Below are 57,671 nucleotides of genomic sequence, written 5' to 3' on the forward strand. Positions count from 1 at the left end.
TCGAAGACGGCATCGCTCTCGCTGTCCTTCTCGAGGGACGAGATCCGGCCGAGGTGCCGGCCATCTTACCGCAGTACGAAACAATGCGCCGTGCCCGGACTGACGTCATTCAGGCCGAGGCGCGGAAAAACGGGCTGCGTTTTGATTCAAAATATGAAGACCTCGAACAACGCGATCGCGAAGTCGCAAACTCCGCCTCCTTCCGCAGATGGCTTTTCGATTATGATGTTGAGAACGCTGCCATTGGCCAGCGCCCGCACAATCAACTTTTGCCAGCTCATCGCTGATTGCTGCGGTCCGACCAGTCGCTTGGCGACTTTGAGCGCCGTTTCCGCGCCATGCCGCTGCCCGACCAGCGCCAGACCCAAATCTATTCCCGCAGTCACACCCCGCCCGGTGATCAGCCGCCCATCGCGCACATAGATCAAATCAGGGTCGACTTTTGCTCTTGAGAACCTGGCCGCCAGCGCCTGCCAAGAGGGCGGCAATGACGGGCGCTCCGAATATTGTCAAAGTGCAATTCTTTCCTCAATTACATGTTTCAGCAGCGTTCCCTCAGCGGACAAGGTCATGCGCAGTTTGAGCTCGCCACCTTTCACTGCCCCGCTACGCACGAGATTCTCAATTTCACGCTGCGATGTAACCCCGACATGCTTCAGAAATTTACGGATAGCCATATTGAAGCGGTCTTCATCGAACTCGGCGGTCATGGCTGTTCTCCAGGTTGACAGGCGAAGTCTACCACGAGGCGCGCCAAGACCAAAGATTAGAGACCCAACTCGCGTCAGCGCCGACTTCCTCACTAATGCGGTCAGATCCTGACCCAATGATAATCGCGGTGAGCCAGTTGTTCGGACGTGCAGACCCGGGGCGCCCCTCTGCTCACAATCCGCGTCAGCACTCATCACCCCCAAACCGGCGTGGTCAGCCTGGGCTCAGGCCGCAAAGCTGGCGAAGGCCAGCCGGTCGCTCCAAAGGCAATCAAGCCGTTCGCGGACTCAGGACAGTACACATCTTGCGCGACTCGACGTTGCGTCGCCGCTAGAACGCGAGGGGCGCATTTGTAACCCAACGGTGGCCAAAACCAACAGCTGCGGTCTCCGAGGGCTAGCTTGATCCAAGTGTTTGATCCTTAGAATGGTTGGGTGGGCGCACCGGAGGTCGAACCTCGGACCCGCTGATTGAGAGTCAGCTACCGACATGACATATCGTGAGGAGCTCTCCCGTTCCGTCTCATTTTCCATTGACTTCATTGAAGAGCATGGAATCGGCCCTCACGCGAGTTTGGACAATCCTCGATGCGCTCCACCGTCCGTGGCGGCAGCTTATCTATCGTCTCCGGGGGTGGCATACGGCCGAATCCTTCCCGGCTCGGACAACAGGTCATTGTTAGCTACGACAAAGAGCTCACGGCTGGCGCTCATGCCCTTACATCAAGTCTCTTTTGCAAGGTAAAAATCGTGGCAAGCAGATTATCGCGGCGCTTTTCCAGATTTCGGACTGATGGTGGTGGCGTGGTGGCGCCCGGGTTGCATTGGTCCTCAAATGCGGAGAGCGCCTTCAAATTCTCTTCAATGACCACAAGATTGTTCTTCAAGCCTTCGATCGTTGCATATAAACGGCCGGCAACCGGCGGCAAATCTTCGTTGGGATCATTATGAAACATGATTATCGACCTTCGCTTACGGGGCGCCACAACTGAGAGCATGCGAAAGCTTGTGATATGCTGGTGATCCCGGCAACCAACGATCGAAATTAAGCTAAGCAGTCAACGTTAATCGCAAAGGCAATGAGCGGAAAGGTCCTCTGCGGGCGCGAACGCCGCGCTGCACACGTCGACACCGAGGTAATCGGCAGAGCCCTATCGGTCGCACAGTACCGACTAACTCCGAGCATTGCGGATCGAATGGCTCCGCTAAACGGCAAAGCCTTCGCCGCACGTGAACAGGTGAGACGTGGCTTACCTCAACGATGCTGTTCGAGGATCATGCAATCCGATCCCTCCCGATGCGAGAGCGCAGCGAGAGCTCGATGAACCGCTTCGCTATAGCGCAAATCGTGTTTGTTCACATTCTCGTTCGCGTCGCGCAATTTGCTTCGATAGGATCGTCGTTTGTCCGCGTCTTTGTCATCTATAAGGACAAGCGTCAGTGCTTGCTGAAACTCGAAGTAAGGATCCCGCACGAACTCAACTCCTGCTTTCGATTTCCCGTCACACCGAGAGCAACGATATTGTAGCAAACGGCTCAACCCGATCGGGCCACGCTCAAGAAGGCCGACCTGTACGATTGTACAACCGTCGCCCCCGGCGCCAACCTCATTGAGCTTCCGAAATGTGGATGAGTTAAGGCTGCGGTAGTCCCAATGCGTCCGCGGGCCCGGAGCGCACAAGTCGGCGCACATCTCAAAGCCTGGCCGCGGCAACGGCACACCTGCTGTGATGGGACACGGATTACCCCCCGACCCTGTGCCGCGCAGCGAATTGAAATCGCTTAAGCACTTGCCCGCGGACATCAACGTGCGCGGCTGGCAAGTTCGGTCCATTCGTTGCGGTGCATGATCGGTAGTTGTTGATTTCCCGGTGATCTTAAGATTGCATGTGGTTGGGCTGGGAGACTTAAACTTAGTACATTTTCATTGCCAGCTCGGCCATTGTAGGGGCTGAGACAATTATGACAAAGCGAGACATTTTGCATTCCGAACTGGAATCCGTTTGCAATCTGGATTTGCCTCTCGTGAGATTTGCTGCAACTTTTTCCAAGGATCCAGAGGCGGGTCGAGATCCTCGCATCGGCTCGGCTGGCGGAATAGACCAAACCCCATCAGGAGCGACCAACCGCCGCAAAAGACGAAGCGCCTCTCCCGCGAAGTCTTAGAGTTTTTGGCCTATTGGCGCTGTTGCGGTTTCGCTCACAGGGTAAGAAGGCATCGAAGGACTTACTCTGGGTTGGAGATCCCATCGGATACGCACGAAGCCGTTGCTGGGAGGCATCAGCGCAGCCTGCTCGAGTTGAGATGCTTCAAGCGACCTGGCGGTGCAAACATTAGCTGCTGGTGGTTACGGGTGGGCAGCATCGGCACCAAACCCGGGAATTCTAACCCTACCCAAGAGAAGTGGGAGCGCGGCATTGTGCGGCCGAAGGATCGAGCTGCAACAAAGGTCGACCTAAAAGCCTCGGTCCCGAGAGTAAAACCAGATTCACATGTCACCCCTTTTTCGACTGCCTTGGGAGGCTACTCTTGTCGTCCGCAATCGAATTATCCGGTTACGTCCAGACAAAGAACCGCCGCGCACTTGAAGAGCTTCGAGCGCATCGGCGCAAAATGCTGGTAGACTTGCAGTCGATCACTGGCATCAGCCCGGCCAAATCTGTTGAAGCCGTTCAGGATGAAATTGCTGCAATTGAAGCCGGCCTGCAAGAACTCAAACCGCCTCCGGGCACGGTGCCAGAAAACGAGTGGCAGTAAGTCACACACCTTAGCCTAGCCGTTTAGCCGGCGTGCCCAAGCAGTCGTGCCGGTCGTGGCGATCGAGCCGCGTTTGGAGACAGCTGAGCTTTGCTACGGCGTCTCCCCGTCGAGATCATTCACCGTTCCTCGAGAACCTAATTGAGACAAGAGAGCTACGGGCAATCGCGCGTGCTAGAGGCATCCAAGCGCATCCTGAAGACTCGAAAATTGTCACTGAAAGGAAGCTCCCCGACCTTGGTTGCACAGCTTGTCACGCAACGCCTCATCATCAGGGATCGCTTCGGCTGCAGCCTGCGTTGCTTCGAAAGCCACCACAGCCGTCTGTCGGCCTCAACAGCAAAAACGTGAACTGATAAAGTGCTGCTTAGATCCTCGTAATCTATACCAAGCGGCATCATAGTTTAGGGGCCGACCGAGCGGGAGGCGGATAATTCTATGCTCACGCGCGACAATCATGGTGCGGATCTGCTCGCTGTCACAACGTGTGGGGAAACCAGGCAGCTGAGCGCCGGTGGGTCTCTGGGCTGACCAAAACCCTGAACACCTTCTGACCGGGGGGTCTCGACGGCGCGTGCCACATTCGGCTCTTGATGTTTTCGCAGCAATCGAGCGTGGAAACGATCATGTCGGCGCTCCGAGCGGTTCGCCGCAGCTATGTCGCCTAGTTGCCGCGAGCGAACCCGTTCACTAGCATGCAGCTCCGAATAGCCTGCAAACGAACGACGATTATGACATTGTGCCCAAACTGGGCCAGTGCCCGGCCCCAGAAACGACGAACAGGCGATGGGCCACAGGATCGGTGTGCTCCAAAACCCGCCCGACGAATTGGAAAAGCGGCAACTCCAATGCTTTCGACCAGCTGGCATAGTGCTGCGGCTCAATTCGGCCGATCCCACGCTCGAGCTGCGCGACGATGGTGTAAGGCTCCAAGCCGACCCGGGCAGCCAGCTCACGCTGCGTTAGGCCGAGATACTCGCGTCTTTCCCGCAGCAGATCTCCTCCCCGCTGGCGGAGCTCGCGCAGAGTATTGATGTCAAATGTGTAGCCCATCGAAGATATTCAGATGTTCCTGTGCAGAGCATCAAGCACAGATCAGAAGAGTCGAACAGGCGTATTATCACGGGGGTAGTCGATTGCTCCGACTACTCCGGGTTACCTGGATCGGACCGCAAAAGCGCGAATTGGCGTGTAACGGCTTCAATTTGCCCCAAAACAGCGCCGCAGGTGCGTACAGTAAACTTGATACCTCCGAGATTTTTGGATAGCTTAGGTTCGGGGAGAGATCAAATGAGTTACTATGTCCAAGCGCGAGACGGAGAAAGCAGCCTACGACTCGTCAGGGATACGCGCCAGGCTGCGGAGTTGGCGGCAATTGTGCTCAAAGAAAAGGGCTACTCTTGCGTGGAGATCATTGAGCTGAGGCAGACGCAGAAAGTCGCCTAGGCTGTCGCCAGAACAAAAGCGGCCGGCAGGTCAGCTGCGCCTGCACCGCCATGCCTTATTGAGCACGGCGTCGCGCCACGATGACGCAGCGGCTTTCAAGCCTTCACACGACGCAGTCGGCGGATGCAAAACGCCGGCCTCGTTGATACTCAACTCAAAAAGAGTCGGAGCTTCCGACGCTCACACGGTCGTGATCGACTCGCGCTATCTCTTTTCAAGTGGCGGTAGAGCGACCGTCTTCGTCGCGCACCTGGCTTACTCCACGACAGATGGAACACATCCGAGATGGCAACTGCAGTCGGGGAGCTTTCGGACAGGTACGTGGCTGCTCTTAAGTTAATCTTAATGTTAAGGCTTCGTTGACGAAAGCTCGGACAGCCGCCAAACCTACCTCGCACTTTAGAGTGTGTGGGAGAGTTTTGTGCCTATTCCCGACCCATTGGCTTTGGAAATCCTCGGCCGCCATGCCACAGCGGAGGAACTCGCGACCTGGAACAGTGTCGCTGACGTGATCAACAGCGCGGACGGGCCAAACTTCGTGGAGCCGCTGGTTCGGTTGTATGTAGGCATGTTCGGACGACTTCCCGACACCGTCGATCCGAACGCCGACTTCGATCATCCGCCTCAATCAGGCTTCTGGACAAACGTCAATCTGCTGCGAAGTGGACAAGTAAGCCTCATCGACATGGCAGAGGCATTTGCCCAGTCACAGGAAGGCTTCAGTCATTTCGGAGTGGCGGCGCAGTTGCACATTCCCCCAAGTTCCGCTTTCATTGAGAACCTCTATGAAACATTGCTCAACCGGCATGGAAGCGGAAGCGAGATCACTGCGTGGCAAGATCTCCATCTTGATATTGCTCACGTCGTGCTGGGCTTCACCGAATCTGCCGAATACAAGGCAATTTCTTACAGCTTCGAGGTTGTACCGGAAGCTCCGCCGCCTGCGCCCACAATCTACGACCAATTCCTCACGGAAGTAGGCGCGGCCCACCCTGACCAGCACATCAATGTAATTGGATCCTCAGCGGCCCACACCGTTTGAAGGCTCGGAGCTGCAGCTGATCACACACAGCCGCACCTCGCGCATGACAGGCCAGCTCTCATCGTTTAATGTGATGCAAGGCGAAGTCTAATCGCGAGCGGGTTCAATGCCTGCCGAGAAACCAATGATAGAGGACGTCCGGGTTCGTTATGGTCCCGGCACAATCCCACAAGGTCCTCTGCCGTTCCATGTGAGGGTCAGACGGCAACACGCGTGGTGGCCAGGGCCCGAGCTCTATGGAAAGGTCGTTGATCGTTTTCTCTTAGTGATTGGGTTAACCCCTGGAATGGTTTGGGCATCCCTTTCCTTTGGATGGCTGCCGGTATTGTTCATACTCGCGGAAGTGGTGCTTATCCGACTGACGGTCTATCGGGTCCTCAAGGGAACTTTCCTTGACTGAAGCGGCCCTCGCCCTTCGATCACTTTTCTCGCATCACCCCGCGCAATCGGTCTTTCAAAGGCCGAACAAGATAGTCCAGTACCGTACGTTCCCCGGTCGGGAAGATCACGTCCGCCGGCATTCCGGCGGTCAGGCGTTCCTTAATCGTCGAGGGGATTTCATCTGCGATTACCTGAGCAAGAAAATAGGGCTGCCTCGTCTGTTCATCCATCAGCCGGTCATGCGAAATCGTCGCTACACGGCCCATGATGATAGGAAGAATGCGGGTGTGAAATGCCGAGAACCGAATTTCGGCCGGCATTCCTGCTTGCAGGTTTTCCGTGTCCTGCGGCTGAACATGCGCCTGCACAATCAGCTGATCATGCTCAGGCACGATGTCCAGCATTGCTTCACCCGGCTTAACGACACCTCCGACCGTGAACACACGAAGATTTTGCACGACCCCCGAGCTCGGGGCCATGATGTCAACTCGGAAAAGAACGTCCTGCGCAACGCGAGTCTTTTCGCGTAGATCATTGATTTTCTGACGCGTTTCCTGCATCGCAGAGGCGACATCTTCCAGGAACTTCTGCCGGATCTGCCCGATCTGGAGTTGCGCCTCGCCAATTCCGTTCTGTGCCTTCGCCTCGTCGGCTATGGATCGGCCGATCAGCCCCTCCAATCGGCTCTTCTCGCGCTCAAGAGCCATCAGCCGGCTCTTTTGAGTAAGCTGCCTGTCAAACAAGTAGTGAACGTCGACGAGTTCTTCGTTGACAAACTTGAGCTGGTTCGTCGTGCCAGCCCTCTCCTGTTTCAGTCCCTCGATCTCGGAATTATACTGCTCAATCTTGGCTTCCAGGATCTTGGTTTGATTCCTCAGCGACGCGCGCCTCTCCTGAAACTGCGCCACCTGATCAGAGATGGCGGCGCCGACATTTGGTTCTTTTTCTCGATCGCTGAGCTCGCGTGGAAACCGAATTTCATTCGTTCCGTCGCGTTCGGCAACTAACCGAGCTTCCTGGGCGACAACCGTATCCAGCTGGTTCTTTTGTAGCTCATATCCTGCTTTGGGAGCGGTTAGGTCGAGGCGAAACAACACGGCACCCGCCTCGACGCGCTGCCCTTCGCGAACGAAAATCTCACGGACGATACCGCCCTCAAGATGCTGGACAGTCTTCCGATTGGTCTCGACAGAGATTACGCCGCTGGCCGTGACCGCACTGTCTAGCTTTGCGACTGCCGACCAGCCGCCGAGCACCACAAAGGTACCCGTGATGACGACGTAGCCTGCGACCGCAGGCACCTTCCAGCTAGGGATGGCATTCTTCTTCTGCATGTGTCAGCCCTGCCTTCCGGCTGCTGCGGCGCTTGGCATCGCCGCGATCCGTGGACCAGTCGCATTCATCAGCTTGGCGAGCACCTCGTCGCGCGCACCAAACATCGACACCCGCCCCATAGCGAGAACCAATAGCTTGTCGACAGCAGCCAGCATCGCGGTTTTGTGCGAAATCACGACGACGGTGCAGCCGGCGCGCTTCATTGAGAGGATCGCGTCCATCAGAGCGATCTCTCCTTCCGAATCCAGGCTCGCATTGGGCTCATCGAGCACAACCAGCGCTGGCTTGCCGTACAGCGCCCGCGCTAGACCGATGCGCTGACGCTGCCCGCCTGATAGAGCCAATCCGCCCTCACCGATCTGCGTGTTGTATCCGTCGGGGAGGTTCTGAATCAGTTTGTGCACACCAGCCATTTCAGACGCTGCAAATAGCTTCTCTTCATCCGGATCACCAAATCTTGCAATGTTTTCTGCAACTGTCCCGGCAAGCAATTCAACGTCTTGAGGTAGATAGCCGAGGTATGGCCCAAGTTGCTCACGGTTCCAATGAGCCAGCTCCGATCCGTCGATTCGAATCTTGCCAACGGCAGCTCTCCACACGCCCACCATCGCACGAGCCAAGCTCGACTTACCTGCCGCGCTCGGACCAATAATACCTAGGACTTCACCCGGCTGCAGCGCGAACGAGACCTCACGAATAACAGGTTCCTTACCTCCCGGCGGAACGACAATGATGTTTTCCACCGAGATCGCGCCTTGAGGTGCTCTCAATGCAACTTTGTCCGGCTCCACGGGTAAGATGCTGACAAGGTTACGAATGCGATCGTAGGCAGATCGCGCCGCCAGAAAACCTTTCCACTGCGAGACAGCAATTTCGACCGGCGAAAGTGCCCGCCCCATGATGATGGAGGCGGCAACCATGGCACCCGCCGAGGTCTCTTGGTTGACGGTCAGGTAGGCTCCGACACCAAGTATTGCAACCTGCAAAAACGCCCGGACAAACTTACTAATCGCGACCAGGATCCCTGCTCGGTCGCTCGCCTTCGCCTGCAACTGCAATCCTTGCTCGTGGCGTTCCGACCAACGCTCGCGCAAGCCCCGCAGCATTCCCATAGCATAAAGAACGTCCGCATTGCGGAAGGTGGCCGAAGCATAGGAGTTGGCAACGACCGAACTGCGGGAGGCTTCCTTGAGTTCGTTGCGCGTTAGTAATTCATTAGCCAACGCCAACGAGAATATCAGTATGGCACCGACGCCGGCCACATAGCCGAACCAGGGATGCATGATGAAGCATCCAAGCACAAACACTGGAACCCACGGCGCATCGCAGAATGCGATCAGCCCACTGCCGGTCAGGAACTCCCTGATCGTGTCGGCGTCCCGCAGGACCTGGACATGGCCGGCACCCGGTTGGGCCAGGCTGCCGCGCAGCACGGTATCGAATAGTGGAGCTTTCGCCCGGTCGGCAAACAGCAGACCAAGCCGCACCAAGATGGACGAACGAATTTTCTCGAGCAGCGAGTAGACGATCAAGAGAAACGCCGCGATGATTGTAAGCGCGACCAAGGTTCCTATGTTGCGACTGCCAAGAACCCTGTCATACACTTGGAGCATGTACAGCGGTCCGACAAAGGCCAGCAGGTTGATGAAGAAGCTGAAGACGATCGCCGTCGCAAAGCCCGGGCGAATGGCGCGGAAAGCGTCAGTTAGAAAACTTGGGTGTTTCGACATACTTTAGCTTCCCGCAAAAGAATTACTAACGCCGCCTCACGCAACCTCGCCAGCCAGCAATTGGCTGTGTATCGAACAAGCACTTTCCCCGACGCGGCAACGCCACATCCCTCTTCATATCAGAGAACCGTTAAGCAATGGCTGACTGCCGGCATCACACTAGGCCAGCATGGACCGCCTGCCCTAGGATGCTAATGGTTGAGCCGTCAGGCATCCGCCACGTCTCAAGCCCAAACTGGTTGGACGTATAGTGCGACAGGGTTGTGTCGACGATCAGAATGTCCGTTCCAAACGTCTCAATCTTCCACTCAGCGGTATGGTTTATAAACGCCTCGACCGCGTGTTCGGCGGCAGCATCGAAATTATGCGTCGAACCGGTCACGTTCCACACGCCGCTCGTCACGTCACTCGTAGCGGTGGCCTTAACCACCATTGGGTCGATGTTCACCTCCTGGCCGGATTGGCCCGTCGGGGCGAATTGGGCAAATGTCGCCTGGAGGGCGTCAGGAAGGCTTCCGGCAGTGAGCGCAACCAGATGTACACTTTGCAGGTCGATGTGGAGACCCTCGTACACGCCATTCATGACGCTAATGGCATCGGATGTACCGCCAAGTTGCAACGAAGCAACCGCTCCCGAAGATCCGTGGGCGCTCATCGAAGCTTGCGACACGCCAACCTCGGTCGGCTGTTTCATGGCCTCGGCGAACGCTAAAGTCTGAGCAGCGGTCTGGATCTGTTCGCTCCGTTCTACGTCGCCCCGCCAGTCGTTCGCGTGCCCCTCAACGCCTGGTCGGAGTGAATTCAGCGCGGTGGTCTCGTCGCCGACGGAACGTGACGAAGGGGAGTGATCCGTTGCCAAGTTCAGGTTAGTAAATTCTGTAGTGGTTGCGCTCGCCTGCGCGTCCGCTTGCTTCTCCACACCACCGGAAAGACCGTTGTGGGTAGCCTTTTCGAACGGGTCAGTGCCCAGAGCAGCCGTGTCGAATGCGCCGTCCGTGGCTGCATGCCTTGCCACCGAGGCTTCATGTGTCCAATGATCGCCGAGAACGCTCCCCTCCTCCAGCACAGCTAGCTCTGCAAGCTTATACAAGGAATCTGCGGCGAAGGTGTCCCAAACGGCGGCAACAACCAGAGCAGAAAGGGTCGTAAAACTATGCCCGTTGAAGAAAGAGCCAAATATCTTTTCGCCGCTTCGATTGGCGTCATCGGGTGCCGAACTTACTTCCGCGCTCTTGACGTAACCCGTCACGACCAGAGCTGCCAGAAGCGCTGCAGGATGCAAGAAAACGGTGGATCGGCGCGAATTCGCCTTGGGCAGGATGTAGGGATGATCGTGCAAAAGCTCGCGGACCAGCCCGTTGAATTCCCGTCCACGGAACACACGATCGGTCAAATTCGATACGATCACGTACTCGCCGTCAATGCGCGCAAAGTGGACGATCACTTCATCATTATCTTGACGGCAAAAGACAAACCACGGGTCGCCCTCATCAGACAGGCCGCGATCAGTGCAAATTGAAATGCCCGAATTCACCAGCGCAGCTTCGACGCGATAAAACTCCGCGAGCTCTTGCTGACTCCAGTCCCCTGCAACCCTCTGGGGACGAAAAAAAGAAAGAACCTGTTGTCCTTGCAACATCACGATACCCAACGGTAATTCACAGCATCAAAAAATGATTTGCGAACCCAAAAAGAGTCTGGAATTCGCGGAGCAGCAAGCGCTACTCGAAGGCTGGTGCAATCACGGCCCGTCGTCGTTTTATTTTAGGAGGTCTATTCTGAAATTAGTCGTTCGATCAGCCGTTTTCGTTCGCCCCGAACAGAATCGTATATGTTACGGGATCATAATACCGCAACAAGTTCCTGACAAACACATCTGCTTTCACCCCTAGAACATCCGCCCATACAAGGTAGCGGTCAGGCGGGATCCGGCCTCGCCCGGATTCAAGCTGAGAAATGAAAGTGTAGTAGCTGCCACCGACCTTTTCGGCCATCTGCCGCTGAGACAATCCACGCTTCTCGCGTAGGTCCTTTAGATAAAGCCCCGCCTCCCGGCGAAGCTCTGCAACTTCTGGAGAGGATAGCTTTTGCTGGTTTGAATACATCTGATCACCGCCAAATGGCGCCCTCCAGAAATACGCAGAAATTCACTGCCGTGCCAATAGTTAGGACTTTGTATAGTATACTTGATACCCCTTGTCTATGCACTACCCGTCTTCGGGACGACCAAGGCTCGCAGGTGCCGCAATTTCGATTGACCGCAAGCCCTGCCGGGGCTTAGTCGAGCCACCGGATGGAGACGACTTTGGTTGCAATCATCACGAGCAAGACCGGTCAGACTCGCGCGATCAGAGCTCAATTCAATCTGCTACCTGACGGCATGAAAGAAACGTATGCAAAGCTTGGTCATTGGCGCCACGGGAATAGTGGGCTCACTGATAGTCGAGAAACTGGCGCAAATGGGCGAACGGCCATATGCACTCTCGAGGCGTCCGCAAAACTCTCGTGACGGCATCACATGGATTGAAGGCGATCTGGATAGGCCGGACTCTTTGTCCCTTCCCTCATGCGACGTCATCTATTCGACCGTTCATCCAGCCCTCTTGTCAAAAGTGCTTCGCGGTCTGGATTTGCCCCACACCAGGCGCATCGTATTCTTCACGTCCACAAGCATTCTGACAAAGTTGAATTCAGATGACGTCGCGGAGCGCGCAAATGTGCGCAAGCTCGCGGACGGTGAATATCGTCTCCAGACAATTTGCGAAGAGCTCAAAATCGGCTGGACTGTTTTACGTCCCACTCTCATCTATGCTGAAGAAAAAGATGCGAACTTGACCCGGGTCGCGAATTTTATACGTCGGTTTGGCTTCTTTCCTCTCGCCGGCTCGGGAAACGGTCGCCGTCAACCCGTTAGCGCACAAGATCTTGCGCTGGGCGCCGTCCTCGCTGCATCGATGCAGCAAACGTCAAATAGAACCTACGCCGTTCCCGGAGCAGAAATTGTAAGCTACCGCGAAATGATCGGTCGGGTTTTTGACAGTTTGGGACGCCGCCGCTTGATCTTACCCGTTCCTCAGCTTGTTTGGAGACTTGGATACAAGGCGTTGCAGCGATTCTTCCCCGGCACAAATGCAAACATGGGCAGTCGAATGTCAAAAGACATGGTTTTCGACGGCTCGCTTGCGGCGAGAGACTTCGGCTGGAATCCCAGGCCTTTTCGGCCCAAATTTGCTCCTCAGATTTCGTCTCACTCAACGAAGGGCGCGCCCTTTCACCGTTGAGCTCCGTACAAAGGATTGGTGCTAAAAGAGAACAGCTTAGGTTCGAGGCTGTTGAACGAGCTTACGAACGAACTCGCCGGGCACCGACCAAGGCGCGAGTAGAAGTCGTCTTCTCGTGCTACCGGTTTGCCAACTCAGTCAGCTACTTCATCACCGCTGTTTTTTCGTCGTGCCCCCGCTATACGGACTGAGCGTCCGAACCGCGATAGGAAATCTCAGTTTCCAAGTCGGCTCCCGACCGCATCGAAGTTCGCCTAAAATCGGAAAGGGAGACTTCCTGCGTGTGACTATCGGTCAAGCACTGGAATTTTGCTCCATCCGTAGCACAGCGGACCAAGCGCATCTTTCGCCCGCAAGCCAGGCAATCTGGAAAAGGCGCGATTGATATCGTTCTCATGTCATGCCTACGCCTACCGGGCGCAGCAGTGTCCCTTGCGGCTCAAATCCTACGAGACTTCAGTTCTACAAAGGTTGCAGGCGCTGTCAATTAAAGTTCACATTTCCCCGATTTTCGCCGGAAGAGACCTGTGGACGCCGTTGTTCAGATCCGGACTTTTGTGGCCCGGAATCTGTGCCCGTACCGATCCATGAATTCGCTCCGCGTGAGATCGGCGGACTTGCTGGATGCGCCTTCCTCTTTATGGTGTATCGAAATCATCTTTGGAGCGTTTCCATATGCCTTTTCCACATGCCTCACAGGCGCTGTCGCGCTTTACTGTACTGGACCTGACCCGCGTCCGGTCAGGGCCAACCTGCGTACGACAGCTGGCGGACTGGGGCGCCAAGGTCATCAAGATCGACGCTCTGGTCGAGGATGCGGGCGGCGAACAGCCAGGAGGGCCGCGCCACGGCGCGGACTTCCAGAACCTGCACCGCAACAAGCGAGCGATGACCCTCAACCTCAAAGACCCAAGGGGACTCGAGGTGTTCAAGCGGCTCGCGGGCAAGGCCGATGTTGTCGTGGAGAACTTTCGCCCTGATGTGAAGAAAAAACTCGGTATCGACTATGACAGTCTGCGACAACTGAATCCGCGACTTGTGTATGGCAGCATCTCCGGCTTTGGCCAGGACGGGCCGTATCACAAGCGGCCGGGCTTCGACCAGATCGCACAAGGTATGGGCGGGCTGATGTCAATCACAGGCGCGCCGGGCGAAGGGCCGATGCGGGTCGGCATTCCGGTCGCCGACCTCACCGCCGGTCTATTCTGTGCCATGGGCATCCTCACCGCACTGCTGGAACGCGAGGTCTCGGGCAAGGGCCAGTGGGTGCAGACCTCGCTGCTGCAGGCCCAGATCTTCATGCTCGACTTCCAGGCCGCACGCTGGCTGATGGAGAAGGAAGTGGCAAAGCAGGCCGGCAACAACCACCCGACCAGCATTCCGACCGGCGTGTTCAAGACCTCGGACGGCTACATCAACATTGCTACTACGGGCGGCCGGATCTGGGAGCGCTGCGCGCAGGCGATCGGCGCACCGGAACTCTACAGCCATCCCGACTATCTGACCGCTCCGGCCCGCTCCAAGAACCGCGACGCGCTCAATGCCGAGATCGAGAAGCGTACCTTGACGAAGTCCACCGAGACCTGGGTCCGCGAACTCAACGAGGCCGGCGTGCCCTGCGGGCCGATCTACGCCATCGACCAGATGTTCGAAGACGAGCAGGTCAAGCATCTCGGCATCGCGCAGGAGGTGCCGAATGACGAGGCGCGCGACATTCGTCTGGTCGGCCAGCCCGTGACGCTGTCGCGCACACCAAGCCGGATGGTGGCGCGGCCACCCGAATTCGGTGAGCACACCGACCAAGTGCTCGCCGAATTCGGTTTCGATCAAGAAGAAATTGTAGCTCTCAAGGCGGCGAGGATAGTGTGAGCTTCAAACAAGTTCGACGGTAGCGACCGAACAGAATGAATCAAGAGCGTTCGGTGTCCGTTCGCTAGCGCGGTGCTTTGTCGCCTGCGCGGAGATCAGCTGACGGAGGGCGAGCCGCCGGCACTCGGGTTGGCGGCGGCTCATTGAGGTCGCGAGCCCACGGGGCGCTGGTCCGAACTGCGGCGTCTGATGAAGTCGGCTGGGAGCTCACGCAAGATGCGACAGAAAGGCTAACCAAGAAGGCCAAGGCTGCGCCCGCTGATCTCTTCTCGTTCATAGTCATGGACATCCACTCGTCAGTTGGTCGAAATTCCTCCTGCGATGTTCCATCCTATCTGAGGCGCGTGCTGAGTGAAAGCGCATCGCCTCGATGGCAACATCGACACAGGTCGGCGGCGCAACTAATGTCGCTCCGTTTCATACCCTTAGGTGAGAACTCATTATGTGACGTCTGATTGTATGATTAGATCGCGCGTCTGACCTGCCGCTCTGGGGACGGCCGCTCATCCGACTCGCCCCGGCATCGGAAACCGGCAAATTGCAGTCCGCTGCATCGTACGGCGGAAGTTGTGGCCGATTGCTGAGAGCACGACGTTGGCGGCGTGGCCGGCGCGGCCTTTGAGGCAGCAGCGGCGAAGGTGACCTTCGGCCTTCACGTGTCCGATGATGGTTCGATGGCGGAGCGGCGCCGCAGCTCGCGCCGTCGCGTTTGCACCACACTCCGGTGGGTCTGCCATTTGGATTGGCTCACTTACAAACTGGTCATGGCCCTGTGAGCAGAACCATGGGCAGATCATCGGCCAATTACCACACCTCCGGTTCTCCAAGAACAGCGAGCCTTGCGATGCTTCTACTGGCAAGACCGACCTGGTCTTCTGTGCGACAAATCGCAAAAACCTTGGTAGAATAATGAACTTGAGAAGACCATCGCCGACACATAGTCGAGCTTGGCATTACTGCTCATGATGCGGAATCCGGGCAAAGCGGCCACCGATTCCGACGGAAGGCGGCCACCGATTCTGATCGAAAGCGGCCACCCGATCCGAACGAATGCGGCCACCCTGTTGATAGGGTGAGACGGGGGGCGTTGTCGGCAATCGGGGCAAGGTCCCTCCTTTTGCGGTTGACGCAATGGGAGGTACGATGCCCGCCGAGAGATTGCCGATGCGGAAGATTCGAGAAGTTCTACGCCTGAAGTATGCCTGTGGGGTGAGCGATCGGGTGATCTCCCGATCGGTCGGGATCGGTCGCACGGCGATCGCCGAGTATGTCCGCCGGGCCGCGGTGATCGGCATCACCTGGCCGATCCCGGAGGAGCTCGACGACACAGCCCTGGAGCGCAAGCTGTTTGCGCCGGCCGGCTACAACCCGCCACGATCGAAGCCGCTTCCGGATTGGGGGCATGTCCATGCCGAGTTGCGCCGCCGCAGCGTAACGCTGGCACTGCTGTGGGAGGAATACCGCGGCCATCATCCCGACGGCTACGGCTACAGCCGGTTCTGCGAGCTCTACGTCGAATGGCGCCACGGCATCACGGCGACCATGCGGCAGACCCACGCGGCCGGCGAAAAGCTGTTCGTGGACTTCGCCGGCGATACCATGCCGGTGTTCGACGGGCTCACCGCGGAGGTGCGCGCCGCCAAGATCTTCGTCGCGGTCATGGGAGCGTCGAATTACACCTTTGCCCAAGCCCGGTTCAGCGAGGCGCTGCCCGACTGGATCGGCGCCCATGTGGATGCGCTCACCTTCCTGGGCGGGGTGCCGAAGGCGCTCGTCTGCGACAATCTGAAGGCCGGGGTGACGGTGGTGAGCCGCTACGAGCCAGGCGTCAACCGGACCTACCAAGATCTTGCCGCCCATTACGGCACCACCATTATGCCGGCGCGGCCCCGCAAGCCGCGCGACAAGGCCAAGGTGGAGGCGGCGGTTCTTATCGTCCAGCGATGGATTTTGGCGCGGCTGCGCAACCGGCGCTTCTTCTCGCTCGCCAAGTTGAATGTTGCGATCCGCATCCTGGTCGACCAACTTCAACGCCCGCCTGATGCGCAAGCTCGGTGCCAGCCGCCGCGAGTTCTTCGACACCATCGATCGTCCGGCCCTGATGCCGCTGCCGGCCGAGGCCTATCAGTACGCCGAATGGCGTCGTGCCCGTGTGGCGCCGGATTACCATGTCGAAGTTCAGGGACACTTCTACTCGGTGCCATCCCGCATGATCCGCCAGGTTGTCGAGGTCGGGCCACCGAAGCCACCATCGAGGTGTTCCATCGCGGCACCCGCATCGCCAGCCATGCACGCTCGGGGGTGAAGCGCCGCCACACCACGATCCCCGAGCACATGCTGAGCGCGCATCGCCGATACGCCTTCTGGACGCCGGCGCGTCTGCTGGCCGCCGCTGAGAAAGTCGGTTCGTCCACGATCGCGCTGTGCGAGGCGATCATGCGGACAAAGCCGCATCCCGAGCAGGGCTTCCGATCCTGTCTCGGCATCCTGCGGTTGGAAAAGACCTATGGGACGCAACGTCTCGAAGCCGCTTGCCGCCGCGGGATCAGCATCGGCTCAGCGAGCTATCGGTCGATTGCCTCGATCCTCAAGACCGGCCTGGACAAGTCCTTCCTTCCCGACACCACCCCCGACGCCGATCCCATCCAGCACGGTAACATCCGTGGCCGCGGCTACTACCACTGACCAGCAACAAGGAGGCATTATGCTCAGCAATCATACCCACGAACGTCTCGCCGCTCTCGGGCTCGCCGGAATGGCCAAGGCCTTCGATGATCAGCAACGCCAACCGGACGTCACCGCGCTGACCTTCGAGCAGCGCCTCGGCCTGATGATCGATCGCGAAGCAACCTGAAGTTTGCCCCGCTACGGCAGGCCGCAATCGTCGAAGATGTCGATCTGCGCGCTCCGCGCGGCATCGACCGCGCCTTCTTTGCCAAGCTCGTCGATGGCGATTGGATCGGCCGCAAGCAAAATTTGCTCATCACCGGGCCGACCGGCGTCGGCAAGAGCTGGATCGCCTGCGCGCTCGGTCACAAGGCATGCCGCGATAATCGATCGGTCTTATACCATCGCCTGCCAAGGCTGTTCGAAGCTCTTGCGCTCGCCCGCGGCGACGGACGCTATGCGCGGCTCCTCAAGACGTTATCGAGGGTCGATTTGCTCATCCTCGACGACTGGGGCCTCGCTCCGATTACCGGCGAGCAGCGTCGCGATCTCCTCGAAGTCGTCGACGATCGTCACCAGCGCGGATCGACTATCATCACCAGCCAGGTACCGATCGAAAATTGGCATGAGATCATCGCCGACCCCGACCATCGCTTACGCCGTCCTCGACCGCCTCGTCCACAACGCTCACCGCCTCATCCTCAAAGGAGACAGCATGCGGAAAATAACTGCCCAACGCGCCAATCTTGACGCCGCGAAGAAAACTTGACCCAACTCCTCATGCCGGCAACGACACCCCGGCCGCCTTCGTCGGAACAGGTGGCCGCCTTCGATCGGAATGCATGGTCGCGTTCAATCGGAATCTCTGGCCGCAATCCCCGGAATCCGCATCATGAAACGCGACTGCCAGGAAGCCCGGATGCCTCAAGCTTCCTTGGCATTTTCGAGGTCGAAAGGTTCGAGTTGGGCACGGGTTTATGGCACGCCCGCGTTCTGCGCTCTGACCACCGGCCGGTGGTATTCGACGGCGAACCATTCGAGTTTCCTCACACCGAGATGAGCTGGCCCAATGCCCAAGCCGCGCATGAGGACTCTAAATCATTCATCGACCGGATGATCGAGGCCTGACTTGGCGCTGTACCGCTGAGGGAGGCGCCCCAAGCCCGCCAACGACTCCGGCCTAATACGAAATGCTGCACCGGAGAGGCCGGTCGGGGACAAGGCTCCTTTCCGCCTGTGCCTCTTACGCATAGTTAGCTTCCAGCAACGAAAGTTCCACGCAACGAAAAAACCCCGGCGCTGCCGGGGTTCTAACGTCCAAGATCTAGGTCGGATCAGTACTTCGCGACGACGGGGCCGGTCCAGTTGAAGCGGTACACGAGTGAGGTCGAGATCGTTTGATTCCAGGTATTGGCACGGATGCTGTTGCCTACCGGAAGGTTACTGACATCGAACAGTTCGTCCTGAGTCTTGGTATTGTAGAACGCCGAACGATACTCGGTCTTCATGAACCAGCCCGGCGACTGGATACCAAAAATGTTCAGGTTGTTTTCGACGCCGCCGCCGACGAACCAGCCGTTACGGTTGTAGCTGCCGAGGTGGACACCGGCGGGAACACCAGCCAGGGTCAGGAAGTTAGTCTGGCCGAAGTGAGCGCCCGAATAACCGCCGTTGACGTAGGAGAGAACGTTCGGAGCGACCAGATAGCCGAGGCGGATACCGGCCGCCCAAGAGTCTTCCAGCTTCTGGCTGCCAGTGATGCCGAGGGTCGGATCCTGAATGGTAGCGCGGATGCTGCCGAACTGACCGTCTGCGAACACGCCGGCGACCCAGGTGCCGCTAAACTGCCAGTCGTAGCCGAGACCGACCGTGCCGAACCAGCCCGAACCGCCCTGACGCTGATCGATCGTCAGCGGAAGCGCGCCCACCGTGGTTTGAACGTGCTGGTCGGCAGCCGAGAGGCCACCACCGCCGCCCCCGAAAATATAGAAGCCCGTCCAGTTGGCGACGGGAGCCGCCATCGGCGCCTTCACATACGGGCGCGCGCCCAGGTCGGCCGCTGAGGCCGAACCGGTCATCGCCGCAACCGCGGTTAGAGCGAGCAAAATCTTCTTCATCACAAATCCCCAAGCAGTGTGCGTCGATGTCGCAAGCAATCTAGCTCAAAGCACCAAAAATGCTGTACCCCAAATGGCACAGTAAGAGGCAATCGAAGACCAATGTTGGCGAGCAGCAAGGTGATCGTAGCTGAATTTTTCCGCGACAATCCCGCGGAAATAGCAGCCTATCTAACTGAGATATTTGCAGAAAATGACCACAAAGCCGCGCAAATTGGTCTAAGCCTCGTGATGCAAGGCCAAAATGTGCAGATGCTGGCGCTGGACGCCGGTCTGAGGAGGGATGCCCTTTACAGGACATTTGGTGGCCGAATCGATCCCCAGCTCAGTCGGGTCCTGAAACTCTTCGATGCGCTTGACGTGCGAGCGTGCGTGGTCCCAAACGCTCCTTCAGAGGCTCAGAGCGCACCCAACTCAACGACTTCTGCTGCGCTGCAAGCGTCTGCAGTGCGGCTATCTCAAGCGTTCGAGGGCAACTGTTTCGTCGAGGCTTTGCTCGCATTGAAGGAAGTCGCCCTGTCCCAAAATGTCTCCGCCCTCGCGCGAGCGTCAGGCCTTGAGCGAAGATCGATCTACAAGACATTCGGCGGGACCGTAGATCCCGAGTTGGGTCGAATTTTGAAGCTCTTCAGAGCGATGCAGCTCCGGTTCATTGTCATGGCCCTTCCACGCAAGCCGAAGTCGCCGCGACCCAGGCTTGGCCGTCCGCCGCACGCGTCAAAACAGTCTAAGTAGCCGAGGCACGGGTCCGTCTGGAACCGAAGCAATCTTCGCCGCCAAAGAACACTTAAAGAACGCTGGGACGACCACCTATGGCGCCGCGTTGAATGAGCACGGCTTGCAACAACGATCCTGTACTTCATGAACGATCTCAATCCCAACGGCGTCTTGCGCAGATCTTCGTCGTGTATCATCGCTTCGGTGGTAGCCGTGAAGATGGATCAGCGAAAACCCCTATTCTGCAGCAGGCGATAGCTCGGACTCCCTCGGAGCGGTCGTAGCTGTGCCTGAGGATGGCGCCTTCAGCCGTTTGTCGCGGGCACGGCCCTGGTTTGCCCCACGAACAGCCGGACCGCCCCTGCGGGAAAGCTGGCGGTCATCCACGGTGACGGATGAGAAGCACGCATTGTTGCTCCGTGCAGCCGCTTAGGGGGATGAGCGCTTTGTCTGTTTCGTCCATCCGAGGCGGGAGAGCAAGCCATCAACCGCCGGCCAGAATAGCAGCACGATGGCCAAGGTCGTGATCGAGCCGACCAGGCCGTTCGACCAGAACACCTTGAGGTCTCCGCCGGCGCCGATCATCGACAGACGGAAGGCGTCCTCGGCCCGGTTGCCTAGCACGAGCGCCAGCGTGAACGGCGCGAGAGGAATGCCGATCTTCTTGAAGACGTAGCCGACTACGCCGAAGCCGAGCATCAGCCAGATGTCGAACATCGCGTTCTCGATCGCATAGGCGCCGATCGCGCAGGACACCACGATCATCGGCGCCACCGCGGCGAACGGCACGCGCAGGATCGAGGCGAAGATCGGCACCGTCGTCAGCACAAGCACGAGGCCGACGACATTACCGAGATACATCGAGGCGATGAGGCCCCAGACGAAGTCCTTGTGCTCGACAAACAGCAGCGGTCCCGGATTGAGCCCCCACACCATCAGCCCGCCGAGCAAGATCGCAGCGGTGCCGGAACCGGGAATGCCGAGCGCCAGCATCGGCAGCAGCGCCGCCGTGCCGGAGGCATGCGCCGCCGTCTCCGGCGCGAACACCCCCTCGATGCGGCCCTTGCCGAAGCTCTCGGGATCCTTGGAGAAACGCTTTGCCAGGTTGTAGCCCATGAAGGAGGCCGCGATCGCGCCGCCTGGGGTAATGCCAAGCCAGCAGCCGATGAAGGAGGAGCGCAGCAGCGTCACCCAGTATTTCGGCAGGTCCTTCCACACACTCAGCACGACGCGCAGCGAAATGCTCGCCGCATGTCCGCGCAACGCGAGGCGCTCCTCCATCGTCAACAGGATCTCGCTGATGCCGAACAGGCCGATGACGGCGACGAGGAAGTTGATGCCGCGCAAAAGCTCGGACGAGCCGAAGGTCATGCGCAGATTGCCTGACACCGTGTCCATGCCGATGCCGGCGAGCAACAGCCCCAGCGACATCGAGATGACGGTCTTGTGCTTGGCCTCGCGCCCCAGACCGACGAAGGAGCAAAAGGTCAGCAGATACACCGCGAAGAACTCGGGCGGGCCGAACTTCAACGCAAAGGACGAGATCATCGGGGCGAGGAAGGTGATCAGGAGCACCGCGACCAGCGAGCCGATGAAAGAGGACGTGAACGCCGCCGTCAGCGCCTCCGCCGCCCTGCCCTGCTGCGCCATCGGATAGCCGTCGAAGGTGGTCGCGACCGACCAGGCTTCGCCCGGGATGTTGAACAGGATCGAGGTGATCGCGCCGCCGAACAGCGCGCCCCAATAGATGCAGGACAGCATCACGATCGCCGAGGTCGGATCCATCGTGAAGGTGAGCGGCAACAGGATCGCGACACCGTTGGGTCCGCCGAGTCCGGGCAAGACGCCGACGAAGATGCCGAGCACCAGCCCGACCATCATCAGCACGAGCGTCTTCCACGTCAGCAAGACGGCGAAGCCGTGAAGCAACAGGCCGAGAGCTTCCATCGCGGGTCCGCCTTAGTGGCCGAAGGCCGCTTCGAGCGGCCCTTTCGGCATGATGACGTCGAAGGCGATGTCGAAGGTGACGAACATGATCGCCGTGAATACGATAGCGGTGAGCAGCGACTTCCACGGCGCGATCTTGCCGACGAGGCGCATGAAGCTGGCGATCAGCAGGAAACTCGCGACATAGAGGCCGAGAAACTGCGTCGCCAGGCAGAACAGCAGCGTCGGCACGAACACCGCCATCACGCGGCGGGCTTGCGCGCGCGTGACGAAGGTCTCGGGCGCCGCGCGGTGCGCGACCAGCGCCACGATCAGGCCGTAGAGGCTGGCACCACCGAGAATGACGGAGAGGTAGAACGGGAAATAACCGGGCTCCGGCCCGGTCGAATCCCAGGAGGCGCCGGTGCGCCAATTGTCGTAACCGAGGGTGGCGGCCAGCGCGAGCAACAGGAGACAGACGAATATCTCGATCGTGCCGGAGGAGACGACGGAAGGCGAGTCGTCTTCGGGCGCGGTCGGATCGTCAACGACGATTTCAAGATCGGTTTGGGGCATGAACGAACAACAATCGCTGGGGCCAATCCCCTCTCCCGTCTACGGGGAGAGGGTTAGGGTGAGGGAGGGAAGTCCCCACGAGGACGGTGATAGACGGACTCGCGGAGAGTCCCCCTCACCCGCATCGCTTCTTCGATCCGATGCGACCTCTCCCCGCAAGCGGGGCGAGGTGAAGCAATCACTTCGCGACGAATCCGGCTTCCGTCATCAGCGACTTGTTGACTGCATCGTCCTCCTCGAGGAATTGCACCATGTCCTTTCCGGTGAGGAAGATCGGCTTCAGCGCCTGCTTTTCCATGTAGTCCTTGTATTCCGCGGTCTGCGTCACCTTATGGAACAGCTCGACATAGAACGCCTGCTGTTCCGCCGTGACCTTGCCGGGCAGGAACATCGCGCGCAGCATCAGATACTGCACATCGACACCCTCCTCCTTGCAGGTGGGGATGTCGGCCCAGGACTGCGTCTCCGTCACTTTGCTGGTGTAGGAGATTCGCTCCTTGTCGAACACGCAGAGCGGGCGCACCTGGCCCGCGCGCCAGACCTCAAGATTCTCGGATGGATTGTTGACGTTGGATTCGGTGTGGTTGCCGACCAGCTGGGTCGCGGCCTCGCCGCCGGACTTGTAGGGCAGATAGGAGAATTTCGCGCCGGTCTTCTGCTCGAGGAACACGGTCAGCACGTGATCCTCGCGCTTGGAGCCGGTGCCGCCCATCTTGAACGGCGCGCTCGCCGCCTTCGCGGCCGCGACGAACTCCTTCACCGTCCGGGGACCCGCGCTGTTGTCCCACAGCACGAACTGGTCGAGCGCGATCACCGAAACCGGGGTCAGCTCACGCCAGTTGAACGGAATCTTCGCCGACAGCGGCAGCATGTAGATCAGTGAATAGGCGATCAGCACCTTGTTGGGGTCGCCCTCGCTGGATTTCATGTACATGAGGGCTTCCGCGCCCGAAGCCCCGCCCTTGAGCGAGACCACAATCGGCTGCTTCATCAGATTGTTCTTCTGGATCGCGGCCTGCATCATCCGCGCCATCTGGTCGGAGGCGCCGCCCGCGCCCGCCGCGACCACGATCTCGACCGGCTTGCTCGGCTCCCAGCCGGCAAGGGCCGGTGCGCTCAACGATAGCGCCGCTGCAACGCCAACAGCTTTCACTAGAATTTGCACGAGTTTCGTCCCCGGGTTATTGTTGGCTTAGTTTGCCAGGAATTTATCGGCGCATTGTGCGGACTAACGCCGGCGAGTTCAAGCACGCGGGCATGCCGCTGCCTATGACTTTCGGCTGACGAAGCTAAGCCGGAGATGCGCTACTTGCCCTTCCAGTTCGGCGTGCGCTTGTTGAGGAAGGCGTCCATTCCCTCGCGGAAATCTTCGCTCATATAGGCCTTGAGGATCAGATCCTCGCCCTCTTCGCGCGACAGCGTGCGGCGGATGCGGCGCACTGCCTCCTTGGTCGCTTCAAGCGTCAGCGGGGCGTGGCTCGCCACGAGCCTGGCGGTCTCGTCGGCGCGGCGCTGCAGCGTCTCGACATCAGGGACGACCTCGGTGAGGAGGCCGAGGGCCAGTGCTTCCGGCGCCTCGACGAGGCGCGCCTTGAAGATCATATCCTTGGTGCGGGCGGGGCCGACCAGCGAGACGACGCGGCTGATATTCGACATCGACAGGCAGTTGCCGAGCGTGCGCGCGATCGGAAACCCGATGCGCGTCGTTTCGGTCCCGATGCGGAGGTCGCAGCAAGCCGCAATGCCGGCACCGCCGCCGGTGCATGCCCCCGCGATCGCTGCGATCACGGGCACGCGGCACTGCTCGAGTGTGCCGAGCACGCGATCGATGCGGGCCTCATAGTCGAGCGCATCCTGCGCGGTTTTGAACGCACGGAATTGAGAAATGTCGGTGCCGGAGGCAAACGCCTTGTCGCCGGCGCCGGTCAGGATCAGCGCCTTGATCGAGCGGTCGGCGTTGATCTCCTGGCAAATCTCCGCCATGCGCTCGTACATGGCGAAGGTCAGTGCGTTGCGCGCCTGCGGGCGGTTGAAGGTGATCCGCGCGATGCCGTCCGTGACGGAGTAGAGTAGGTCTTCGTTGGCAGTCGTCGGTGCGTTCATCGCGCGCTCTCTTTTCTCGAAGTTGGCTCAGGCAACCTGAGCCTTCAGGCCGCCTGGGCCTTTAAGCTACCTGGGCCTTGGTCATCTGCACCACGTCGCGTCCCTTCAGGACGTCCATGGCCGCCAACACGCCGCCGCTTCGGTGCGGGATCTTTGCAAGATCGAGGCCCATCTCGACGCCGGCGAGCGTCCCCATCAGCATCAGATCGTTGAAATGGCCGATATGGCCGATGCGGAACACCTTGCCCTTGACCTTGTTCAGGCCGGTGCCAAGCGACATGTCGAAGTTTTCCAGCACCACCTTGCGGAAGGCATCGGCATCGTGGCCATCAGGCACGCGCACGCCGGTCAACGCCGGCGAATGAGCGGCAGGGTCGGCGCACTGCGTCTCCAGGCCCCAGACCTTGATCGCGGCACGCGTCGCCGCGCTGTGGCGCTTGTGGCGGGTCCAGACGTTCTCGAGCCCCTCCTCTTCCAGCATCTTGATCGCCTCGCGCAGGCCGTAGAGCAAATTGGTCGCGGGTGTATAGGGGAAGGTGCCGAGCTTGTTGAAGCCGATGACCTCCTGCCAGTCCCAATAGGAGCGCATGCCGGGGTTGGCCTTGGCCACCGCGAGCGCCTTCTCCGAGACGGCGTTGAAGCCGAGGCCGGGCGGCAGCATCAGGCCCTTCTGCGAGCCGGCGACCGAGACGTCGATGCCCCAGGCATCGTGCTCATACTCGATCGAGCCGAGGCCGGAGATGGTGTCGACCATCAGCAGCGCGGGATGCTTGACCCGGTCGAGCAGCTTGCGCACCTCCAGCGGCGGCGTCACGCAGCCGGTCGAGGTCTCGTTGTGGACGACGCAAACCGCCTTGATGGTGTGCTGCTTGTCGGCGGCAAGGCGCTTCTCCATCTCGGCGAGGTCGGCACCATGGCGCCAGTCGCTTGGGATGAAGTCGACGTCGAGCTTGAACTTGTCGGCGATGCCACGCCACAGCACGGCGAACTGGCCGGTCTCGCACATCAGGACCTTGTCGCCGGGCGCGAGCACGTTGACCATCGCAGCTTCCCAGGCGCCGGTGCCGGACGAGGGGAAGATGATCACGGGCTGCTTGGTGCGGAACACCCGCTGCATGCCGGCGAGGACGGCGAAACCGAGCTCGGCGAACTCCGGACCGCGATGGTCCAGCGTCGGCATGTCCATCGCCCGCAGCACCCGGTCGGGCACGTTGGTCGGTCCTGGAATCTGGAGAAAATGCCTTCCAGTATGCACGGTCATCGGCGTCCTTCCCGGTCTTTGAGTCTGCCTTGGCTTAAGCCCAGCTTGACTTCGAGCCTTTCGGACTGAAGGGGGCTGCGCGAGCCGCTCGAATATCACTATTCGCCGGGCTTGTCCCTCGCCGGGCGGGGTCCGTCAATGCACAAGAAGCAGGGCTCGCCTTGCCAAGGGCCGTGACCGGAGGCAAGACGGGGGCGGCGAACAGGCAAGAGCGGACCATGGCGGCGGAAGTGCCCGGGAAATCACAGGATTCGGCCAAAAAGGACGGCATCGCGGCACGTCTGGCCGGGGAAATGACCGGCGACGTCCTGGTCGACGCTTTCAGCCGGGGCCGCTACGCCACGGACGCGTCGTTCTACCAGATCATGCCCTATGGCGTCGTGGTGCCGCGCACCATGGACGAGGCTTTGCGAGCGCTGGCGATCGCGCGCGACGAGGGACTGAAGGTGACCCCGCGCGGCGGCGGCACCTCGCAATGCGGCCAGACCGTCAATGACGGCCTCGTGGTCGATCTCTCGAAGCACCTGAACCGGATCCTGTCGCTCGACGTCGAAGGGCGCACCTGCGTGGTCGAGCCGGGCATCGTGCTCGACGACCTCAACCGCCAACTGAAGAAACACGGCCTCTGGTTTCCGGTCGACGTCTCCACGGCGTCGCGCGCCACCATCGGCGGCATGGCGGGCAACAATTCCTGCGGCGGCCGTAGCTTGCGCTATGGCACCATGCGCGACAACACGCTGTCGATGGAGGCCGCGCTCGCCGACGGCACGCTGAGCCAATACGGCGAGGTGTCGCGCGATCTCTCCGATCTCGATGCGAACGCCAGCGCGCGCGCCCTGTTCCGCGACATGCTCGATCTCGGCGCCCGCGAAGCCGGGGAGATCGCGGCGCGCTTCCCAAAGGTGCAGCGTCGTGTCGGCGGCTACAATCTCGATGCGCTGGTGCCGCGCAATGCACGCAACAACATGGCCCACCTTCTCGTCGGCTCCGAGGGCACCCTCGCCTTCACCACCAAGGTCGAGCTGAAGCTGTGGCCCGTGATCCGCAACAAGGCGCTCGGCATCTGCCATTTCGGCAGTTTTTACGAGGCGATGGACGCGGCCCAGCATCTGGTCAAGCTGAAGCCGATCGCGGTCGAGCTGGTTGACCGCACCATGCTCGCACTCGGCCGCGACATCGCGATGTTCAGGCCCATCATCTCCGCCGCGATCAAGGGTGATCCGGATGCGGTGCTCGTGGTCGAGTTCGCCGAGGAGGATCAGGCGGACAACCTCGTGCGCCTGAAGCAGCTCGGCGAGCTGATGGGCGATCTCGGCTTCGGCTGGAACAACGACAAGCGCAAATGGGGCGGCGTGGTGGAGATCACCGAGCCCGCGCTCCAGAGCGGGATCGCCGATTTCCGCGCCGCTGGCCTCAATGTCATGATGTCGATGAAGCAGGAGGGCAAGCCGGTCTCCTTCGTCGAGGACTGCGCCGTGCCGTTGCCGCATCTCGCCGACTACACCGCGCGGCTGAGCGAGGTGTTCGCCAAGCACGGCACCAGCGGCACGATGTATGCTCACGCCTCCGAAGGCTGCCTGCATGTGCGGCCGGTGCTGAATTTGAAGCTGGACAAGGACGTCAAGGCGATGCGGGCCATCGCCGAGGAAGCCTTCGAACTGGTGCGCGAATACAAGGGCTCGCATTCCGGCGAGCACGGCGATGGCCTGGTGCGCTCCGAATTCCACGAGACCATGTTCGGCGAGCGCCTGGTCGCCGACTTCCGCGAGGTGAAGCAGCGCTTCGATCCCGAGGGCGTGCTCAATCCCGGCAAGATCGTCGACGCACCGAAGATGGATGATCGTTCGCTATTCCGCTTCAAGCCCGAGTATCGCGTCGCCGAGCTCAAGACAAAGCTCGACTGGTCCGCTTATCCCGGGGCCGGCGGCGGTTTTCAGGGCGCGGTCGAGATGTGCAACAACAACGGCGCCTGCCGAAAGCTCGAGGGCGGCGTGATGTGCCCGTCCTACCGCGCGACGCACAACGAGAAGGACGTGACGCGAGGCCGCGCCAACACATTGCGGCTCGCGATCTCCGGCCAGCTTGGCGCGGGCGCGCTCTCCTCCGACGAGATGATGGAGACGCTGAAGCTCTGCGTGTCCTGCAAGGCCTGTCGCCACGAATGCCCAACCGGCGTCGACATGGCCAAGATGAAGATCGAGGTGCTCGCCGCGCGCGCGGCCTCGCATGGCCTGACCTTGCGCGACCGGCTGGTCGGCTATCTGCCGCGCTATGCCGGCCTCGCGTCGCGGTTCGCGCCGCTGGCGAATTTGCGCAACTGCAGCCCGCTGCTGCGAAAACTGTTCGAGCGCTTTGCCGGCCTCAGCGCGCGCCGCGCGCTCCCCGCCTTCCGGAGCGACGTGTTCGTGCCGCCGGCCGAAGCGGTCGGGCCGGAAACCGGCCGCGAGGTCGTGCTGTTCGCCGACACCTTCAACCGCATCTATGAGCGCGAAAACCTCGATGCCGCGTTGCGCGTGCTCGCGGCCGGCGGCTATCGCGTGCATCTGCCGAAGCCAGTAAGCAGCGGCCGTCCGCTGTGCTGCGGCCGCACCTTCCTGTCTGCGGGCCTCGTCGACGAAGCCAGATCCGAGCTCGATCGTCTTGTCGCCACATTCGCGCCCTTCGCCGCGCGCGGCGTCCCGATCGTCGGGCTTGAGCCAAGCTGCCTTTTGACCTTGCGCGACGAGCTCGCCTCGCTGCGCAAGGACGACGACGCCAAGGCCGTCGGCGCCCACGCGCTAACCTTCGAGGAATTCCTGGTGCGCGAGGCCGAGGCCGGGCGGCTGCAACTGCCGCTCGGCGCGATCGCCGACAAAGCCCTGGTGCACGGCCATTGCCATCAAAAATCCTTCGGCGCGTTCAAGCCGGTCGAGCAGGTGCTGCGCCTCATTCCCAACCTTGAGGTCCAGACCATCGAGTCGAGCTGCTGCGGCATGGCCGGCGCCTTCGGTTATGGCGCGGACACCTACGATGCCTCGATCGAGATGGCCGAGCTCTCGCTGCTACCCGCCGTGCGGCGCGCGGACCAGAATACGCTGCTCGTCGCCGACGGTACCTCCTGCCGACACCAGATCCACGACGGCGCCCAGCGCGAAGCGCTTCACGTCGCGCGCGTGCTGGCGATGAGCCTCGATCGCGCCGAGATCCGATCCACAACCCCTCCCCTTGCAAAGGAAACCAGCCATGGCTGACCTCACCCTCGACACCGCCCGCAAGATCCTCGACGCCGCCTTCGCAAAATCCACCGAGCTAAAGCTGAAGCCGCTGGTCGTCACCATCCTCGACGCCCGCGGGGTGCTCAAGATCGCCGCGGCGCAGGACGGCACCAGCCTGATGCGCGCCGAGATCGCCCACGGCAAGGCCTATGGCGCGCTCGCGCTCGGCATGGGCTCGCGCGCACTCTTCCAGCGCGCGCAGGAGCAGGCCTATTTCATTGACGCCGTGAACACCATGGCCAAGGGTGCGCTGGTGCCGGTCCCCGGCGGCGTGCTGATCATGGACGGCACGACGCTGCTCGGCGCCGTCGGCGTCTCCGGCGACACCTCGGACAACGACGAGGCGTGCGCGTTGGCGGGCATCCAGGCGGCAGGGTTGAAGGCCAACGCGGGGTAGTGATCCCACGTACCCAGGGCCCCTGCGCTTGACAAGACCTTATAGAGTGCGCCGCGTAGGATCGCTTGTCGAGGGTTCGAGTTCCTAGATGCTAACGTGGTTCAAGCCACTACTGTGGAGGCGCTGTTCTCTTACCGGAGGGTCCGCCTGTGGTGTGATCGGGCCAAAGCGCTATACGCGATCGCGTATATTTATATTATATACGCGATCTCGTATACTTCTCTTTATACGCATCCAGGTATATTGATATTTTATACGCGTTCGCGTATCAAACTCCAAATGGATAGGATCGCTCGCACCCCGCAGCAGCTTGGCGCCGCCATTAAGCGGCACCGCCGGCAAAAAAAACTCACCCAGGGCGGCCTGGGCGACAAGATGCACGCGCGCCAAGCGACTGTCTCGAAGCTGGAGGCCGGCGAACCAGCGACGCAACTGCGCATCCTCATGGATGCGCTGGCCGCGCTCGACCTGGAACTGGTCCTCCGACCACGCACGAAGGTGTCGGCCAAAGCCATCGAGGATCTGTTCTGATGGGACGCCGTCCTATCCGAGCGCCTATCAACGTCTACCTAAACGCTCGTCTGGTCGGGCGGCTGCGGCGGGAGAGCAGCGGCGCCATCGATTTCCAATACGACGAAGCCTGGCTGGGATGGGAGAACGCCATCCCGGTCTCGGTATCGATGCCTCTACGCGAAGACCGCTATATCGGAGACCCCGTCATTGCAGTCGTCGATAACCTGCTTCCCGATAACGACGACATCCGCCGGCGTGTCGCCGAACGCGCGCATGCCGGCGGAGCCGATGCTTACAACCTGCTTTCCGCGATCGGCCGCGACTGTGTCGGCGCCCTGCAATTCCTTCCGGATGGAACGGCACCCGGAGCGGCGGGCGCGATTGACGCTCGCGTCGCGAGCGACCAGGACATCGCGGCGATCCTTGCCAATCTCGCCAACAATCCGCTCGGCATCGGTCCCGATCAGGAGTTTCGTATCTCTCTGGCTGGAGCCCAGGAAAAAACCGCCCTTCTCTACTGGAAGGACAAGTGGCATGTGCCGCACGGCACGACCGCCACCACGCACATCATCAAACCGCAGATCGGCAGGTTACCGAACGGCGTCGACCTGACCCACAGCGTTGAAAACGAGCATCTCTGCCTGAAGCTCGTCGCCGCGCTCGACTTGCCCGTCGCCAAGTCGCGCATCGTTGATTTCGCGGGCCGGCGCGTGCTCGCCATTGAGCGCTTCGACCGCACATGGGCGCACGACGGACGACTTCTGCGCTTGCCACAGGAAGATTGCTGTCAGGCGCTTTCCGTCCCGCCCGGGCGCAAATACGAATCGGACGGCGGCCCGGGCATCCGAAATATCTCTGATCTCCTCAAAGGCAGCGATACACCGGCGACCGACCAGGCGACCTTCTTCAAGGCACAAATCGTTTTCTGGCTTCTGGCGGCGACTGACGGCCACGCCAAGAATTTCAGCATCCACCTCTCGCCAGGCGGACGATTCGTCCTCGCCCCGCTGTACGACATCATCTCAACGCAACCGAGCCTCGATGCCAAGCAGATCACGCAAAACCAGATGAAACTTGCCATGGCGATCGGCAATAGTCGCCACTACGTAGTACACACGATTCTCGGCCGACATCTCGTGCAAACCGCAAAGAATTGCGGCCTGCCCGACAGCGTGGTTCGGGGTATCATCGAAGAGCTCGCGGATACGGCTGGCACGAAGATCGACGCAACGATTGCGAAGCTGCCGAAGGATTTCCCGCAGGCGATGGCAGAATCCATCGCGACCGGCGCCAAGCGACGCCTCGACAGCCTCGTCACGACGGAGAGTGGCGCTTAGGTCGCGCGGGTCACCACTCCACCTCGCCGTCCGATTGCTCGCAGAAAATGCTTGCTTCGACCACGTCGAAAGCTCTGACCGGCATGGTGGAAGGGACTGAATTCATCCAGCAAGCAAAGGATTGGATCCAAGGTAGCCCGAACCAAACCAACGCCGCGATCTGATCAGTCCGGTCGCGTATTGTGCCAGAAATGCCCAACCAAAGTGCAAGACGTTCAAGGCGCCATTGGCACGGCCGGCAAGCTCCGACGGAAAGTAATCAGCTATCACGGCAAAGCTGACCACAGTTGCCGTTCCGATGATTGCGACAACCGACCAGGGCAAGATGGACGGCAGAGGTACTCGCAGGATCAAGGCTAGCTCGGCTGCGATAAATAGCACGGCCAGCATCGCGAATATCGTCTCAGCCGTGTGATCCCAGCATGATCATGTAGCCGTTGAGCAAGGCGACTCGTTCCCTGGGGAACCAAAGGATGATGGACTTAAGTCCTGCCGTCAGCGCCCCCGCCACGCCAAGCCCGATCATCGCACGCGCGATCAAAAACGACAGGAAGCCAGTCGATTCGGCTCAACGCCAATCTCCCCTCGGAATAAATGCACGTCGGCCGATGGCAACACGATGAATGCGCTAAAAGGATCGTCTATTTTCCCGTCCACACCGGCTTGCGCTTTTCGCTGAACGCTTTCAGCCCTTCCTTGGCGTCCTCGGTCATGGCGAGCAGTGCGATCTGGCTTTCGGTGTAGGCGATGCTCTCGTCGAACGACATCGAGGCGATGGCGCGCATTGCGTATTTGCCGCGACGGATCGCCGTCGGGGATTTGTCGACGATGCGACCGATCAGCCAGTCGACCTTGGCATCCAGCTCGGCCGTGGGCACGACATAATTGAGCAGGCCGGCTCCTTGCGCCGCCTTGGCGTCGAACGGCTCGCCGGTCAGCGCCCATTCATTGACGAGCCGCGGCGGCGCGATGGACTGCAACAGGCTCAACACCTGCATCGGGAACACGCCGACCTTCACTTCCGGCAGGCCGAAGATGACGTGATCGGCGGCGACGGCCATGTCGGTCATGCAGAGCAGGCCCATGCCACCCGCCATGCAGACGCCGCCAACGCGCGCAATCGCGGGCTTGGTCGCGTTCTGCGACAAACGCAGCAGATCGGCATAGTCGACATTCGGTCTCGAATGATCCATCGCGAAAGCCGCGCCGGAGTTCTGCAGATCCGCACCGGCGCAGAACGCCTTGTCGCCCGCGCCCGTCAGCACGATGACACGGACGTCCTTGTCGTCATGGGCGTCGCGATAGCCGCGTGCGATGCCGGCGATGACCTCGCCATTCAGCGCGTTGCGTTTTTCGGGCCGATTGATGGTGATCCAGAGCGCCTGCCCGCGCTTCTCGGTGATCACGGCTGTGGTGTCGGTCATAGCGCGCTCGCTTCCTTGGGCTCCCGTTTAGCGGCCATTTGCGGCAGCTCGGGCGGAAGGTGCAAGGGCAATCTGCGGCTCGGCCCCGCTTTAGCGCCTCGACACAAACTTGAAAGGCGATCGAAGCGCGGCTCAGGCCGCGACCACTTTCCTGATCCAGACCTTGTTGTCGTGGAACGCGGCGCCGCCAATCGGCGCGATGGTGTCCGCGCCCGTCAGCATGTTGATGCCGCGGTTGCCGATATGGTTCTTGTTGGGATGAACGGACTCCGCGATCAGCACGCCGCGCCGCACGCCTGCGAACAGCGTGGCGATCAGCGTGGTCTCACCGCGGGTGTTGCCGAGCGTCACGGCGTCGCCATCGGCGATGTCGAGCGCGGCCGCATCCAGGGGATGGATCATCACGCTCGCCTTGCCCTCGCGCGCCTGGGAGGACGGCGTCTCGTTGAAGGTGGTATTGAGGAAGCTGCGCGACGGGCTCGTGGCAAGCCGGAACGGATGGGCTTGGTCGGAATGCTCAATCACCGCCCAATGGTCCGGCAGCGCCGGCATCTTGTCGAAGTCACCCATCTTCTGGCCGAACGGCGGATGCGCCCAATCGGCCTTGAAGTGGAATTTCCTGTCGGCATGGGCGAAACCGTCGAGATAATGCGACGTGCGGAAGTCCGGCTGCAGGTCGCGCCAGAGGTCGGCTTCGAGGCCGGCAATGTCGCCGTGGTCGCTCAGCTTCAGCGTCGCGTCGATCAACTCACGCGGCGTCAGCTCGAACCCCGGATGCCTGGCGCCAAGCCGCGGCGCCAGCGCCTGCAAGACCTCGTGGTTGGAGCGGCATTCGCCGGGCGGGTCGATCAGCTTCGGCCCGACCGAGATGTGCTGATGGCCGCCGCCGTAATAGAGATCGTCATGCTCCATGAACATCGTCGCCGGCAGCACGATGTCGGCTATCTCGGCCGTCTCGGTCATGAACTGCTCGTGCACCGCGACGAACAAATCCTCGCGCGCAAAGCCCTGCCGCACGAGTGCCTGCTCCGGCGCCACCGTCATCGGATTGGTGTTCTGGATCAGCAGCGCCTTGACCGGACCCTTGCCGTGCAGGGCCTTGGAATCGCCGGTGAGGATGCGGCCGATCTGCGACTGGTCGAGCGCGCGGATGGTCTGGTCGATGGCGTCGTGACCTTCGATGATGGATTCGTTGAAGTGCCACAGCGCGAAATTGTTGAAGAAGGCGCCGCCGCCTTCATATTGCCAGGCGCCGGTCACGGCAGGAATGCAGTTCGCGGCATGCATCTGCGCCGCGCCGTTGCGCGAGCGGGTGAAGCCGTAGCCGAGCCGGAAGAAGGTTCGCTTGGTCTCGCCGACCAATCTGGCGAAGGCCTCGATTTCCGCCACCGGCACGCCCGAGATCGCGGACGCCCATTCGGGGTTGCGCGTCTTCAGATGCGCCTCGAGTTCGCCAGGGCAATCGGTGTACTTGTCCATATAGGCACGATCGGCATAGCCGTCGCGGAACAGGACATGCATCACGCCGCAGGCGAACGCGCCGTCGGTGCCGGGCCGCAGGATGATCTTGATGTCCGCCTGCTTCATGGTCTCGTTGTCGTAGATGTCGACGGCCGCGATCTTGGCGCCACGCTCCTTCCGCGCACGGGCGGCGTGCGTCATCACGTTGACCTGCGTGTTGACGGGGTTGGTGCCCCAGATCACCACGAGATCGGACAGCGCCATCTCGCGCGGATCGACGCCGGCGATCTTGCCGGTGCCGATCGCGAACCCGATACGCCCGACATTGGCGCAGATGGTCTGATAGAACCGCGAATATTTCTTCACATGCGTGAGGCGATTGAGGCCGTCGCGCATCACCAGCCCCATCGTGCCCGCGTAATAATAGGGCCAGATTGACTCCGCGCCGAACTCGCGCTCGACTTGGTTGAAGCGATCGGCAATCTCGTCCAGCGCCTCATCCCAGGTGATCCGCGCGAATTGGCCGGAGCCTTTCGGCCCGGTGCGGCGCAGCGGATACATCAGCCGTTCAGGATGATGGATGCGCTCGGCATAACGGGCAACCTTGGCGCAGATCACGCCGGCCGTATAGGTCTGCTTTTTCGAACCGCGGACACGACCAATGCTGCGTCCCTCGACCACCTCGACATCGAGGGCACACGCCGACGGGCAATCATGCGGACAGGTCGAATGGCGGATTTCGATCTTGGCGTGCTGGTTCATATCCAATTTGGTAACACCAAAATACCTGTCAGCCGAGGGTATTTATCCGGCAACGCCCATGCGATTTGCTCAGACCGCGTGCGCCGCCGGTTCCTGCCGTGGCCGCGAAGAGCGGCTCCAAGACACCGAAACCCGCCCGATATTCCAGGCACCATCGGCCTTGTGAGGCGTCGACAGTCCGCCTCCCCTGCCGCTACAGTGCCGATCAACAAGAACGACATCAGGGAGGTGGGTGTGACGGCCCGACAATTCATGCTGGCGCTGGCCGCCGGCCTGCTCAGCGCATGCTCCGCAGCACCGTCCCTGGCGCAAGACTATCCCAATCATGCGGTCCGGATCGTCGTGCCCTTCGGCGCTGGCGGACCGGCCGATGTCGCGGCCCGGCAGATCGGCAATGCACTCCAGGAGAGTTTTGGCCAGCCCTTCGTGATCGAGAACCGCACCGGCGCGGGCGGCGTCATCGGCACGGTCGAAGCGGCGAAGTCGCCCGCCGACGGCTACACGCTGCTGATGATGTCCAACACCCAGACCGCGAACGAATCCCTGCTGACGCCGGACAAGCGCAAATACGAGCTGATGCGCGACCTCGCGCCGATCGCACCGGTGAACGCTTCAGATCTCGTCATCGTGGTGAACCCGCAAGTACGAGCGAAGACGCTGCAGGAGTTCGTCGCGCTCGCCAAGTCGCAGCCGGGCAAATTGAACTACGCCTCCTCCGGCCAGGGCACGCCCTATCACATGGCCGGCGAGCTGTTCAAAGCCATGGCCGGCATCGATCTCGTCCACGTCCCCTACCGCAACAGTGGCGAGGCGCGCAGTGGCGTGATCGGCGGGCAGGTGCAGATGATGATCGACGCGGTGCCGGCGATGGCGCCGAACGTCGGCGAGAACCAGGTCCGCGCCCTCGCGACCACCGGCAAGCAGCGCTCAGCCGTGCTGCCGAACGTACCGACAGCGATCGAGGCGGGCGTAGCAGGCTATGAAGCCACGATCTGGCTCGGCCTGATGGCCCCGGCCGGCACGCCGAAACCCGTGATCGACAAGCTCAATGCCGCCGTGAACGCAATGGTGAAGCGGCCCGACATCGTCAAGCTCTGGACTGCGCAGGGCGCGGTGCCCATGTCGATGACGCCGGAGGAATTCGACAAGTTCCTGCGCGGCGACATCGAGAAATGGGCCGACGTGGTCAAGAAGTTCGACAAGTCCTGAGGCCGTGGAGCGACAATGCCGATGATTCAATTCCAGCTCAACGGTATGGCGGCGGCCGTGGATGCGGACCCGGAGCAGACATTGCTCGACGTGTTGCGTGGCCGGCTCGGCATGACGGGCGCGCACTTCGGCTGCGGCGCCGGTGAATGCGGCGCCTGTCATGTCATGGTCGATGGCCGCGCGATGGCTTCTTGCGACATGCCGATGTGGTCGGTCGCGGACAAGGACGTCGTCACGGTCGAAGGCCTCGGCACAGCGGAGCAACCGCATCCGCTGCAACGTGCCCTTATCGCCGAGCAGGCGATGCAGTGCGGCTATTGCGTATCGGGGATCCTGATCAGCGCGGCGGCGCTGCTGAAGCGCAATCCGTCGCCGACGGAGGCCGAGGTGAGGACCGCGCTTGATCGTAATCTGTGCCGCTGCGGATCGCACAACCGCATGGTCCGCGCCGTGCTGCGGGCGGCCTCGGAGATGGCGACATCATGAATGCGCCGCCCCCCGCCCCGACACTGCCGGTCAGCCTTGCGGCCAATCCCAGGCTGTCATCCTGGGTGAAGCTCACCGGCGATGGCCGTGTCGCGATCTCGCCCGGCAAGGTCGAGATCGGCCAGGGCATCGTCACGGCCCTGGCGCAGATCGCAGCAGACGAACTCGACGTCGATATTGGCCGCATCGAGATGATCCGCGCCTCCACGGCGGCGAGCCCGAACGAGGGCGTCACCTCGGGCAGCCTTTCGGTCCAGCAATCCGGCCGCGCGCTGCGCCACGCCTGTGCCGAGGTCCGCCAGCGCTTCCTCGCCGCGGCATCGGAGCGTCTCGGCGTCGATGCCTCGCTGCTCGACATCCATGACGGCACGATCTCGGGTCCCGGCAATGTCAGGACCAGCTATTGGGAGTTGGCCGGTGACGTCTCGCTCGACCACGACGCCAAAGCGGGCGCGAAAGCGAAGATGGTCGCCAAACGCACTGTGGCCGGACATTCGGTCCAGCGCGTCGACATTCCAGACAAGGTGTTCGCGCGGCCGCGTTTTATTCATGACTGTCCGCTGCCGGACTTGCTGCACGGGCGCGTGCTGCGGCCGGACATCTCGGGCGCCAAGCTGATCGCGCTCGACGAGACGGCGATACGAGCCGTTCCCGGCCTCGTCGCGATCGTCCGCGACGGCGGCTTTTCCGGCGTGGTTGCCGACAGCGAGGCCGCGGCGGAGGCCGCGCTGAAAGCCTTGCTCAAGGGCGCGACATGGTCAGCCGGTGAGCCGCTGCCGGATGAAGCCGATCTCGCCGGATTCCTGAAGAGCCAGCCGGTCGAGACCACCGTCATCGACACCAGGACCACGGCGGCAACGATAAAGAAGGCTGCTCGCACCCTTCGCCGGCAATACATCCGTCCCTACATCGCGCATGCCTCGATCGCACCGTCCTGTGCGATGGCCCGATGGAACGGCGATCGCGTCCACGTGTGGACGCACAGCCAGGGCGTCTATCTGCTGCGCGCCGACCTCGCGATCGTGCTCAAGCTGCCGGCCGAAAACATCGTCGTCGAGCACATGGAAAGCGCGGGCTGCTACGGACACAATGCCGCCGACGACGTCGCGCTCGATGCCGTGCTGCTGGCGAAGGCTGCCGGCGGACGGCCGGTGCGGGTGCAGTGGTCGCGCCACGACGAGATGTCCCACGCACCGTTCGGCGCGGCGATGGCGATCGAGATCGAAGCCGACCTCGATGCCGACAACGAGATCGTCGGTTGGCGCCACGCGATCTGGAGCAACGGCCACGCGGCGCGGCCTGGGCGCGCAGCGCAGCCCGCGCTGCTTGCCGCAACCGAGATTACGACCCCCTACCCGCGCATGATCTCGACCAATCCGCCCGCGGCCAATGGCGGCGGCGGCGACCGCAACTCCGTTCCGCTCTACGAGCTCAAGGCCTGGACGATCACAAGCCACCGGCTGCTGACCATGCCGGTGCGGACCTCGGCACTGCGGACACTTGGCGGACAAGGCAATGTGTTCGCCATCGAGTCCCTGCTCGACGAGATCGCCGCCCTGCGCGGCGAAGACCCGATCGCGTTCCGCCTGCGTCATCTGCGCGACGAACGGGCAAAGGAGGTGATTCGCGCGGCGGCACGACGTGCGCAGTGGAAACCGCAGAAGCAGTCCGGCATCGGTCATGGCGTCGGCTTCGCCCGCTACAAGAACACCGGGGCCTATTGCGCCGCGATTGCGGAGATCGAAGGCACTGACGATATCCGCGTCAAGCGGCTGACGCTGGCGGTCGATGTCGGCGAGGCCATCAACCCGGACGGCGTCATCAACCAGATCGAGGGCGGCGCGATCCAGGCGACGAGCTGGGTGCTGAAGGAACGCGTCCGCTTCGATCGCACGCGCATCACATCGACGTCCTGGACCGACTATCCGATCCTCACCTTCAGCGAGGTGCCGGCGGTAGATGTCGAGATCGTCCAGCGGCCGGAGATCGAGCCGGTCGGCGCCGGCGAAGCCGCCCACGGTCCGGTGACGGCCGCGATCGCGAATGCCTGTTACGATTGCCTCGGCGTGCGCGTGCGCGACCTGCCGATCACCCGCGACAAGATCATTGCAGCCATGGAGCAGGCATCGTGACGACAGTGAGCATTTTGAGCGGAGGCGCAGCGCAAGGCCTGGTGCGCGGCCTCGGCGATCCCTTCAAGACGCAGACCGGCTTCGGCATCGACGGCGAGTTCGGCGCGGTCGGCATCATGGCCGACAAGCTGCGCGCGGGAACGGCGGCCGATCTGGTGATCCTGACGCAGGCGCTGCTTGCAAAGCTTGCCGAAGAAAAGCTCGTCGTGCCCTCCTCGATCTCGGATGTCGGACGGGTCGAGACCGCGCTGGCGGTCCGAAGCCGCGATCCCAGAGTGACCGTGAAGACCGAGGCTGACCTGCGCGCAGTGCTGCGCAGCGCCGACGCGATCTACGTCCCGGATACGAAAGCCTCGACGGCGGGACAGCAAGTCGCAAAGGTGCTGGATCAGCTCGGCATCGCCTATGAGGTCGCTTCGCGCCTCAAGATCTTTCCCAACGGTGCGACCGCGATGCGGGAGCTGGCGGCGTCTACCGCCGCGCATCCGATCGGCTGCACGCAGGCGACCGAGATCATCGCGACCGACGGCATCGTGCTGTCAGGAGCGCTGCCGCCGGGCTGCGAGCTGGTGACGATGTACACGGCCGGCGTGACCATTCGGGCCGCACATCCAAGGGAGGCGGCCGCGCTGATCGCGTTGTTGACTGGCGCGGACCGCAAGGATCTGCGCCAGCGCGCCGGCTTTACCGGCTAGATAACCGCCCTATGTGTTCAACTGGGTGAGGCCGGTCGGCGGACCGTCGACGGCGGTCCAGCCGCCATCGACGAACAACGTGCTGCCGCTGACATAGCTCGCTGCGTCCGAGGCGAGATAGGCGACGGCGGTTGCGACCTCGTCGGCGCTGCTCCAGCGGTTGAACACGGTGTGGCCGGCGTAGAGATTGTAGATATCGGGACGCTGCTTGAACGGACCGGTCAGCGCGGTCTCGGCGATGCTCGGCGCGATCGCGTTGACCCGCACACCGGAGCGTCCAACCTCGGACGCAAAGCCCTTCACCAGCAGGCCGATCGCGGCCTTGGTCGAGCCGTAGACGCCTAGGCCCGGCTCGATGGTCACCGCCCGCACCGAGGAGCAGGCAATGATGCTGCCGCCCTTCTGCTCGACCATGATGCGGCCGAAAGCCTGGAAGAACCACACCGTGCCCTTGATGTTGAGGTTGAGGACGCGGTCGAGATCCTCCTCGGTGTAGTCGAGGATGGTCTTGCGGATGTTGAGCCCGGGCGTCGTCACCGCGATGTCGAGCCGCGAAAATTTCTGCATCACGGTCTTGGCCAGCGCGTTGACGTCCGCGGCGCTCGCCGCGACACACGCAGCCGCCTCGGCCCAGCCGCCCTTCTCACGAATGCCGGCGGCGGTTGCTTCGGCGGCGTCGAGCGCACGATCGGCGCAGACGACCCGGGCACCAAGCCCGGCCAGCGCCTCGGCCGACGACTTGCCGATTCCGGAAGCGGCGCCCAGCACCACGGCCGTCTTGCCGGTGAGATCGAAGAGCTTGCGATAGTCAGTCACGGATAGATTCTCCCTGCGTTGCTGCTATCCCTTGTAGCCCATCAGCAGACGGGGCAGCCACAGCGAGAAGGCGGGGACGTAGGTCACGAACATCAGAGCTGCGATCAGGGCGGCGTAGAACGGCAGGATGGTGCGCATCACCGCACCCACCGAGATGCCGCCGATGGCGCAGCCCACGAACTGCGTGGTTCCGACCGGCGGGGTGTTCAGCCCGAGCGCGCAGTTGATCAGCATCAGCATACCGAACTGCACCGGATCCATGCCCGCCTTCATCGCGATCGGCAGGAAGATGGGCGTGCAGATCAGGATGGTCGCGGCCATGTCCATGAACGTGCCGAGCACGAACAGGATGACGTTGATGAGCAGGAAGATGACCCAGGGCTGCGTCGAGACCCTGCTCATCATCTCGCCGGCGAAGTCGGCGACCTCGTAAAGCCCCATCAGATACTGGAACATGGTGGAGACGCCGATCAGCAGCAGCACCACCCCCGTGGTCTTCACCGCCTTGGCCGCCGCGCGCAGGAAGTTCGGCAAGGTCATGGTGCGGTAGATGAAGAACGTCAGCAGGATCGTATAGGTGACCGCGACGGCTGCGGATTCGGTTGCCGTGAAGACGCCGGACAGGATGCCCGCCAGGATGATGCCGACGATCAGAAGGCCGGGCAGAGCGGCTGCGAACGAGCGAAAAACCGCGGGCCAGCCCGGGAACTTGCCGGCCGGATAGCCTCGCTTCACCGCGACCGCGTAAGCGGCGACCAGCATGCACACCATCAGCACCAGCGCCGGCAGGAGGCCGGCGGCGATCAGCGCGCCGATCGAGACCTTGCCGCCGGCGGCGAGCGCATAGATGATCATGTTGTGACTGGTCGGCATCAGTGCTCCGACCAGCGAAGCATGGGTCGTGACGTTGACGGCGTAGTCGGTGTCGAAACCTTCCTTCTTCATCATGGGGATCATCACGGCCCCCATCGCCGACACGTCGGCCACGGGCGAGCCGGACACGCCGCCGAACAGCGTGCAGGCGACCACGTTTGACATGCCGAGCCCGCCGCGGATGTGTCCGACGAGATTCTTGGCGAGCTGCACGATCTTGTCGGCGACGCCGCCATGCAGCATCAGCTCACCGCTGAAGACGAAGAACGGGATGGCGAGGAAGGAGAAGATGTTCATCCCCGACATCATCTGCTGGAAGATGACCGCGACCGGCAGGCCTTCGTAGAGGATGGTGCAAATCGCGGAGAGGCCGATCGCGAAGGCGACGGGGACGCCGAGGACCAGGAAGCCGAAGAAAGTGGCGCCGAGAATGATCAGTTCCATGAGGGGACGACTTCTTCGCCGCGCAGGAGAGCGATGATGTGCTCGATTGAAAAGGAGACGATCAGGACGCCGGAGGCGATCAGCGGTACGTAGCGGATGACTTCGGGCAGCCCGAGATTGGGGATCTTCACGGTTCCGACCGACGCTCCGAGGATCCAGCCGTTATAGGCCATGGCGACGCCGAACCCGGCGACCAGGACGTGGATGACAAGCTCGATTTTTTCTCGCGCGTGGTCCGGCAGCATCACCAGCAAGCTGTCCATGCCGATATGCCCGGCATCGCGCACGCCGACCGCGGCGCCGATCAATGTGACATACAGGATCAGAACCAACGCAAGGTTCTCCGTCCAGGTCGGGCTGGAATTGAGCACGTAACGTCCGAACACCTGGTAGAAGACGATGGTGACGATGACGAGCAGTCCGGTCACCGACAGATACATCCCGAGCCGAGCAACAGGAGCATTGATCCGGGACAGCAAGCCGGTGGACGGGCGTCCGGCTACGTCCAGTTCGTGGTCTGCGACGTGAGGGTCTGTCATCCGGGTCTCCTTGCGGGTCCGGCGTCGCCAGTCGGCGCGCCGGACCGACGCTATGGCCTTACTTCGTGTCCTGGATACGCTTGACGAGGCCCTTCAGCTTCTCGTCACCGGCGAACTTGTCGTACACCGGCTTCATCGCGTCGACGAATTCCGCCTTGTTGGCGATCGTCACGACCTGGACACCGGCCGCTTCGACGGTCTTGCGAGACGCCTGCTCACGCTCATCCCAGAGCTTGCGCATGACGGGCACCGATTCCTTGGCCGCCTTGCGGACCATCGCTTGGTCTTCCTTGCTCAGCGTGTCCCAGACCGTCTTGGACATCACGAGCACTTCGGGCGCCAGGGAGTGCTCGGTGACGTTGTAGAACTTGGCGGCCTCGAAGTGGCGCGAGGATTCGTAAGACGGCCAGTTGTTCTCGGCAGCGTCCACCAGACCGGTCTTGAGAGCGGTATAGACTTCGCCATACGGCATCGGGGTCGGATTGGCCCCGAGGCTCTGGATCATGCCGACCCACAGATCGGATTGCTGGACGCGAATTTTCAGACCCTTGACGTCCGCGAGCGACTTGATCGGTGCCTTGACGGTGTAGATGGACCGGGCGCCGCTGTCGTAATAGGCGAGGCCGACCAGGCCTGCGGGCGCCATGGCCGCCAGGATCTCGTCGCCGATCGGCCCGTCAAGGACGGTGCGCATGTGCTGCGTGTCCCGGAAGATGAAGGGCAGGCACAACGCGATGGTTTCCGGCACGAAGTTGTTCAACGGCGATGCATTGATCCGCATCATGTCGAGGGCGCCGATCTTGAGCTGCTCGATGGTGTCCTTCTCGGAGCCCAGCGCACCGTTGGGGAACACCTTCACGCCGAGCTTGCCGCCGCTCGCCGCAGCGAGCTGCTTGCCCATGAACTTGACGGCCTCGACGGTCGGATAATCGGCGGGGTGGATGTCGGCGGAACGGAAATCGCGTGCGGTCGCCAAGGGGGCTGAGACCGCCAGCAGAGCGGCTGTGATGACGCCGGTAAGTATCTTCATCTGGGCTTCCTCCTGAGTTGATTATATCGTTGGGCAGATGCTGCGGGCCGCCTTTGGGTCGCTCCACTTCCGGTGTGAAGTCAAGCGCCATTGTCGTCCCTAGGGCGCGCGGCATTCTCTGTCCAAGCCAAATCCGGCATCGATCGATGCTAGAGTTGCATCGATGGATCAAACCGGCTTTGGGCGGACAACCGGCTCGTAGCCCACTTTTTCCGAAATCATCTGTCCGTCTGCCGCGGAAAGCGTTTATGCGCGTTGCTTGACGCCGCCGGTGCTGCCTCCTCAAGATGCAGCGAAACAAAACGGACCATCCCGAGGAATGCCGATGCCACGGAAGCTGATCGACATCTCCGTGCCGCTCAGGAACGACGTGACGGCGGATCCGCCTGGCAATCACCCGACGATCCAGTACATCGATCACCAGCAGGGCCTGCCGCGGATGCTGCAGTTCTTCGACGGCCTCACGGCACAGGACTTGCCGGACGGCCAGGGATGGGCCGTCGAGCAGGTCTCGCTGTCGACCCACAACGGCACGCATCTCGATGCGCCCTGGCACTTCCATCCGACCATGAATCGCGGCGAGCGGTCATGGACGATCGACGAGGTGCCGCTGGAATGGTGCTTTCAGCCCGGCGTGAAGCTCGACTTCCGGCATCTGCCCGACGGCTACGTGGCGAGCGCCGACGACGTGGAGAAGGAGTTGAGGCGGATCGGGCATGCGCTGTCACCGCTGGAGATCGTCGTCGTCAACACCAGCGCGGGCGCCAGGTTCGGCCAAGCCGACTATGTCAGCTCAGGCTGCGGCATGGGCTATGAGGCCACCATGTATCTGCTCGAACGCGGCGTCCGGCTGACCGGCACCGACGGCTGGAGCTGGGATGCGCCCTTCGTCCACACCGCGAAGAAATATGCCGAAACGAAAGATGCCGGCCTGATCTGGGAGGGCCACAAGGCGGGGAGGCACATCGGCTATTGCCATCTCGAGAAGCTGCACAATCTCGACCAGCTGCCTTCGGCCGGGTTCACCGTCTCGTGCTTTCCGGTGAAGATCGAGCGGGCCTCCGCAGGCTGGACCCGCGCCGTCGCGATCATCGACAGCTAGCTGTCGAGCCCGCTCTCGGCGAGTTCGCGCAAGGCATCCATGTCGAGCACGACGATGGCGCCGTGCTCGAGGCGAACCCAGTTGCGGCCCGCCCAGGCGCGCAATTGCTTGTTGATGCTCTCGCGGGTCATCCCCACCATCTCGCTGATCTCCTGCTGCGTGATGGCAAGCGTGCCGCTGCCGGAGTCGAAGTTGCGCTCTTCGGTGAGGCCGAGCAGCGCGCTCGCAAGCCGGCCCGGCAGATTTTGCAGGATCACCTGCTCGACCTGCTGGCTGGTCCAGCGCAGGCGCGCGCAGAGCAGCTCGATGAATTTCATCGCGAGCGCCGGCTGGCTCTTCACGAACGGCAGGAAGTCCCGGCGATCGATGATGTAGAGCTCGCAATTGGTGTTGGCGGTCGCATCGGCCGACCTGGGGGCGCCGTCGAGCACCGCGATTTCGCCGAAGATCTCTCCGGGACCGATCAGATTGAGAATGGCGTTGCGGCCGTCGGGCGACGAAGAGGAAATCTTCACCGTCCCTGTGATCACCGCGAACAGATTGTTGCCGGGATCGCCCTTGGCGGCGATCGTCGCGCCGCGCTTCACCGTGGTGTGCTTGGCGTAACGGCAGAGCTGATCCAGCGCCTCCGGCTCCAGATCCGCAAAGATCGGGTGCTTGCGCAGGACCGATAATTTATTCCCCGCCGCTTGTCGGGGGTCGTCGCCGGTCTTGTCCTGAGGCACGCCACTGGGCTCCTAAGACTGCGAGGCACTGGGGTCCCTGCGTAGTCAGTGTAGCCCAGTTTTTCAACCGGAAAGCATGCGCCCCCATTTGAGGCAAACGCGGCGAAAATGCCGCGGTCAGGCGCGAAGCCGCAGCCGAAGGATGAGCCAATTCGTCCCAGTCGATGCAGAGTTGCAAGCGCCGCACGCCGCCTTGCGTTGAGGCGCTGCCAACCGTCCCGAGTTCGCACGGCATAGCCCGCGCGCGGGCGCCTCAAAATGCGACCGTGATCTCAGGAGCTTCGACGCTTGACGTCTGACTTGAGCCGGCCTGGACTGGTTTGCCGGTCTGCCCAGACCAGTGCCCCGGCGAATGTGACAAAGATTGCCACGACAATGATGCTCATAAGCAACGCGTCAGCCGGCATGATGCCCTCCCCTGAGGTTTTGGGCATTATTCGGGGCACGCGGCCGAATGCATTGATCCCGATCAAAATTGAGCCGCGCTACGTCGGAATCAGGCTGCGGCCAGAGCTTCGACCTTCGCCGGATCGAGCAGGCTGATCCCGCCATGAATGATCTCGATCACGCCGTGGCGCTCCAGCTTGGTGAAGGTGCGGCTGACGGTCTCGATGGTCAGGCCGAGGTAGTCGGCGATGTCCTGGCGGCTCATCGGAAGCGGAACCGTGTCCGACGCCCCCGTTAGCGAGACCAGCCGCTCGCGCCAGCCGAGCAGAAAGGCCGCAACCTTTTCGTCCGCCGAACGGCGGCCGAGCAGCACCATGTGGTCCCGGGCCTGGTTCAGCTCGCGAATTGCCAGTTCGTTGATCCGCCTGAGGAGGTGCAGCCGGTCCTCGATGAAACGGCCGAAGGGTGCCTTAGCGAACTGGCATACGGTCACCGCGCCGATCGCATCGGCCGAAAAATTGTGCCTGCCCGAAACATTCATCCCCAGGAAATCGCCGGGCAAGGCAAAGCCCACGATCTGCCGGCGGCCGTCGGTCAGCAGCTTGTACAGCCGCATGACGCCCTCGACGAGATTGTAGAACGAGGTCGTGATGTCCTCCTCGGAGAACACAGTCTCGCCCGAGGAAAAATGGACGCGCCGACCGAGATGCTCGAATTCCCGGAGCTCGATCCCATCCAGCGACGAACAAACCGCCGATGCGCGGACGGCGCAATCGCTGCAGAGCTGCCAGTTCGGCTCAATCGTGACTACGGGCTTCATCGACCGCTCCAAGCGCCGGGTGCCCATCAGGCCCATTCCTTCGCGCGGCTGCATTTTACTGCACTGCGCCAAAGCCAGTTGACCCAGATCAATTTTGGAGGGAATCCCCGCCTTATTCTTCTCCCAGACCTAAACGGGGTCACTTTACATGCTGCAAGGAACGCTGCGTCACGGGTTGATCGGGTTGCTTCTGATGACGCCTGCCCTGGCTGCCCCGACCGCCGAACAACGCGGCAAGGGCTTTGCGCGAGCCAATTGCGCGCGCTGCCACGCGATCGACCGTGCGTCGAACAGTCCGCTCAAGATCGCACCGCCGCTGCGGGCCCTGCACCGGCGCTATCCCATCGAGAGCCTTGGGGAGGCGCTGGCCGAGGGCATCAACACCGGCCACGCCGACATGCCAGCCTTCGAGCTCAGTCCGGACCAGATCCACGATCTCCTGTCCTACCTCAAGACCTTGGAATAGCCGGGTCACACCGCCTGCACCGTCCAGCCGATCAGCTCCTTCGCGATGCGCGTGAAGGCCATATCGAACGCTGCGACCGCCGCGACCGGCTCGACCTTGTCGAGCTTTTCGCTGGTCTCGACGAGACGCGAGGCGATCACCTTGCCGTTCTTGTCGACGATCCGCGCCGATAGTCCGATCTCGACCCGTGTCTCCCCCTCCGTGGCAATGCGGAAGCGCCTGATGTCGATCAGCAGCTGATAGTCCGCCTGCCCGAGATCGGCCGTGCGCAACGGGGCGTGGGCGATGTCGTAGTTCTCGAAACTGTCGATCAGCCGCGCCTGCACCAGCTTGGGAATGCTGTCGGCCCAGAGGAAGTCCGCAAAGCCCGGATTATCGCCGCCGGTCGCGAACAGCATGCGCTGGGTCTGGAGCATGGCGACCGCTGTCGGCTCGGGAATGGCCAGTGACGCCGAGAGCGTCTTGCCGGCCGGACCGAGGTTCTGCGGCGTGCGCAGGTCAAAGGTGACTTTCTGGGCCGGCGTTCCGCCCCCGGTCATCTTCTCCAGGCCCGCCAAAATGCCGTCGATCTTGCCGGTGTTGCGCGCAAGCCCGTCGGAGAAGGTCTTGAGATTGGCAATGGTGTCCTTCAGCGGGCCCGAATTGTCCTCCAGCACGGTGTCGACCCGCCGCAATGCATCACGCGCAGCCTGCGTCATGCTCTGGCCCGCTCCGGCCTCGGCAATCAAGGTCGGGGGCTCGCCGGCTTTGGCGACGATGATGCCCCCCTCCAGCGTCACCACCGGCACGCCGGTCAGCCCCTGGAAATCGAGCCCGACTCTGCTGTCGGCGCGCACCGGCGTGGTTGAAGCAACCGATATTGTCGCATTGACGAAGCGCGGATTGTCCGGCGCAAGCCCGAGCTGGGTGACCTCGCCGACGCGGATGCCGTTGAACAGCACGCCGGCGCCGACCAGAAGACCGGGCACCGGGCCCTGGAATTGCACGTGATAGCTCGTGCGCGGCCCGATGCCGCCGGTGTTGTTCAGCCAATAGACGAAGCCGAACACCGCGAGGATTGCGGCCAGGACGAAACTGCCGATCAGCACGTAGGGAGCGCGGGTTTCCATCTCTCATCTCATCTCGTGTTGCAGCATCTGCGAGCGCTTGCCGTGGAAATAGGCGCGCACCCAGGGATGCTCGGATTGCAGTAGTTCGCGCATCGGACCGATCGCCACGATCTTGCCGTCGGCGAGAGCAGCGACCCGATCGCAGACCGTGGTCAGGCTGGCCAGATCATGGGTGACCATGAACACGGTGAGGCCGAGGGTCTTTTGCAGTGTCCCGATCAGCGCATCGAAGTCACCCGCCGCGATCGGATCGAGGCCGGAGGTCGGCTCGTCCAGGAAGAGGATCGGCGGATCGAGCGCGAGCGCGCGCGCCAGCGCGACGCGCTTGGTCATGCCGCCGGATAGCTCCGCCGGATATTTATCGGCATCCTGCGCCCGCAGCCCGACCATTTCGAGCTTGGCGATCGCGATCTCGTCCATCAGCTCCTGCGACAGGACGAGATTTTCACGGAGCGGAAACTGGATGTTCTGCCGGACCGTCAGCGAGGAGAAAAGTGCGCCCTGCTGGAACAGAATGCCCCATGTCATGGCCGCGCCTTCGGTGCGGCCGCCGATTGGCCGCCCCGTGACCTCGATGGTCCCGCCTTGGCGCGGGATGAGGCCGATGATGGTTCGCATCAGCACCGACTTGCCGCCGCCGGACGCCCCCACGAGTCCGAGGATCTCACCCCGGCGCACATCGAGCGACAGATGATCGAGCACGGTCTGCCGGCCGAAGCCGACCACGAGGTCGCGGACGCGGATCGCGAACTGTTCTTGCGATTCGCCCATGATCACATTCCGATCGAGGCGAAGAAGATCGCGAACAGGCCGTCGAGCACGATCACCAGGAAGATCGACTTGACCACCGACGTCGTGGTCTGTCGTCCCAGCGACTCGGCACTGCCCTTCACGCGCAAGCCCTCGCTGCAGGCGACGATTCCGATCACCAGCGCCATGAACGGCGCCTTCAGGATGCCCACCTCGAAATGGGCGACCGAGATCGCATCGTGCAGCCGCGCGATGTAGATCGCCGGCGCCATGCCGCCGTAAAACTGCGCGACCAGGCCGCCGCCATAGAGTGCGGCGATCGATCCGATGAAAGCAAGGATCGGCAGCGCAATCACCAGGGCCACAACCCGCGGCAGGATCAGGACGTGGACGGGATCGAGGCCCATGGTCGAAAGCGCATCGATTTCCTCGCGCATCTTCATCGAGCCGAGCTCGGCGGTGTAGGCGCTTCCCGAGCGGCCCGCGACCATGATGGCGACGATCAGCACGCCGAGCTCGCGCAACACCAGGATGCCGACCATGTCGACGGTGTAGGACTCCGCGCCAAATCTGCGGAAGTGGAAAAATCCCTGCTGGGCGATGATGGCGCCGATCAGGAAGGTGATCAGCACGACGATGGGGATGGCCTGCCAGCCGATGCGATAGAGTTGATAGATCAGCGATGTCAGTCGCAGCGAGCGCGGCCGGCGCAGCACGCCGATCACGGCCATGAACAACGCGCCCAACATCTGGAGAAAGATCGTGATGTCTTCGCGCGCGCCGACCGTGGACTTGCCGAGATCGTTCAGCCTGAGCAGGACAGGGTTGGGTGCAGGGGCCGGCGGCGGCGTGTGGCGGTTGACCTGACGCACCTCCTCCATCAGGCCACTGAAATGGTCGGCGACACCGATAAACTCGGCCGATCGACCGGATGATGAGGCCCTGCGCGACAGCTTTTCCAGGACCCAGGCGCCGAGCGTGTCGAGCGCGCTGACGCCTGACATGTCCAGCGTCACGGCTCTGGATCGATCGACGTCCGCCCCGACCGACCGGGACAATGTCTCCAGCATCGACACGTTCGCGGCAATCCACGGCCCTTCCGGGCACAATTTCAGCTCTTCGCCGGAGGGCGTTGCCAGCAACAGCGGTTCGGAGTTCACGCTTCCACCTCATCGGGACAACGAGGTCCCCATTCAGCCGGTCATTCTAGGCCAGCATGTGGCAGCCGGTTTGACCTGTCTCAAGACCACGACGCGTCTGCCTTCTTGACGCAAATCAACCACGGTCGCGCCGGCGGGTCCTAGGTTTGATTCCATTCAACGGGGAAATCAGATCCATGTTCGACAGCGACAGGATGAGCGAAGAACTGCGCACGCTGAAGGTTGACGTCACACGCTTGCTGAGCACCGCCGGCGAGGAGATGTTCGACAGTTCGAAAGCCCGTGCGGAGGCCCTTGCGGATCAGATCAAGGCTGCGCTCGCCGAGCTCGGCGAGACCGTCGACGAGGAGCAGGAGCAGCTTCAGGGCCTCATTGCGGACCGCCCGATCACATCATTGGCCTCGGCTTTCGCGCTCGGCGTGGTCGTCGGCTTCATGCTGCGGAGGCACTAGGTGAACACGGAAAATGTCGTCAAACATCTGCGAGTGCTCTGGCGTACCGACAGGATCATCGCGGACATCAGGCTGCGCCACCTGCTGATCGGCCCTCGGCTTGCGCGCCTTTGCGGCGCTGATCGCCGCGTTCGGGCTCCTGATGCTGGAGCTGTCCGCCTATTTCGCACTGGTGCAGATCTGGAGTGCCATTGGCGCGGCGGCCATCCTCGGCGCCGTCAATTTTGCCATCGCAGCAATTCTCTTCGTGATTGCCGGCCGGCCGCCTTCAGGCCGCGACATCGAACTCGCCAACGAGATTCACGGCGCATCCATCGAAGCACTTCAGCTCGAGGCACGCACGTTCCAGGCCCAGGTGTCGGGCGCCGTGCACCATCCGCTCAGCACGATCTTGCCCGTGCTGGTGCCGCTGATTGCGGTCCTGATCAAGAATTTGCGGAGAACGGCCAAGGACTCCGAAGCGACAAATTCGGCTGAAGCGCGCTCCTAACGGGCGCGCTCAGAGCTTCAGCCTGACGTCGCAAATATCCGGTTCGGTGGCATCCGGCTTCACATCGAAGCCGAGCTGCCGGCACATTTCGAGCATGACGGTGTTCTCCCGGAGCACGTCGCCCGAGATGGTCTTCAGGCCCTCCGATCTCGCGTAGTCGATGATCAGCTGCATCAGGGCCCATCCCAGACCTTTGCCCTTGAGGTCGGACCGCAGCAGGATCGCATATTCACCGCTCTCATAGATCGAATCCGAATGGAGTCGGACCACGCCGACCATCTCACCGGTCGCCTCGTCGAATGCGATAAACGCCATCGCGCGCGCATAGTCGAGCTGGGTCAGGCGGGCGATGAACTCGTGAGTGAACTCCTTCATCGGCGCGAAGAAACGCAGACGAAGGTCGTGCGCCGTGACATGACGCAGGAATGCGTGGATGGTCGGCTCGTCCTCCGGACGCAGGGGCCGCGCGAAGATCCGCCAGCCCTCCTTGAGCTTGAGGCGGCGCTCCCATTGCGACGGATAGGCCCGAACGGCGAAGTTGGCGGCGCCGGAGCCGGCAAACTTCCGTTGCGGCGGCCCTACCGCGACGCGAGCGTCGACCGCGGTCACGCCGGTTTCGTCCGCCAGCAGCGGATTGATGTCGAATTCGCGGATCTCGGGAATGTCGGCGGCCATCTGCGCCAGCTTGACCAGGACCATGGCGACGGCATCGGGCTTCACCGCCGGCACGTCCCGGTAAGCGCGGAGCAGCCGTGACACGCGTGTGCGGTCGATCAGGTCGCGGGCTAGTTGCAGATCGAGCGGCGGCAGCGCAAGCGCCTTGTCGTTGATGATCTCGACCGCGGTCCCGCCGCGGCCGAACACGACGACCGTGCCGAAGGTCGGATCGTCGGCAAGGCCCAGAATCAACTCGCGCGCCTTCGCCTTGACCACCATCGCCTGCACGATGACGCCCTCAATGCGAGCTTGCGGACGCAGCTTCCTCGCGCGAACGAGAATATCGGTAGCGGCGGCGCGCACCGCCTCGACCGTCGTCAGATTGAGCACGACCCCGCCGACATCGGATTTGTGGACGATGTCGCGCGACATGATTTTCAGCACGACGGTGGCGCCTTGCGCGAAGATTTCTTCCGCGTAGGCCACCGCCTGCTCGACATCGGCCGCAGCGTAAGTGGGCACCATCGCGATATCGTAGGCTTCGAGCAGGTGCTTGATCTCGACGGGTTCAAGCCATTGGCGGCCGTCTGCGATGGCAGCAGCTATGATCTGCTTCGCAGCACGTGCGTCCGGCACGAAAGTGTCTGGCATTGCGGGTGGAACCTGGCTCAGCTCCTCCACGACTTCGCGGTGCCTCACGAGGTACATGAAGCCGCGCACGGCGTCGTCTTCGGTCGGATAGTTCGGAATGCCGGCGCCGGACAGTGTTTCGATGATGTTCTGGTCTGCCCCGATCCAGGCGGCAAGCACCGGCTTGGCCCAACTGCGGTGCTTCTCGCGATATGCCTTGACGCGTTCGGTCACCATCGTTGCGATATCGGCGGCCGAGGCGATCGCGGTCTGCACGTTGAGGACCAGGACCGCGTCGTTGTCGGGGTCGGCGAGCAGCACCTCGAGCGCCGCCGCATAGCGCGACGCATCGGCGTCGCCCACGATGTCGACGGGATTTGCGCCGGACCAGGTCGGCGGCAGCGCGTCATCGAGCTTCTTGCGGGCGTCCGCCGAGATGGTCGCCGGAATGCCGCCGAGCTCGACCAATCGGTCAATGGCGAGGACACCGATGCCGCCGCCATTGGTCAGGATGGCGAGGCGCTTTCCCGCCGGCGACTCGACGCGGCCCAGCGTCTCGGCGCAATCGAACAGCTCGCGCAGATCGGAGACCCGCAGGACGCCCGCGCGGCGGAACGCCGCGTCATAGACGGCGTCGGCGCCCGCGAGCGCACCGGTATGGGTGGCAGCCGCCCTCGCACCCTGCGCCATTCGGCCGGACTTCACCACGACAACGGGCTTCACGCGCGCCGCGGCGCGCGCGGCCGACATGAACTTGCGCGCGTCCTTGATGGCCTCGATATAGAGCAGGATCGCGCGGGTCTTGTGATCCATCGCGAAATAGTCGAGCAGATCGGCAATATCGACATCGATCTGATCGCCGATCGAGACGATGCCGGAGAAGCCGACGCCGCGCTGCGCGGCCCAATCGACCATGCCGGCCGCGATCGCGCCCGATTGCGAAATCAGCGCGAGATTTCCCGCTCCCGGCATGTGCGCGGCAAAACTCGCATTGAGGCTCACGCCGGGCATCATGATGCCCAAGCAGTTCGGCCCGATCAGCCGCATGCCGTATTTGCCGGCCGCAGCGATGGCGGCCTCCTGCAGGGACCCCGGCCCGTGACCGAGCCCGGCAGAGACGATCAGGGCGCCCGCCGAGCCGCGCCTCCCGGCTTGATCGACAATGCCGGGAACCGCGCGCGCCGGCGCCGTGATGATCACAAGCTCCGGCACGAACGACAACTTGTCGAGGCTGTCCACCGCCGCGACGCCGCCGATCTCGGCATGGCGCGGGTTGACGAGGCCGAACTGTCCCGTGAAGCCAGCCTTCTGAATGTTCTCCAGAACGGCGCGTCCAACGGAGACCGGGCGGGCGCTCGCACCGACGAGCGCGACCGAACGCGGCGACAGCAGGTTCTTCAGACGATAGGTTGACATGAAAGCAAATGCGCCCGGTCGGTGGCGGTTCCGATGGTTGACGATCAGGCCGATAAGCTGGCGACCCGCCTAGTACGAGATCATAACCCAGCACGGTGGCTCGCCAATGACGGTCTTTGTCACACCGCCCCAAACGATCTCGTTCAGGCGCGAATGATGGTAGGCGCCCATCACGATCGCATCAATGGCATGGGAATTCGCCCAGCTTCCGAGCACCTTGCCGGTCGAGCTGCCGCCGCCCGTCACGGTTTCGAACGACGCGTAGACCCCGTGTTCCCTCAAGTGATCGACCAGAGCCGTCCCCGATTGCACGATCGCGTCGGGCTTGTCATCCGCCACGGTCACCACGCGAACTACGGCGGCTGCCTGAAGGATAGGCAGCGCGTCGCCGACCGCACGCGCCGCACGCGCCGAGTGATCCCAGGCAATCATGACGTTCTCGAATTCCGGTCGCAGCCCGTCCACATGCTGCTCCGGGCAGAGCAGCACTGGCCGCCCGGATTCGAACAGGAGCGTCTCGATGATGTGTTCGGTTCGGCTGTCGTGTGGCTTCACGGGGACCAGCGTGAGATCGCTGAAGCGCCCGTGCTCGGCCAGGACTGACGCGATCTGGTCTGCCGGCACCTTGGCCGACCGGCTTTGGGCGCGAATGCCCGTCCGGGAGGTTGCACGGGTGAACGCACCCAGGAGATCCTGAGTGTCGCCCGCCCAAAGCGATCCGTTTGCCTCGGCCGCATCGGCATCATCGGGGAGCAACACCTTCGGCCGCACGAAAACATCCTCTTCGAGCGCAAGCGCGCTGATCCTGGCGCCGAGGTCGGCGGCGACGGCCACGCATTTCTCGATCGCAGCTAGGGCCGGGCCGCGTGGCTGGCCGACGAGCGGCAGAAAGACGTCCTTGATCGGCATCGGGATTCTCCTCAGGCACCAGAATAGGCTGGCTTTGGTCGGGACGCTTGATCCTCGTCAAGCCCTGGAACCGGTCGGAAGGAGGCCGGCGTTGACCGAAGTCAAGGACTGGCCGCGATCTGCTTCTATGTATTACCCTGGCGCGGGGCGAGCCGCCTTCCGACGCATCTGGACGTACCAGCTGGAATGACAGACGATTCTGCGACCCAGGACCGGATCTTTGCGGCGCTCACCAATTCCGCGGATCACCCAAACGTAAGGCGGATCGATACGCACGCAGCTTCGGTCTTTCTCGAAGGCAGGCGCGCGCTGAAAATCAAGCGCGCCGTGCAGTTTCCGTTCCTCGATTATTCGACGCTCGAGAAGCGCAGGGCGGCGTGCGAGGAGGAGATCAGGATCAACCGGCCGCTGGCCCCGCAGATCTATCACCGCGTCGTAGCGATCACGGAAGAGCCCGATGGATCGGTGAAGGTCGACGGAAGCGGCCGGCCGCTCGAGTATGCGGTCGAGATGTCGCGCTTCGACGAGAGCCGGACGCTGGATCATCTGGCCAAGGCCGGCCCGCTGGATGCAAATTTCGCCTCGGCCGTCGCCGACGCCATCGTGGCTTCGCATGCGCAGGCTGTTCGCGCCGACGGCAAGGCATGGGTTTCCTCCATCCCCGGCCTGATCGATGGCAACAGCAATGGCCTGCGGACCGGTAATCATTTCAAAGCCGAAGACATCGCAAAACTCGGCAGAGACTCGCACGCGATGTTCCTTCGCCTCCGGCCTTTGCTCGACGAACGCGGCCGTCAAGGTTTCGTGCGCCGCTGCCATGGCGACCTGCATCTTGCGAACATCGTGGCGATCGACGAACAACCGATGCTGTTCGACGCCATCGAGTTCGCCGCCCAGATGGCAACTATCGACATGCTCTACGATCTCGCATTCGGATTGATGGACCTGTTGCACCACGATCAACCACGCGCGGCCAACATCGTGCTGAACCGCTATCTCGCCGCGACTCCGGTCGAAAATCTCGACGCGCTATCCGCACTGCCGCTGTTCATGTCCATCCGGGCGGCGATCCGCGCCCAGGTCGCGCTGGCACGGCTGAACCCGCCGCATTCCGATGATCCCAGCATTCTCGACGATGCACGGCGCTATTTTGGCCTCGCCCGCGCGCTGATCCAACCTCCCGCTCCCCGGCTGATTGCAGTCGGCGGACTGTCAGGCACCGGAAAGACGATCTTGGCACGCGCGCTGGCGCCGGACGTTACGCCGCAGCCGGGGGCCGTCGTGCTGCGGAGCGACCTCGTCCGCAAGCAGATGTTCGGGGTCGAGGACACGGAGCAGCTGCCGGCATCCGCATACACGCCGGAGGTCACGGCCCGCGTTTACGACATGTTGGCTCAGCACGCCGGGCGGGTGGTGGCGCAGGGCCATTCAGCGATCATCGACGGCGTGTTCGCCCGCGAGGACGAACGAGACGCGGTCGCCGCACTGGCGCGCGAGCGCAACGTGCCGCTAAACGGCCTATTTCTGGTTGCGGACCTCGCGACCCGGCAGGCGCGGATCGGAGGCCGCCGGGGCGACGCATCCGACGCCACGCAAGAGGTTGCCGCGCTGCAAGAGCACTATAATATCGGCCATGTCGGTTGGGCGACCATCGATGCATCCGGGACGCAAGAGCAGACGCTCCAGAACTGCCGGAACGCGATCGCCGAGAGCAAGTAAGGCAATCTGCAAATGGCGCGACCCAGCACGAGTTCGACGGCGACCGCGCGCGTCAAGCCTGCGGCGAGGCGCAATGCCCTGCCCGGCCGCCTCAGCCCCGGCATGGTCTGCGACACGGCCTTCCGGATCATCGCCCGCCGTCATCTCGACGCTGTTGTCGCCCAGCATGACGGCACCTGCCGCGGCGACCCCGAGGCACTGCACCAGATCCGGATTGCACTGACGCATCTGCGCACCGCCATCCGCTTCTTCTCGCCGATGGTCGATGACGCCATACGGCCGGAGGTCTGGACAGAACTGAAATGGCTGAACAGCCAGCTCGGCATGGTACGGGACCTCGACGTGGCAATCGAGCGGGTCATTGCCGAGAGTGGAGGCGATTTGACAGTGATTGCCGAGCTCCAGCACTGGGACGAGAAGCGCGCCGAGAGCCACCGCCTGCTGGCGCGCGCGCTGCAATCCGCGCGGTATCGCCGTCTCGTAGAGCAGACGTCAGCCTGGATCGAGAGCGGCTCCTGGTCGACCCGGCGCAGCAAGGAAGCCATCAGGCTGCGCCGCTGCACACTCGCCGACCACGCAACGGCGAAACTCACGGAATGGGAAAAGACGCTGCTCAAGAAAGCGCGCAAGCTCCGCAAGCTCGACGTCGAGAAACGGCACAAACTGCGGCTTCTCAACAAGCGGCTGACCTATTCGATCGAGTCCCTGGAGGACCTGTTCGCCGACGAATCGCTGACAAAGCAGAAGTCGATCCTCAGGCAATTGCGCAAGGCGCAAAAATCGCTCGGGCAAATGAACGACGATGTGCGAGGGCAAGCCCTGGCGGCATCCTTGAACGAGGCCGTCCCCGAGGCTGGCATTCGCTTCCTCAATCGCAAGCGCGAAAAGAAACTGTTGCGGATCGCTTCGGACGCCTACCGGAAACTGGACAAGGCCAAGCCGTTCCGCTCCGCCGACCTTGCGCCGAATGCGGAGCCTGAGGATTAGGTGTGGACGTAGTCTCCCGGCGCGTCGGGCAGACCGTCAAGGTCTCCGCCTCCGATCTGCGGGGGATCGCGGGGCGCCCCGGAGCGTGCTACCAGCCATTCTGCCCATTCCGGCCACCACGACCCCTCGACCTGCGGTGCCAGCTTCAGCCATTCTTCCGGGCCAACATAAGGCGCATCAGCAGCCTTGATCAGCACTTGATAGCTGTGGCCGGGCTCGTCGGGCGGCGCGACGACGCCGGCATTGTGCCCGCCGCTGGTCAACACAAAGGTCACGTCGGCATCGACCTGATAGTGGATCTTGTAGACGGACCGCCACGGCGCCACGTGATCGGCGAGCGTGCCGACCACGAACATCGGCGCATGGATGTCGGAAAGCGAGACACTCCTGTCCTCGACACGATAGCGGCCTTCGGCCAGATCGTTGCCCAGGAATAGCTTTCGCAGATACTCCGAGTGCATCCGATAAGGCAGCCGCGTGGCGTCGGCGTTCCAGGCCATCAGCTCGCTCTGTGGCGCGCCCTCGCCCATCAGATAGTCATGCGACAGCCGCGACCAGATCAGCTCGTTGGAGCGCAGCAGCTGGAACGCGCCGGCCATCT

General features: G+C 62.1%; 48 protein-coding genes and 6 pseudogenes (1 of these 54 running past the window's edge). 24 read left to right on the forward strand and 30 right to left on the reverse strand.

Features of this window, described 5'->3' with window-relative positions; translation table 11 throughout:
* Positions 1–287: pseudogene (locus C7G41_RS38130) on the forward strand (2-polyprenyl-6-methoxyphenol hydroxylase); the annotation flags it as partial.
* A gap of 12 nt (positions 288–299) precedes the next feature.
* On the opposite strand, the pseudogene C7G41_RS38450 reads toward C7G41_RS38130, so the two are convergent.
* The 3 genes and pseudogenes from C7G41_RS38450 to C7G41_RS37115 form a co-directional block, all read right to left on the reverse strand.
* Positions 300–473, reverse strand: a pseudogene (locus C7G41_RS38450) (AraC family transcriptional regulator); the annotation flags it as partial.
* A 36-nt stretch (positions 474–509) separates the two neighbouring features.
* The gene (locus C7G41_RS31360) at positions 510–710 is read right to left on the reverse strand and encodes a DUF6494 family protein (protein WP_106946156.1); all 201 of its coding nucleotides are present in this window, start codon (positions 708–710) and stop codon (positions 510–512) included.
* Between the two features lie 710 nt (positions 711–1,420).
* Entirely contained in the window at positions 1,421–1,666 is a 246-nt protein-coding gene (locus tag C7G41_RS37115) for a hypothetical protein (RefSeq protein WP_146159835.1), read from the reverse strand.
* Positions 1,667–3,240: 1,574 nt separating this feature from the next.
* Here C7G41_RS37115 and C7G41_RS31370 point away from each other — a divergent pair.
* The gene (locus C7G41_RS31370) at positions 3,241–3,468 is read left to right on the forward strand and encodes a hypothetical protein (RefSeq protein ID WP_106946158.1); all 228 of its coding nucleotides are present in this window, start codon (positions 3,241–3,243) and stop codon (positions 3,466–3,468) included.
* Positions 3,469–4,197: 729 nt separating this feature from the next.
* On the opposite strand, the gene C7G41_RS31375 is transcribed toward C7G41_RS31370, so the two are convergent.
* Complete coding sequence (locus C7G41_RS31375; RefSeq protein ID WP_106946159.1) at positions 4,198–4,521, reverse strand: helix-turn-helix domain-containing protein; 324 nt, start codon at positions 4,519–4,521, stop codon at positions 4,198–4,200.
* A gap of 814 nt (positions 4,522–5,335) precedes the next feature.
* Here C7G41_RS31375 and C7G41_RS31380 point away from each other — a divergent pair.
* A complete protein-coding gene (locus C7G41_RS31380; RefSeq protein WP_146159836.1) occupies positions 5,336–5,956 on the forward strand; it encodes a DUF4214 domain-containing protein in 621 nt (206 codons plus the stop codon).
* Between the two features lie 419 nt (positions 5,957–6,375).
* Here the strand turns inward: C7G41_RS31380 and C7G41_RS31385 are convergent, their stop codons facing one another.
* The 4 genes from C7G41_RS31385 to C7G41_RS31400 all read right to left on the reverse strand — a co-directional run bounded on the left by C7G41_RS31385 (position 6,376) and on the right by C7G41_RS31400 (position 11,507).
* A complete protein-coding gene (locus tag C7G41_RS31385; RefSeq protein ID WP_106946161.1) occupies positions 6,376–7,671 on the reverse strand; it encodes an HlyD family type I secretion periplasmic adaptor subunit in 1,296 nt (431 codons plus the stop codon).
* Between the two features lie 3 nt (positions 7,672–7,674).
* A complete protein-coding gene (locus C7G41_RS31390; protein WP_106946162.1) occupies positions 7,675–9,402 on the reverse strand; it encodes a type I secretion system permease/ATPase in 1,728 nt (575 codons plus the stop codon).
* 154 nt (positions 9,403–9,556) lie between these two features.
* Positions 9,557–11,053: a hypothetical protein gene (locus C7G41_RS31395; RefSeq protein WP_106946163.1), complete on the reverse strand. Its 1,497-nt coding sequence runs from the start codon at positions 11,051–11,053 to the stop codon at positions 9,557–9,559.
* A 145-nt stretch (positions 11,054–11,198) separates the two neighbouring features.
* On the reverse strand, positions 11,199–11,507 hold the full coding sequence (locus C7G41_RS31400) for a helix-turn-helix domain-containing protein (protein WP_106946164.1): 309 nt from the start codon (positions 11,505–11,507) through the stop codon (positions 11,199–11,201).
* Between the two features lie 288 nt (positions 11,508–11,795).
* On the opposite strand from C7G41_RS31400, the gene C7G41_RS31405 reads away from it, so the two are divergent.
* Together C7G41_RS31405 and C7G41_RS31410 are read left to right on the forward strand one after the other, a co-directional pair.
* Positions 11,796–12,683 (forward strand): SDR family oxidoreductase, encoded by an 888-nt coding sequence (locus C7G41_RS31405; protein ID WP_106946165.1) that lies wholly within the window; start codon positions 11,796–11,798, stop codon positions 12,681–12,683.
* Between the two features lie 675 nt (positions 12,684–13,358).
* Positions 13,359–14,552, forward strand: coding sequence for a CaiB/BaiF CoA-transferase family protein (locus tag C7G41_RS31410; protein ID WP_106946166.1), 1,194 nt, complete (start codon positions 13,359–13,361; stop codon positions 14,550–14,552).
* A 503-nt stretch (positions 14,553–15,055) separates the two neighbouring features.
* On the opposite strand, the pseudogene C7G41_RS31415 reads toward C7G41_RS31410, so the two are convergent.
* Positions 15,056–15,255 (reverse strand): annotated as a pseudogene (locus C7G41_RS31415) (transposase); the annotation flags it as partial.
* 461 nt (positions 15,256–15,716) lie between these two features.
* Here C7G41_RS31415 and istA point away from each other — a divergent pair.
* From istA to C7G41_RS37120, 4 genes and pseudogenes are all read left to right on the forward strand, one after another.
* A pseudogene (gene istA, locus C7G41_RS39110) lies at positions 15,717–16,613 on the forward strand (IS21 family transposase); the annotation flags it as partial.
* A 40-nt stretch (positions 16,614–16,653) separates the two neighbouring features.
* Positions 16,654–16,857, forward strand: coding sequence for a hypothetical protein (locus C7G41_RS39115; RefSeq protein ID WP_373681176.1), 204 nt, complete (start codon positions 16,654–16,656; stop codon positions 16,855–16,857).
* A 399-nt stretch (positions 16,858–17,256) separates the two neighbouring features.
* Positions 17,257–17,988, forward strand: a pseudogene (gene istB, locus C7G41_RS31425) (IS21-like element helper ATPase IstB).
* Positions 17,985–18,347 carry a hypothetical protein gene (locus C7G41_RS37120; protein WP_146159837.1) on the forward strand — a complete coding sequence of 121 codons (363 nt, stop codon included), beginning with the start codon at positions 17,985–17,987 and terminating at the stop codon, positions 18,345–18,347. The pseudogene istB and the gene C7G41_RS37120 overlap by 4 nt, the downstream one beginning before the upstream one ends.
* Before the next feature lie 206 nt (positions 18,348–18,553).
* Here the strand turns inward: C7G41_RS37120 and C7G41_RS31430 are convergent, their stop codons facing one another.
* Entirely contained in the window at positions 18,554–19,336 is a 783-nt protein-coding gene (locus C7G41_RS31430) for an outer membrane protein (protein WP_106946167.1), read from the reverse strand.
* 102 nt (positions 19,337–19,438) lie between these two features.
* On the opposite strand from C7G41_RS31430, the gene C7G41_RS31435 reads away from it, so the two are divergent.
* Positions 19,439–20,071, forward strand: coding sequence for a DNA-binding protein (locus C7G41_RS31435; protein WP_106946168.1), 633 nt, complete (start codon positions 19,439–19,441; stop codon positions 20,069–20,071).
* 411 nt (positions 20,072–20,482) lie between these two features.
* Here the strand turns inward: C7G41_RS31435 and C7G41_RS31440 are convergent, their stop codons facing one another.
* The 5 genes from C7G41_RS31440 to C7G41_RS31460 form a co-directional block, all read right to left on the reverse strand.
* A complete protein-coding gene (locus tag C7G41_RS31440; protein ID WP_106946169.1) occupies positions 20,483–22,000 on the reverse strand; it encodes a tripartite tricarboxylate transporter permease in 1,518 nt (505 codons plus the stop codon).
* 12 nt (positions 22,001–22,012) lie between these two features.
* Positions 22,013–22,555, reverse strand: a complete 543-nt coding sequence (locus tag C7G41_RS31445; RefSeq protein WP_106946170.1) for a tripartite tricarboxylate transporter TctB family protein — start codon at positions 22,553–22,555, stop codon at positions 22,013–22,015.
* A 178-nt stretch (positions 22,556–22,733) separates the two neighbouring features.
* A complete protein-coding gene (locus C7G41_RS31450) occupies positions 22,734–23,720 on the reverse strand; it encodes a tripartite tricarboxylate transporter substrate-binding protein (protein ID WP_199198709.1) in 987 nt (328 codons plus the stop codon).
* A gap of 140 nt (positions 23,721–23,860) precedes the next feature.
* Entirely contained in the window at positions 23,861–24,658 is a 798-nt protein-coding gene (locus C7G41_RS31455) for an enoyl-CoA hydratase/isomerase family protein (protein ID WP_106946172.1), read from the reverse strand.
* Between the two features lie 61 nt (positions 24,659–24,719).
* Positions 24,720–25,919 carry an alanine--glyoxylate aminotransferase family protein gene (locus C7G41_RS31460; RefSeq protein ID WP_106946173.1) on the reverse strand — a complete coding sequence of 400 codons (1,200 nt, stop codon included), beginning with the start codon at positions 25,917–25,919 and terminating at the stop codon, positions 24,720–24,722.
* Between the two features lie 218 nt (positions 25,920–26,137).
* Between C7G41_RS31460 and C7G41_RS31465 the strand changes: the two genes are divergently transcribed.
* The 4 genes from C7G41_RS31465 to C7G41_RS31480 all read left to right on the forward strand — a co-directional run bounded on the left by C7G41_RS31465 (position 26,138) and on the right by C7G41_RS31480 (position 31,420).
* Complete coding sequence (locus C7G41_RS31465) at positions 26,138–29,149, forward strand: FAD-binding and (Fe-S)-binding domain-containing protein (protein ID WP_199198710.1); 3,012 nt, start codon at positions 26,138–26,140, stop codon at positions 29,147–29,149.
* Complete coding sequence (locus C7G41_RS31470; RefSeq protein WP_106946174.1) at positions 29,142–29,570, forward strand: heme-binding protein; 429 nt, start codon at positions 29,142–29,144, stop codon at positions 29,568–29,570. The genes C7G41_RS31465 and C7G41_RS31470 overlap by 8 nt, the downstream gene beginning before the upstream one ends.
* A gap of 279 nt (positions 29,571–29,849) precedes the next feature.
* Positions 29,850–30,101: a helix-turn-helix domain-containing protein gene (locus C7G41_RS31475; protein WP_106946224.1), complete on the forward strand. Its 252-nt coding sequence runs from the start codon at positions 29,850–29,852 to the stop codon at positions 30,099–30,101.
* Positions 30,101–31,420, forward strand: a complete 1,320-nt coding sequence (locus C7G41_RS31480; RefSeq protein WP_106946175.1) for a type II toxin-antitoxin system HipA family toxin — start codon at positions 30,101–30,103, stop codon at positions 31,418–31,420. Before C7G41_RS31475 ends, C7G41_RS31480 begins: the two co-directional genes overlap by 1 nt.
* Before the next feature lie 102 nt (positions 31,421–31,522).
* On the opposite strand, the gene C7G41_RS38455 is transcribed toward C7G41_RS31480, so the two are convergent.
* From C7G41_RS38455 to C7G41_RS31495, 3 genes are all read right to left on the reverse strand, one after another.
* Positions 31,523–31,810 (reverse strand): hypothetical protein, encoded by a 288-nt coding sequence (locus C7G41_RS38455; protein ID WP_245446814.1) that lies wholly within the window; start codon positions 31,808–31,810, stop codon positions 31,523–31,525.
* 251 nt (positions 31,811–32,061) lie between these two features.
* Positions 32,062–32,844: an enoyl-CoA hydratase/isomerase family protein gene (locus C7G41_RS31490; protein ID WP_106946176.1), complete on the reverse strand. Its 783-nt coding sequence runs from the start codon at positions 32,842–32,844 to the stop codon at positions 32,062–32,064.
* A 132-nt stretch (positions 32,845–32,976) separates the two neighbouring features.
* Positions 32,977–35,067, reverse strand: coding sequence for a molybdopterin-dependent oxidoreductase (locus C7G41_RS31495; RefSeq protein WP_106946177.1), 2,091 nt, complete (start codon positions 35,065–35,067; stop codon positions 32,977–32,979).
* A 252-nt stretch (positions 35,068–35,319) separates the two neighbouring features.
* Between C7G41_RS31495 and C7G41_RS31500 the strand changes: the two genes are divergently transcribed.
* From C7G41_RS31500 to C7G41_RS31515, 4 genes are read left to right on the forward strand one after another with little or no spacing between them, the layout of a single operon-like run.
* Complete coding sequence (locus C7G41_RS31500; RefSeq protein ID WP_199198716.1) at positions 35,320–36,276, forward strand: tripartite tricarboxylate transporter substrate binding protein; 957 nt, start codon at positions 35,320–35,322, stop codon at positions 36,274–36,276.
* Between the two features lie 15 nt (positions 36,277–36,291).
* Positions 36,292–36,762, forward strand: coding sequence for a (2Fe-2S)-binding protein (locus tag C7G41_RS31505; RefSeq protein ID WP_106946178.1), 471 nt, complete (start codon positions 36,292–36,294; stop codon positions 36,760–36,762).
* A complete protein-coding gene (locus tag C7G41_RS31510) occupies positions 36,759–38,894 on the forward strand; it encodes a molybdopterin cofactor-binding domain-containing protein (protein WP_106946179.1) in 2,136 nt (711 codons plus the stop codon). The genes C7G41_RS31505 and C7G41_RS31510 overlap by 4 nt, the downstream gene beginning before the upstream one ends.
* Positions 38,891–39,589 carry a substrate-binding domain-containing protein gene (locus C7G41_RS31515; RefSeq protein ID WP_106946180.1) on the forward strand — a complete coding sequence of 233 codons (699 nt, stop codon included), beginning with the start codon at positions 38,891–38,893 and terminating at the stop codon, positions 39,587–39,589. The genes C7G41_RS31510 and C7G41_RS31515 overlap by 4 nt, the downstream gene beginning before the upstream one ends.
* A gap of 9 nt (positions 39,590–39,598) precedes the next feature.
* On the opposite strand, the gene C7G41_RS31520 is transcribed toward C7G41_RS31515, so the two are convergent.
* Genes C7G41_RS31520 through C7G41_RS31535 form a run of 4 tightly spaced genes read right to left on the reverse strand, consistent with a single transcriptional unit; the run spans position 39,599 to position 43,291 of the window.
* Entirely contained in the window at positions 39,599–40,405 is an 807-nt protein-coding gene (locus C7G41_RS31520; RefSeq protein ID WP_106946181.1) for an SDR family NAD(P)-dependent oxidoreductase, read from the reverse strand.
* A 24-nt stretch (positions 40,406–40,429) separates the two neighbouring features.
* Complete coding sequence (locus C7G41_RS31525) at positions 40,430–41,722, reverse strand: TRAP transporter large permease (protein ID WP_085349490.1); 1,293 nt, start codon at positions 41,720–41,722, stop codon at positions 40,430–40,432.
* Entirely contained in the window at positions 41,713–42,261 is a 549-nt protein-coding gene (locus C7G41_RS31530) for a TRAP transporter small permease (protein ID WP_027566714.1), read from the reverse strand. The genes C7G41_RS31525 and C7G41_RS31530 overlap by 10 nt, the downstream gene beginning before the upstream one ends.
* A gap of 58 nt (positions 42,262–42,319) precedes the next feature.
* Positions 42,320–43,291, reverse strand: a complete 972-nt coding sequence (locus C7G41_RS31535; RefSeq protein ID WP_106946182.1) for a TRAP transporter substrate-binding protein — start codon at positions 43,289–43,291, stop codon at positions 42,320–42,322.
* Positions 43,292–43,616: 325 nt separating this feature from the next.
* On the opposite strand from C7G41_RS31535, the gene C7G41_RS31540 reads away from it, so the two are divergent.
* A complete protein-coding gene (locus tag C7G41_RS31540; RefSeq protein WP_106946226.1) occupies positions 43,617–44,393 on the forward strand; it encodes a cyclase family protein in 777 nt (258 codons plus the stop codon).
* Here the strand turns inward: C7G41_RS31540 and C7G41_RS31545 are convergent.
* Positions 44,390–45,118 (reverse strand): Crp/Fnr family transcriptional regulator, encoded by a 729-nt coding sequence (locus tag C7G41_RS31545; RefSeq protein WP_106946183.1) that lies wholly within the window; start codon positions 45,116–45,118, stop codon positions 44,390–44,392. The genes C7G41_RS31540 and C7G41_RS31545 overlap by 4 nt on opposite strands.
* Before the next feature lie 496 nt (positions 45,119–45,614).
* Positions 45,615–46,325: a helix-turn-helix domain-containing protein gene (locus C7G41_RS31550; protein ID WP_106946227.1), complete on the reverse strand. Its 711-nt coding sequence runs from the start codon at positions 46,323–46,325 to the stop codon at positions 45,615–45,617.
* A gap of 148 nt (positions 46,326–46,473) precedes the next feature.
* Here C7G41_RS31550 and C7G41_RS31555 point away from each other — a divergent pair, with 148 nt between their 5' ends.
* Positions 46,474–46,791, forward strand: a complete 318-nt coding sequence (locus tag C7G41_RS31555) for a c-type cytochrome (protein WP_106946184.1) — start codon at positions 46,474–46,476, stop codon at positions 46,789–46,791.
* Positions 46,792–46,796: 5 nt separating this feature from the next.
* Here the strand turns inward: C7G41_RS31555 and C7G41_RS31560 are convergent, their stop codons facing one another.
* From C7G41_RS31560 to C7G41_RS31570, 3 genes are read right to left on the reverse strand one after another with little or no spacing between them, the layout of a single operon-like run.
* Entirely contained in the window at positions 46,797–47,900 is a 1,104-nt protein-coding gene (locus tag C7G41_RS31560) for an MlaD family protein (RefSeq protein WP_106946185.1), read from the reverse strand.
* A 3-nt stretch (positions 47,901–47,903) separates the two neighbouring features.
* Positions 47,904–48,671, reverse strand: coding sequence for an ABC transporter ATP-binding protein (locus C7G41_RS31565; protein ID WP_199198711.1), 768 nt, complete (start codon positions 48,669–48,671; stop codon positions 47,904–47,906).
* 2 nt (positions 48,672–48,673) lie between these two features.
* On the reverse strand, positions 48,674–49,810 hold the full coding sequence (locus tag C7G41_RS31570; RefSeq protein ID WP_106946187.1) for an ABC transporter permease: 1,137 nt from the start codon (positions 49,808–49,810) through the stop codon (positions 48,674–48,676).
* 176 nt (positions 49,811–49,986) lie between these two features.
* Between C7G41_RS31570 and C7G41_RS31575 the strand changes: the two genes are divergently transcribed.
* On the forward strand, positions 49,987–50,262 hold the full coding sequence (locus C7G41_RS31575; protein ID WP_106946188.1) for a hypothetical protein: 276 nt from the start codon (positions 49,987–49,989) through the stop codon (positions 50,260–50,262).
* Positions 50,263–50,752, forward strand: a pseudogene (locus C7G41_RS31580) (phage holin family protein). It abuts the gene before it with no gap.
* Positions 50,753–50,761: 9 nt separating this feature from the next.
* On the opposite strand, the gene C7G41_RS31585 reads toward C7G41_RS31580, so the two are convergent.
* A complete protein-coding gene (locus tag C7G41_RS31585; RefSeq protein ID WP_106946189.1) occupies positions 50,762–53,455 on the reverse strand; it encodes a bifunctional acetate--CoA ligase family protein/GNAT family N-acetyltransferase in 2,694 nt (897 codons plus the stop codon).
* Between the two features lie 69 nt (positions 53,456–53,524).
* Entirely contained in the window at positions 53,525–54,364 is an 840-nt protein-coding gene (locus C7G41_RS31590; protein ID WP_106946190.1) for a universal stress protein, read from the reverse strand.
* Positions 54,365–54,550: 186 nt separating this feature from the next.
* Here C7G41_RS31590 and C7G41_RS31595 point away from each other — a divergent pair, with 186 nt between their 5' ends.
* Both C7G41_RS31595 and C7G41_RS31600 read left to right on the forward strand, forming a co-directional pair.
* Entirely contained in the window at positions 54,551–56,083 is a 1,533-nt protein-coding gene (locus C7G41_RS31595) for a bifunctional aminoglycoside phosphotransferase/ATP-binding protein (RefSeq protein ID WP_106946191.1), read from the forward strand.
* Between the two features lie 12 nt (positions 56,084–56,095).
* On the forward strand, positions 56,096–57,070 hold the full coding sequence (locus tag C7G41_RS31600; protein ID WP_106946192.1) for a CHAD domain-containing protein: 975 nt from the start codon (positions 56,096–56,098) through the stop codon (positions 57,068–57,070).
* Here the strand turns inward: C7G41_RS31600 and C7G41_RS31605 are convergent.
* A protein-coding gene (locus C7G41_RS31605) for an alpha/beta hydrolase (RefSeq protein WP_106946193.1) crosses the window boundary here: on the reverse strand, positions 57,067–57,671 show its 3' portion. Its footprint extends 1,243 nt past the window's final position; the window shows 605 of its 1,848 coding nt (coding positions 1,244–1,848); the start codon falls outside the window, past its right edge; the stop codon is at positions 57,067–57,069. The two genes, C7G41_RS31600 and C7G41_RS31605, sit on opposite strands and share 4 nt — an antisense overlap.

It is taken from the genome of Bradyrhizobium sp. MOS002 (genome assembly GCF_003020115.1).
Classification (GTDB): domain Bacteria; phylum Pseudomonadota; class Alphaproteobacteria; order Rhizobiales; family Xanthobacteraceae; genus Bradyrhizobium.

Excerpts from the sequence above, each read along its gene's own strand:
- C7G41_RS31575 (WP_106946188.1), top strand. The coding sequence starts at position 49,987 with ATGTTCGACAGCGACAGGATGAGCGAAGAACTGCGCACGCTGAAGGTT.
- C7G41_RS31410 (WP_106946166.1), top strand. The coding sequence starts at position 13,359 with ATGCCTTTTCCACATGCCTCACAGGCGCTGTCGCGCTTTACTGTACTG.
- C7G41_RS31490 (WP_106946176.1), bottom strand. The coding sequence starts at position 32,844 with ATGACCGACACCACAGCCGTGATCACCGAGAAGCGCGGGCAGGCGCTC.
- C7G41_RS31440 (WP_106946169.1), bottom strand. The coding sequence starts at position 22,000 with ATGGAAGCTCTCGGCCTGTTGCTTCACGGCTTCGCCGTCTTGCTGACG.
- C7G41_RS31540 (WP_106946226.1), top strand. The coding sequence starts at position 43,617 with ATGCCACGGAAGCTGATCGACATCTCCGTGCCGCTCAGGAACGACGTG.
- C7G41_RS31500 (WP_199198716.1), top strand. The coding sequence starts at position 35,320 with ATGCTGGCGCTGGCCGCCGGCCTGCTCAGCGCATGCTCCGCAGCACCG.
- C7G41_RS31430 (WP_106946167.1), bottom strand. The coding sequence starts at position 19,336 with ATGAAGAAGATTTTGCTCGCTCTAACCGCGGTTGCGGCGATGACCGGT.
- C7G41_RS31600 (WP_106946192.1), top strand. The coding sequence starts at position 56,096 with ATGGCGCGACCCAGCACGAGTTCGACGGCGACCGCGCGCGTCAAGCCT.
- C7G41_RS31495 (WP_106946177.1), bottom strand. The coding sequence starts at position 35,067 with ATGAACCAGCACGCCAAGATCGAAATCCGCCATTCGACCTGTCCGCAT.
- C7G41_RS31390 (WP_106946162.1), bottom strand. The coding sequence starts at position 9,402 with ATGTCGAAACACCCAAGTTTTCTAACTGACGCTTTCCGCGCCATTCGC.
- C7G41_RS37115 (WP_146159835.1), bottom strand. The coding sequence starts at position 1,666 with ATGTTTCATAATGATCCCAACGAAGATTTGCCGCCGGTTGCCGGCCGT.
- C7G41_RS31400 (WP_106946164.1), bottom strand. The coding sequence starts at position 11,507 with ATGTATTCAAACCAGCAAAAGCTATCCTCTCCAGAAGTTGCAGAGCTT.
- C7G41_RS31550 (WP_106946227.1), bottom strand. The coding sequence starts at position 46,325 with ATGAAGCCCGTAGTCACGATTGAGCCGAACTGGCAGCTCTGCAGCGAT.
- C7G41_RS31375 (WP_106946159.1), bottom strand. The coding sequence starts at position 4,521 with ATGGGCTACACATTTGACATCAATACTCTGCGCGAGCTCCGCCAGCGG.
- C7G41_RS31385 (WP_106946161.1), bottom strand. The coding sequence starts at position 7,671 with ATGCAGAAGAAGAATGCCATCCCTAGCTGGAAGGTGCCTGCGGTCGCA.
- C7G41_RS31465 (WP_199198710.1), top strand. The coding sequence starts at position 26,138 with ATGGCGGCGGAAGTGCCCGGGAAATCACAGGATTCGGCCAAAAAGGAC.
- C7G41_RS31470 (WP_106946174.1), top strand. The coding sequence starts at position 29,142 with ATGGCTGACCTCACCCTCGACACCGCCCGCAAGATCCTCGACGCCGCC.
- C7G41_RS31455 (WP_106946172.1), bottom strand. The coding sequence starts at position 24,658 with ATGAACGCACCGACGACTGCCAACGAAGACCTACTCTACTCCGTCACG.
- C7G41_RS31480 (WP_106946175.1), top strand. The coding sequence starts at position 30,101 with ATGGGACGCCGTCCTATCCGAGCGCCTATCAACGTCTACCTAAACGCT.
- C7G41_RS31460 (WP_106946173.1), bottom strand. The coding sequence starts at position 25,919 with ATGACCGTGCATACTGGAAGGCATTTTCTCCAGATTCCAGGACCGACC.
- C7G41_RS31530 (WP_027566714.1), bottom strand. The coding sequence starts at position 42,261 with ATGACAGACCCTCACGTCGCAGACCACGAACTGGACGTAGCCGGACGC.
- C7G41_RS31505 (WP_106946178.1), top strand. The coding sequence starts at position 36,292 with ATGCCGATGATTCAATTCCAGCTCAACGGTATGGCGGCGGCCGTGGAT.
- C7G41_RS31565 (WP_199198711.1), bottom strand. The coding sequence starts at position 48,671 with ATGGGCGAATCGCAAGAACAGTTCGCGATCCGCGTCCGCGACCTCGTG.
- C7G41_RS31555 (WP_106946184.1), top strand. The coding sequence starts at position 46,474 with ATGCTGCAAGGAACGCTGCGTCACGGGTTGATCGGGTTGCTTCTGATG.
- C7G41_RS31435 (WP_106946168.1), top strand. The coding sequence starts at position 19,439 with ATGTTGGCGAGCAGCAAGGTGATCGTAGCTGAATTTTTCCGCGACAAT.
- C7G41_RS31595 (WP_106946191.1), top strand. The coding sequence starts at position 54,551 with ATGACAGACGATTCTGCGACCCAGGACCGGATCTTTGCGGCGCTCACC.
- C7G41_RS31525 (WP_085349490.1), bottom strand. The coding sequence starts at position 41,722 with ATGGAACTGATCATTCTCGGCGCCACTTTCTTCGGCTTCCTGGTCCTC.
- C7G41_RS31445 (WP_106946170.1), bottom strand. The coding sequence starts at position 22,555 with ATGCCCCAAACCGATCTTGAAATCGTCGTTGACGATCCGACCGCGCCC.
- C7G41_RS31475 (WP_106946224.1), top strand. The coding sequence starts at position 29,850 with ATGGATAGGATCGCTCGCACCCCGCAGCAGCTTGGCGCCGCCATTAAG.
- C7G41_RS31560 (WP_106946185.1), bottom strand. The coding sequence starts at position 47,900 with ATGGAAACCCGCGCTCCCTACGTGCTGATCGGCAGTTTCGTCCTGGCC.
- C7G41_RS31585 (WP_106946189.1), bottom strand. The coding sequence starts at position 53,455 with ATGTCAACCTATCGTCTGAAGAACCTGCTGTCGCCGCGTTCGGTCGCG.
- C7G41_RS31535 (WP_106946182.1), bottom strand. The coding sequence starts at position 43,291 with ATGAAGATACTTACCGGCGTCATCACAGCCGCTCTGCTGGCGGTCTCA.
- C7G41_RS38455 (WP_245446814.1), bottom strand. The coding sequence starts at position 31,810 with ATGCTGGCCGTGCTATTTATCGCAGCCGAGCTAGCCTTGATCCTGCGA.
- C7G41_RS31405 (WP_106946165.1), top strand. The coding sequence starts at position 11,796 with ATGCAAAGCTTGGTCATTGGCGCCACGGGAATAGTGGGCTCACTGATA.
- C7G41_RS31510 (WP_106946179.1), top strand. The coding sequence starts at position 36,759 with ATGAATGCGCCGCCCCCCGCCCCGACACTGCCGGTCAGCCTTGCGGCC.
- C7G41_RS31590 (WP_106946190.1), bottom strand. The coding sequence starts at position 54,364 with ATGCCGATCAAGGACGTCTTTCTGCCGCTCGTCGGCCAGCCACGCGGC.
- C7G41_RS39115 (WP_373681176.1), top strand. The coding sequence starts at position 16,654 with ATGCCGCTGCCGGCCGAGGCCTATCAGTACGCCGAATGGCGTCGTGCC.
- C7G41_RS31360 (WP_106946156.1), bottom strand. The coding sequence starts at position 710 with ATGACCGCCGAGTTCGATGAAGACCGCTTCAATATGGCTATCCGTAAA.